This is a genomic window from Arthrobacter sulfonylureivorans, assembly GCF_022637435.1.
In the GTDB taxonomy this organism is placed as follows: domain Bacteria; phylum Actinomycetota; class Actinomycetes; order Actinomycetales; family Micrococcaceae; genus Crystallibacter; species Crystallibacter sulfonylureivorans.
This window is the reverse complement of the sequence record NZ_CP093326.1, coordinates 3644224-3700529: the sequence shown is the minus strand read 5'-3', so window position 1 is coordinate 3700529 and position 56306 is coordinate 3644224. Positions and strand designations below refer to the sequence as shown.

Annotated in this window: 54 protein-coding genes (2 of these 54 only partly in view); 28 read left to right on the top strand and 26 right to left on the bottom strand. The window is 66.4% G+C overall.

Annotated elements, in window-relative coordinates:
• The 3 genes from MNQ99_RS17045 to MNQ99_RS19045 all read right to left on the bottom strand — a co-directional run.
• On the bottom strand, positions 1-397 hold the 5' portion of the coding sequence (locus MNQ99_RS17045) for a nucleoside/nucleotide kinase family protein (RefSeq protein WP_241913792.1). It extends 218 nt beyond the left edge of the window; only the first 397 of its 615 coding nucleotides appear in the window; the start codon lies at positions 395-397; its stop codon lies off the left edge, out of view.
• 171 nt (positions 398-568) lie between these two features.
• The gene (locus tag MNQ99_RS17040) at positions 569-1711 is read right to left on the bottom strand and encodes a N(5)-(carboxyethyl)ornithine synthase (protein WP_241913791.1); all 1143 of its coding nucleotides are present in this window, start codon (positions 1709-1711) and stop codon (positions 569-571) included.
• A gap of 5 nt (positions 1712-1716) precedes the next feature.
• Positions 1717-1851: a hypothetical protein gene (locus MNQ99_RS19045; protein WP_277883565.1), complete on the bottom strand. Its 135-nt coding sequence runs from the start codon at positions 1849-1851 to the stop codon at positions 1717-1719.
• 173 nt (positions 1852-2024) lie between these two features.
• Here MNQ99_RS19045 and MNQ99_RS17035 point away from each other — a divergent pair, with 173 nt between their 5' ends.
• The 3 genes from MNQ99_RS17035 to MNQ99_RS17025 all read left to right on the top strand — a co-directional run bounded on the left by MNQ99_RS17035 (position 2025) and on the right by MNQ99_RS17025 (position 4539).
• Positions 2025-3089 carry an LLM class flavin-dependent oxidoreductase gene (locus MNQ99_RS17035; protein WP_241913790.1) on the top strand — a complete coding sequence of 355 codons (1065 nt, stop codon included), beginning with the start codon at positions 2025-2027 and terminating at the stop codon, positions 3087-3089.
• A 97-nt stretch (positions 3090-3186) separates the two neighbouring features.
• Complete coding sequence (locus tag MNQ99_RS17030; protein WP_241913789.1) at positions 3187-3858, top strand: DNA alkylation repair protein; 672 nt, start codon at positions 3187-3189, stop codon at positions 3856-3858.
• A 108-nt stretch (positions 3859-3966) separates the two neighbouring features.
• Positions 3967-4539, top strand: a complete 573-nt coding sequence (locus MNQ99_RS17025; protein ID WP_127515033.1) for a GNAT family N-acetyltransferase — start codon at positions 3967-3969, stop codon at positions 4537-4539.
• A 71-nt stretch (positions 4540-4610) separates the two neighbouring features.
• On the opposite strand, the gene MNQ99_RS17020 is transcribed toward MNQ99_RS17025, so the two are convergent.
• Positions 4611-6509: an FAD-binding monooxygenase gene (locus MNQ99_RS17020; RefSeq protein WP_241913788.1), complete on the bottom strand. Its 1899-nt coding sequence runs from the start codon at positions 6507-6509 to the stop codon at positions 4611-4613.
• 333 nt (positions 6510-6842) lie between these two features.
• On the opposite strand from MNQ99_RS17020, the gene MNQ99_RS17015 reads away from it, so the two are divergent.
• Positions 6843-7808 (top strand): ornithine cyclodeaminase family protein, encoded by a 966-nt coding sequence (locus tag MNQ99_RS17015; RefSeq protein ID WP_241913787.1) that lies wholly within the window; start codon positions 6843-6845, stop codon positions 7806-7808.
• Between the two features lie 275 nt (positions 7809-8083).
• Here the strand turns inward: MNQ99_RS17015 and MNQ99_RS17010 are convergent, their stop codons facing one another.
• The 3 genes from MNQ99_RS17010 to MNQ99_RS17000 all read right to left on the bottom strand — a co-directional run bounded on the left by MNQ99_RS17010 (position 8084) and on the right by MNQ99_RS17000 (position 11586).
• On the bottom strand, positions 8084-9316 hold the full coding sequence (locus MNQ99_RS17010; RefSeq protein WP_241913786.1) for an MFS transporter: 1233 nt from the start codon (positions 9314-9316) through the stop codon (positions 8084-8086).
• A 124-nt stretch (positions 9317-9440) separates the two neighbouring features.
• Positions 9441-10730 (bottom strand): MFS transporter, encoded by a 1290-nt coding sequence (locus MNQ99_RS17005; RefSeq protein ID WP_241913785.1) that lies wholly within the window; start codon positions 10728-10730, stop codon positions 9441-9443.
• Positions 10731-10827: 97 nt separating this feature from the next.
• Positions 10828-11586: an IclR family transcriptional regulator gene (locus MNQ99_RS17000; protein WP_127515025.1), complete on the bottom strand. Its 759-nt coding sequence runs from the start codon at positions 11584-11586 to the stop codon at positions 10828-10830.
• Between the two features lie 116 nt (positions 11587-11702).
• On the opposite strand from MNQ99_RS17000, the gene MNQ99_RS16995 reads away from it, so the two are divergent.
• From MNQ99_RS16995 to MNQ99_RS16985, 3 genes are read left to right on the top strand one after another with little or no spacing between them, the layout of a single operon-like run.
• Positions 11703-12902: a cytochrome P450 gene (locus MNQ99_RS16995; protein WP_241913784.1), complete on the top strand. Its 1200-nt coding sequence runs from the start codon at positions 11703-11705 to the stop codon at positions 12900-12902.
• A 45-nt stretch (positions 12903-12947) separates the two neighbouring features.
• Positions 12948-14384 carry an MFS transporter gene (locus MNQ99_RS16990; protein WP_241913783.1) on the top strand — a complete coding sequence of 479 codons (1437 nt, stop codon included), beginning with the start codon at positions 12948-12950 and terminating at the stop codon, positions 14382-14384.
• Position 14385: 1 nt separating this feature from the next.
• Positions 14386-14712 carry a 2Fe-2S iron-sulfur cluster-binding protein gene (locus MNQ99_RS16985; protein ID WP_241913782.1) on the top strand — a complete coding sequence of 109 codons (327 nt, stop codon included), beginning with the start codon at positions 14386-14388 and terminating at the stop codon, positions 14710-14712.
• 117 nt (positions 14713-14829) lie between these two features.
• On the opposite strand, the gene MNQ99_RS16980 is transcribed toward MNQ99_RS16985, so the two are convergent.
• The 3 genes from MNQ99_RS16980 to MNQ99_RS16970 all read right to left on the bottom strand — a co-directional run bounded on the left by MNQ99_RS16980 (position 14830) and on the right by MNQ99_RS16970 (position 17236).
• Positions 14830-15285, bottom strand: a complete 456-nt coding sequence (locus MNQ99_RS16980; RefSeq protein ID WP_241913781.1) for a hypothetical protein — start codon at positions 15283-15285, stop codon at positions 14830-14832.
• A gap of 69 nt (positions 15286-15354) precedes the next feature.
• The gene (locus MNQ99_RS16975) at positions 15355-16236 is read right to left on the bottom strand and encodes a polysaccharide deacetylase family protein (RefSeq protein ID WP_127515017.1); all 882 of its coding nucleotides are present in this window, start codon (positions 16234-16236) and stop codon (positions 15355-15357) included.
• Positions 16237-16264: 28 nt separating this feature from the next.
• Complete coding sequence (locus tag MNQ99_RS16970) at positions 16265-17236, bottom strand: asparaginase (RefSeq protein ID WP_241913780.1); 972 nt, start codon at positions 17234-17236, stop codon at positions 16265-16267.
• Between the two features lie 208 nt (positions 17237-17444).
• On the opposite strand from MNQ99_RS16970, the gene MNQ99_RS16965 reads away from it, so the two are divergent.
• The 5 genes from MNQ99_RS16965 to MNQ99_RS16945 all read left to right on the top strand — a co-directional run bounded on the left by MNQ99_RS16965 (position 17445) and on the right by MNQ99_RS16945 (position 23534).
• Positions 17445-18476, top strand: a complete 1032-nt coding sequence (locus MNQ99_RS16965; protein WP_241913779.1) for a LacI family DNA-binding transcriptional regulator — start codon at positions 17445-17447, stop codon at positions 18474-18476.
• Between the two features lie 175 nt (positions 18477-18651).
• The gene (locus MNQ99_RS16960) at positions 18652-20010 is read left to right on the top strand and encodes an MFS transporter (protein ID WP_241913778.1); all 1359 of its coding nucleotides are present in this window, start codon (positions 18652-18654) and stop codon (positions 20008-20010) included.
• Positions 20007-20798 carry an SDR family NAD(P)-dependent oxidoreductase gene (locus tag MNQ99_RS16955; RefSeq protein WP_241913777.1) on the top strand — a complete coding sequence of 264 codons (792 nt, stop codon included), beginning with the start codon at positions 20007-20009 and terminating at the stop codon, positions 20796-20798. Before MNQ99_RS16960 ends, MNQ99_RS16955 begins: the two co-directional genes overlap by 4 nt.
• A gap of 48 nt (positions 20799-20846) precedes the next feature.
• Positions 20847-21599, top strand: a complete 753-nt coding sequence (locus MNQ99_RS16950) for an SDR family NAD(P)-dependent oxidoreductase (RefSeq protein ID WP_241913776.1) — start codon at positions 20847-20849, stop codon at positions 21597-21599.
• A 261-nt stretch (positions 21600-21860) separates the two neighbouring features.
• Positions 21861-23534: a ribonuclease J gene (locus MNQ99_RS16945; RefSeq protein WP_127515007.1), complete on the top strand. Its 1674-nt coding sequence runs from the start codon at positions 21861-21863 to the stop codon at positions 23532-23534.
• Between the two features lie 70 nt (positions 23535-23604).
• Here the strand turns inward: MNQ99_RS16945 and MNQ99_RS16940 are convergent, their stop codons facing one another.
• Entirely contained in the window at positions 23605-24801 is a 1197-nt protein-coding gene (locus MNQ99_RS16940; RefSeq protein WP_241913775.1) for a M14 family zinc carboxypeptidase, read from the bottom strand.
• 186 nt (positions 24802-24987) lie between these two features.
• Positions 24988-25716 carry a TMEM175 family protein gene (locus tag MNQ99_RS16935; protein ID WP_241913774.1) on the bottom strand — a complete coding sequence of 243 codons (729 nt, stop codon included), beginning with the start codon at positions 25714-25716 and terminating at the stop codon, positions 24988-24990.
• Positions 25717-25829: 113 nt separating this feature from the next.
• On the opposite strand from MNQ99_RS16935, the gene MNQ99_RS16930 reads away from it, so the two are divergent.
• The gene (locus MNQ99_RS16930) at positions 25830-26270 is read left to right on the top strand and encodes a helix-turn-helix transcriptional regulator (protein WP_241913773.1); all 441 of its coding nucleotides are present in this window, start codon (positions 25830-25832) and stop codon (positions 26268-26270) included.
• A 9-nt stretch (positions 26271-26279) separates the two neighbouring features.
• Entirely contained in the window at positions 26280-26684 is a 405-nt protein-coding gene (locus MNQ99_RS16925; protein ID WP_241913772.1) for a VOC family protein, read from the top strand.
• Between the two features lie 106 nt (positions 26685-26790).
• Here MNQ99_RS16925 and MNQ99_RS16920 read toward each other — a convergent pair whose 3' ends face one another.
• On the bottom strand, positions 26791-27330 hold the full coding sequence (locus MNQ99_RS16920; RefSeq protein WP_241915412.1) for a 2,4'-dihydroxyacetophenone dioxygenase family protein: 540 nt from the start codon (positions 27328-27330) through the stop codon (positions 26791-26793).
• A gap of 170 nt (positions 27331-27500) precedes the next feature.
• Between MNQ99_RS16920 and MNQ99_RS16915 the strand changes: the two genes are divergently transcribed.
• Positions 27501-28355, top strand: coding sequence for an AraC family transcriptional regulator (locus MNQ99_RS16915; RefSeq protein WP_241913771.1), 855 nt, complete (start codon positions 27501-27503; stop codon positions 28353-28355).
• A gap of 7 nt (positions 28356-28362) precedes the next feature.
• On the opposite strand, the gene MNQ99_RS16910 is transcribed toward MNQ99_RS16915, so the two are convergent.
• On the bottom strand, positions 28363-28890 hold the full coding sequence (locus MNQ99_RS16910) for a VOC family protein (protein ID WP_422387472.1): 528 nt from the start codon (positions 28888-28890) through the stop codon (positions 28363-28365).
• Between the two features lie 141 nt (positions 28891-29031).
• Positions 29032-29808, bottom strand: a complete 777-nt coding sequence (locus tag MNQ99_RS16905) for a VOC family protein (protein ID WP_241913770.1) — start codon at positions 29806-29808, stop codon at positions 29032-29034.
• 179 nt (positions 29809-29987) lie between these two features.
• On the opposite strand from MNQ99_RS16905, the gene MNQ99_RS16900 reads away from it, so the two are divergent.
• Both MNQ99_RS16900 and MNQ99_RS16895 read left to right on the top strand, forming a co-directional pair.
• On the top strand, positions 29988-31136 hold the full coding sequence (locus MNQ99_RS16900) for a serine hydrolase domain-containing protein (RefSeq protein WP_241913769.1): 1149 nt from the start codon (positions 29988-29990) through the stop codon (positions 31134-31136).
• Positions 31137-31182: 46 nt separating this feature from the next.
• A complete protein-coding gene (locus MNQ99_RS16895; RefSeq protein WP_241913768.1) occupies positions 31183-31569 on the top strand; it encodes a VOC family protein in 387 nt (128 codons plus the stop codon).
• Between the two features lie 174 nt (positions 31570-31743).
• Here MNQ99_RS16895 and MNQ99_RS16890 read toward each other — a convergent pair whose 3' ends face one another.
• Positions 31744-32334 carry a TMEM175 family protein gene (locus MNQ99_RS16890; protein WP_241913767.1) on the bottom strand — a complete coding sequence of 197 codons (591 nt, stop codon included), beginning with the start codon at positions 32332-32334 and terminating at the stop codon, positions 31744-31746.
• A gap of 537 nt (positions 32335-32871) precedes the next feature.
• Between MNQ99_RS16890 and MNQ99_RS16885 the strand changes: the two genes are divergently transcribed.
• From MNQ99_RS16885 to ligM, 6 genes are all read left to right on the top strand, one after another.
• Entirely contained in the window at positions 32872-33606 is a 735-nt protein-coding gene (locus MNQ99_RS16885; protein ID WP_241913766.1) for a PIG-L deacetylase family protein, read from the top strand.
• The gene (locus MNQ99_RS16880; RefSeq protein WP_241913765.1) at positions 33603-34298 is read left to right on the top strand and encodes a 4-carboxy-4-hydroxy-2-oxoadipate aldolase/oxaloacetate decarboxylase; all 696 of its coding nucleotides are present in this window, start codon (positions 33603-33605) and stop codon (positions 34296-34298) included. Before MNQ99_RS16885 ends, MNQ99_RS16880 begins: the two co-directional genes overlap by 4 nt.
• Entirely contained in the window at positions 34288-35442 is a 1155-nt protein-coding gene (locus tag MNQ99_RS16875) for a 4-oxalomesaconate tautomerase (RefSeq protein WP_241913764.1), read from the top strand. Before MNQ99_RS16880 ends, MNQ99_RS16875 begins: the two co-directional genes overlap by 11 nt.
• Before the next feature lie 9 nt (positions 35443-35451).
• Complete coding sequence (locus tag MNQ99_RS16870) at positions 35452-36414, top strand: VOC family protein (protein ID WP_241913763.1); 963 nt, start codon at positions 35452-35454, stop codon at positions 36412-36414.
• Between the two features lie 66 nt (positions 36415-36480).
• Positions 36481-37152: a GntR family transcriptional regulator gene (locus tag MNQ99_RS16865; protein ID WP_241913762.1), complete on the top strand. Its 672-nt coding sequence runs from the start codon at positions 36481-36483 to the stop codon at positions 37150-37152.
• A gap of 102 nt (positions 37153-37254) precedes the next feature.
• Complete coding sequence (gene ligM, locus MNQ99_RS16860; protein ID WP_241913761.1) at positions 37255-38661, top strand: vanillate/3-O-methylgallate O-demethylase; 1407 nt, start codon at positions 37255-37257, stop codon at positions 38659-38661.
• Positions 38662-38933: 272 nt separating this feature from the next.
• Here the strand turns inward: ligM and MNQ99_RS16855 are convergent, their stop codons facing one another.
• Positions 38934-40439, bottom strand: a complete 1506-nt coding sequence (locus tag MNQ99_RS16855; protein ID WP_241913760.1) for an aldehyde dehydrogenase family protein — start codon at positions 40437-40439, stop codon at positions 38934-38936.
• Between the two features lie 399 nt (positions 40440-40838).
• On the opposite strand from MNQ99_RS16855, the gene MNQ99_RS16850 reads away from it, so the two are divergent.
• Positions 40839-41540, top strand: a complete 702-nt coding sequence (locus MNQ99_RS16850) for an endonuclease/exonuclease/phosphatase family protein (protein WP_241915410.1) — start codon at positions 40839-40841, stop codon at positions 41538-41540.
• Here MNQ99_RS16850 and MNQ99_RS16845 read toward each other — a convergent pair.
• Together MNQ99_RS16845 and MNQ99_RS16840 are read right to left on the bottom strand one after the other, a co-directional pair.
• Positions 41537-42274 (bottom strand): polysaccharide deacetylase family protein, encoded by a 738-nt coding sequence (locus tag MNQ99_RS16845; RefSeq protein ID WP_241913759.1) that lies wholly within the window; start codon positions 42272-42274, stop codon positions 41537-41539. The genes MNQ99_RS16850 and MNQ99_RS16845 overlap by 4 nt on opposite strands.
• Positions 42275-42446: 172 nt before the next feature.
• Positions 42447-43358 carry an EamA family transporter gene (locus MNQ99_RS16840; RefSeq protein WP_241913758.1) on the bottom strand — a complete coding sequence of 304 codons (912 nt, stop codon included), beginning with the start codon at positions 43356-43358 and terminating at the stop codon, positions 42447-42449.
• A gap of 46 nt (positions 43359-43404) precedes the next feature.
• On the opposite strand from MNQ99_RS16840, the gene MNQ99_RS16835 reads away from it, so the two are divergent.
• Together MNQ99_RS16835 and treS are read left to right on the top strand one after the other, a co-directional pair.
• Positions 43405-43902: a MarR family winged helix-turn-helix transcriptional regulator gene (locus MNQ99_RS16835; protein ID WP_241913757.1), complete on the top strand. Its 498-nt coding sequence runs from the start codon at positions 43405-43407 to the stop codon at positions 43900-43902.
• Between the two features lie 265 nt (positions 43903-44167).
• Complete coding sequence (gene treS / locus MNQ99_RS16830) at positions 44168-46528, top strand: maltose alpha-D-glucosyltransferase (RefSeq protein WP_241913756.1); 2361 nt, start codon at positions 44168-44170, stop codon at positions 46526-46528.
• A gap of 74 nt (positions 46529-46602) precedes the next feature.
• Here treS and MNQ99_RS16825 read toward each other — a convergent pair whose 3' ends face one another.
• From MNQ99_RS16825 to MNQ99_RS16810, 4 genes are all read right to left on the bottom strand, one after another.
• Entirely contained in the window at positions 46603-47199 is a 597-nt protein-coding gene (locus tag MNQ99_RS16825; protein ID WP_241913755.1) for an NADPH-dependent FMN reductase, read from the bottom strand.
• A gap of 156 nt (positions 47200-47355) precedes the next feature.
• Entirely contained in the window at positions 47356-48201 is an 846-nt protein-coding gene (locus tag MNQ99_RS16820) for a hypothetical protein (RefSeq protein ID WP_241915409.1), read from the bottom strand.
• 166 nt (positions 48202-48367) lie between these two features.
• Positions 48368-48715, bottom strand: coding sequence for a GNAT family N-acetyltransferase (locus MNQ99_RS16815; RefSeq protein WP_241913754.1), 348 nt, complete (start codon positions 48713-48715; stop codon positions 48368-48370).
• Between the two features lie 59 nt (positions 48716-48774).
• Complete coding sequence (locus tag MNQ99_RS16810; protein WP_241913753.1) at positions 48775-49788, bottom strand: pirin family protein; 1014 nt, start codon at positions 49786-49788, stop codon at positions 48775-48777.
• Between the two features lie 88 nt (positions 49789-49876).
• Here MNQ99_RS16810 and MNQ99_RS16805 point away from each other — a divergent pair, with 88 nt between their 5' ends.
• On the top strand, positions 49877-50500 hold the full coding sequence (locus MNQ99_RS16805) for a DedA family protein (RefSeq protein ID WP_241913752.1): 624 nt from the start codon (positions 49877-49879) through the stop codon (positions 50498-50500).
• 58 nt (positions 50501-50558) lie between these two features.
• Here the strand turns inward: MNQ99_RS16805 and MNQ99_RS16800 are convergent, their stop codons facing one another.
• The 3 genes from MNQ99_RS16800 to MNQ99_RS16790 form a co-directional block, all read right to left on the bottom strand.
• Positions 50559-51833 carry an ArgE/DapE family deacylase gene (locus tag MNQ99_RS16800; protein ID WP_241913751.1) on the bottom strand — a complete coding sequence of 425 codons (1275 nt, stop codon included), beginning with the start codon at positions 51831-51833 and terminating at the stop codon, positions 50559-50561.
• 132 nt (positions 51834-51965) lie between these two features.
• Positions 51966-53294 (bottom strand): MFS transporter, encoded by a 1329-nt coding sequence (locus MNQ99_RS16795; protein WP_127513422.1) that lies wholly within the window; start codon positions 53292-53294, stop codon positions 51966-51968.
• 187 nt (positions 53295-53481) lie between these two features.
• Positions 53482-54678 (bottom strand): helix-turn-helix domain-containing protein, encoded by a 1197-nt coding sequence (locus MNQ99_RS16790; protein ID WP_241913750.1) that lies wholly within the window; start codon positions 54676-54678, stop codon positions 53482-53484.
• A gap of 163 nt (positions 54679-54841) precedes the next feature.
• Here MNQ99_RS16790 and MNQ99_RS16785 point away from each other — a divergent pair, with 163 nt between their 5' ends.
• Positions 54842-56306, top strand: the 5' portion of a protein-coding gene (locus MNQ99_RS16785; RefSeq protein ID WP_241913749.1) for an amidohydrolase. 230 nt of this gene lie beyond the right edge of the window; only the first 1465 of its 1695 coding nucleotides appear in the window; it begins with the start codon at positions 54842-54844; its stop codon lies beyond the right edge, outside the window.

Here is a 56306-nt window from a genome sequence, read left to right as displayed (position 1 = left end):
GCCGAGGCAGGACGCGGACCAGCCAGGGCAGCACGCGTCCCGGCGGCAGGCCGCGCACATCGCGGAGGACCTGCTGGCAGTGCAGGTGCCGGTCCATCACCGTGGTGCCGCGGAACGCGGCGGCCCGGAGCTGTGACACCAGCACGTTGAGCGTGCGCACGGTCGACTCGAACCGGTCGGCCCAGTGCGGTGCCACGCCGATGCCAAGCCGTGCAGCGGCCCGGGACAGCCGGCGCCGTCCGGCCGGATTGCGCAGCAGCTGCGCCGGTCGGCCGGCTGCCCGCTCGGCAGCGAGCAGCGAGGCAGCCGCCGTCGTCTTCCCGGCCCCGTCAATCCCGAGGATGACGACGGTTCTCCGCGCGTGCCGCCGTGGGCTGCGTCCGGTTTCTTTGGACAAGGGTGTCCCTGCTCTCGGTCGATGATCTCGCTTGGAATAACGAAAGCCCGGCCGGGATCGATGCCCGGTTCTGCTGTGACTTTGCCGAACTGCACCTCAAAAACAGGAGGACGACGACGGCAGGTAAGCGCCGTCGTCGTCCTTCCTCTGCGGTGGTGAGTGCTACGTGCCTCAGGCAGCCACGTGCGGATACTCTGCCGAGCGGTTCTGGAATGCCAGGACTGCCGGGTTGGCGATGATGCCGTCGCGGATTTCGATGGCCCGGCTGATCGTGTCGTCGTCGTTCCAGCTTCCGGGTCCGCTCATGACCGTGCGCAGGAACGGGATCAGCGCCGTGCTGATCTCCCAGGTCGCGGAATTCCACAGGTAGGAAGGCGAGTGGTCCACGGCGTAATAGCTCACGTGGTCGCCGACCTCGAACGTGGGTTCGGCAAAGGTGGTCATCTTGGCCCAGCTGAAGCCCATGCCTTCATCGCAGGACACATCGACAATCAGGCTGCCCGGCCGGAAGCCGTCCAGATCCGCTTCGTCCAGGTAGATCAGCGGGTTGTTGGGGTCTTGCAGCGTGCAGTTGACCACGATGTCGCGCTCCGCGAGGAACGGCGCCAGCGGCACCCGTCCGTCGTCGGTGATGACATGGCTGAGATGCGGCGCAGTAGCGTCGTGGTCGAACTGGGTGATCCGTGCGGAGTGGATCGGTGATCCCACGGCGGCCGCCGCGCGGTTGGTCAGCACCTGGACGTCATGGATGCCGTGCGCGTTCAGGGCCGTGACCGCGCCGCGGGCGGTGGCGCCGAAGCCAATGACGACGGCGCTGAGCGGGCGGCCGTAGTCGCCGGTGGATCCCGCCAGCTGCAGCGCATGCAAGACCGAGCAGTAGCCGGCCATCTCGTTGTTCTTGTGGAAAACGTGGAGTGCGAATCTGCCGTCCGCAGCCCAGTGGTTCATCGCTTCGAAGGCGATCAGGGTCAGCCGCTTGTCGATGGCCAGCTGGGTAATCGCCCGGTCCTGAACACAGTGCGGCCAACCCCAGAGGATTTGGCCGTCCCGTAACTCGGCAAGGTCTTCCGGCTGCGGCTTCGGCAGCAGCACTACATCCGCTGCTGCGAGGAGCTCCTGGCGCGGAGCGATCCGTCCCACCAGCTGCTCCAGCTGCGCGTCGGACGCGCCGAAGCGCTCGCCGTAGCCCTGTTCCAGAATGATCCGACCGCGCAGGTCGGCGTCGAGGCGCTCGATGTGCGCAGGATGGAGGGCCAGCCTGCGCTCATCGACCTTGCGCGTTGTCGCCAGGACTCCGAGCGACAGCAGCGTCAAAAGACTCAGCGCTTCTTGATGGTGGTCAGCGTCTCGGAGGCTGCTGCTCCGGCGGCCTTGGCCTTCTTGTCGCTGCGCTTTTCCTTGATGGACTTGCCCGATTTTTTGGATGCTGATTGTCGGGGAGATTTGTCGGCCATGAGTGCCTCCTCAGCGCCAGCGAAGAATGCTGCGCTTTAACAGGAGCAACGATTTGCTCCGTACCCTTGACCATACGGCATGGTGCGTCCACCGGAGATGGCACCCGGGGAACGCCGCGCGGATGGTTGACTGGAGATGCCCCGTTTCGAGCCAGCATGCAAAGGATCCACCGATGACCGCCACCAACCCGCAGCCTTTCCGCTTGGGATTTCTGGCCTTCGTTGGGCATTCGGGCATCGGCGGCGGCCGGTCCCGCGGGTTGGATGAAGGGTTGGAGCTCTTCGAGCTGGCGGAGGAGCTGGGGTACGACGTGGGCTACGTCCGGCACCGTCATCTGGAGCACTACGTATCGGCGCCGCTGCCGTTCCTAACCGCGGCCGCGCAGCGGACCAGCAGAATCCGGGTGGGCACGTCGGTCACCCCCATCCGCTTCGAAGATCCCGTCCGGCTGGCAGAGGAAGCGGGCACCGTGGATCTGCTGACTGGCGGCCGGCTGGAGCTGGGGCTGAGCTCCGGGTACTCCAACAACGAGGGGACGTTTTCGCAGGCCTACGGCTCCATCGACGGGAGCCTGCGCGCCGTGGTGGACGAGCGCGTCCAACGGTTCCTGCACGCGGTGGAAGGCCGGACCGTGGCCGTCGCCGACGAGCAGGTGCCGTTCGCCAAGGCCGGCACGGGGCTGTCGGTCCAGCCGGTCAGCCCGGGGCTGCGCGGCCGGATCGCCTACGGCGCAGGGTCGCTGGCCAGCGCCGAACGCACCGGGCGGCAGGGGCTGGGCCTGCAGCTCTCCACACTCAACACTGAGGTCACTGCGCTCAGCTTTGAGGAGGCCCAGCAGGCGTGCATCGAGGCCTACCGGGCGGAACATGCCAAGGCTTCCGGCTGGCGCTCGCACGCGTCGGTGAGCCGGCAGATTGCGCCTTACACCAACGCGAAGGAACAAGCGGAACTGCAGTGGCTGCTGGACCGCGATGCGCAGCGCCAGGGCGGCAACTCCGACCTGCCGTTCCAGTTCGGCCGGGTCGCCGCCGGTTCCGGGGAGCAGGTCGCCGCTGCGCTCGCCGCCGACGTGGCGCTCGCAGCAGCGGATGAGCTGGTGATTGCGTTGCCCTTCGACTATCCGGCCAGCGTGGTGCGCCGGATCCTGACCGTCGCAGCCCGGGACATCGCACCGGCGCTCGGCTGGCAGCCCGCGGACCGGGAAGCACTCGGCCGGGAACTGAGCCAGGAAGCATAGGACCACCACGACGACGGGTGAGCGCCGCCGTCGTCCTCCGAAACCATCGGTGGCGACCCATATGCTGGAGGCAGACGTGATTGACCGGGAGGGTGAGATGTCAGAGACGACGGTGGCCGAGGTGATGGCCGAATTGGCCACGCTTGAGGATCCGAGGGTTCGCGAGGCGAATGAGAAGCGCGGCGACGACCACGGCGTGAACCTGAGCAAGCTTCGCGCGGTCGCGAAGCGGCTGAAGACCCAGCAGGATCTGTCGCGCGAACTCTGGGCAACGGGCGATACAGCGGCGCGGCTGCTGGCGCTGTTGATCTGCCGTCCGAAGGCCTTCGAGCGAGACGAACTGGATACCATGCTGCGCGAGTCGCGGGCGCCCAAGGTGCACGACTGGCTGGTGAACTATGTGGTCAAGAAGAGCCCGCACGCCGAAGAACTGCGCGTGGCCTGGACCGCGGACGCGGATCCGGTGGTCGCCAGTGCCGGCTGGGCGCTGACCACCGAACGGGTGGCGAAGAAGCCCGAGGGACTGGACCTGCCCGGGCTGCTGGACACTGTGGAGGCGGAGATGAAGGACGCTCCGGACCGGCTGCAGTGGGCGATGAACCACACCTTGGCCCAGATCGGGATTGAGCACGCCGAGCACCGCAGCCGCGCACTCGACATCGGCGAACGCCTCGAGGTGCTGAAGGACTACCCCACGCCGCCGAACTGCACCTCGCCGTTCGCGCCCATCTGGATCAACGAAATGGTGAGCCGGCAGGCGAAGGCCTGAGCGCCCGGAAGCTATGCCGCCGCGACCGGGAGACGCTGACCGGAAGCCCTGACAGTCCGCTGGCCGGGTCCATTGCGGGGGGCCGGCTGTTGGTGCCAGTGTGGGTGCATGGCGGTGGAAGTCAGGCCAGCTGAGGTCTTCGAGGACGTGAAGGCAGTCCTCGGGCCGAAACGTGCCGACGCGAATGTCTGTTGGTGCCTGAGCTATCGCCTCCCGTCGAAAGACAACGTTGCCTTGCGCGGGACGGAGCGCGGCGACATGGTGCGGCGTTTGTGCCGGCAGGATCCGCCGCCCGGAGTGCTCGCCTACGACGGCGGCGAAGTGGTGGGCTGGGCAGCGGTGCATCCTCGGGCCGACACCAGCTTTGCCACCAGCCGGAAAATTCCGCAGGTGGACGACGCCGACGTGTGGTCGGTGTGGTGCATCCGGGTGCGGCCCGGGCACCGCGGCCAGGGCATCTCGCACCAGTTGCTGGCCGGCGCGGTTGAGTTCGCGCGCGGGTACGGCGCCCCCGCCATCGAGGGTTACCCGGTGGACAACCAGGGCGAAAAGGTCGATCTCACCATGGCTTATGTGGGCACCCGGAGACTCTTTGAGCAGGCCGGCTTCAGCAAAGCGGCTGACACAGACTCGGTGCTGAACGGGTTTCCCCGCATCCTCATGCGGCTGGACCTGCGCTGACCGTTTTGCGCTTTAAAAGGAGGACGACGACGGTGCGTGCGCACCGCCGTCGTCCTCCCTTTTGCTGCTGGTTAGTGCTGCGGCTGGCGGGCCGGCAGCACGGGGGCGAAGAACTCTGCCAGTTCGGCCGTCGCGGTCAGCGGCAGGACGTTCGCCACGTACTGGTCCGGGCGAACCACCACGATGGCGCCGTCGCGGGAGAGGCCGCGGACGTCGAAGATGTCCTCGTCCTTGGCGGTGCCGAAGACCTTTTCCAGGTTGGTCAGCTGGAACGGGCCGACCTGCGGCTTGAACACCGCGGGCACGGCGTTGATATCGACGTCCTCGTGGTTCTGCTGGTAGATGACCTTCACATCGAACCAGGCATCGAGGTCAGCGCCCTCCGGGGTGGCGGCCAGCGGCGAGTCCTGCGCGGTGGCCAGCCACTCGGCCAGGTTCGCCACAGCCGTGGACTCGCCGGCCTTGGCCTGGTCGGCGAAGACGTAGATGCGCCAGCGGCCGTCGGCCTCGGCGAGGTGGCCCAGGTGCAGCGGGTTGGTGTCGCAGACGCGGGAGACCTTGGCGGACTTGAAGCGCTTGCCGACGGTGAAGCCGGTGGCCAGGTCCTGGTGGCTGCGCGCGCCCGTCAGGATCGACTGTGAGTACTCGGTCATGAAGCCGGCCGGGAACTCGGCGGTGCGCACGTAGAAGTCCTCGAGCTCCGACGGATCGGCGAACTCCTCGGGCTTCTTCGCCATCATCGTCGACCACTCCTTGTCGAAGTCGATGAGGTCCTTCGCCACAACCTGGCGCTCGGCGGAGTAGGTGGAGAGCAGGCTCTCCGGGCTGCGGCCCTCCAGCACGTGGCCCAGCTTCCAGGCGATGTTGAAGCCGTCCTGCATGGAGACGTTCATGCCCTGGCCGGCCTTCGCGCTGTGCGTGTGGCAGGCGTCGCCGGTGATGAAGACGCGCGGGGTGCGGGTGCCCACGGCCTCGGGCAGCAGGTCATCGAACCGGTCGGTGAGGCGGTGGCCCACCTCGTACACGCTGTGCCAGGCAACGCTGCGCACGTCCACCGTGTACGGGGTCATGATTTCGTTGGCCTTGGCGATGATCTGCTCGATGGTGGTCTGGCGGATCTTGCCGTTGTCGTCGTCGGGGACCACGCCGAGGTCCACGTACATGCGGAACAGGTAGCCGCCTTCGCGCGGGATCAGCAGGATGGAGCCGCCGTCGTGCGACTGGATGGCGCACTTGGTGCGGATGTCCGGGAAGTCGGTGTTCGCCAGTACGTCCATGACGCCCCAGGCGTGGTTGGCGCTGTCGCCGGCGAGGGTGCTGCCGATCGAGGCGCGGACCTTGCTGCGAGCGCCGTCGCAGCCCACCACGTACTTGGCGTGGACGATGCGCTCGGTGCCTTCATCCGGGCCGGCGCTGCGGATCAGCGTGACCTTGACCGGGTACTCGCCCTCGTCGGCCACCTCAAGGGTCTTGAATTCCCAGCCGTAGTCAGGCGTCAGGCGGCTGGGGGAGTTGGCGGCCACGTCGGCGAAGTAGTCCAGCACGCGGGCCTGGTTGACAATCAGGTGCGGGAACTCGCTGATACCCATCTCGTCGTCGACGGCGCGGCCGCCGCGGACAATGTTCCGGGGGTTCTCGGTGTCCGGGCGCCAGAAGTTCATTTCGGTGAGCCAGAATGCCTCGGCAGTGATCTGCTCGGCGAAGCCGAAGGCCTGGAAGGTTTCCACGCTGCGGGCCTGGATGCCGTCGGCCTGTCCCAGCACCAGTCGGCCGTCGCGGCGCTCCACCAAACGGGTGGTGATGTTCGGGAACTGGGCGAGCTGGGCCGCGGCGAGCATGCCGGCAGGTCCGGAGCCCACGATGAGCACGTCCACCTCGTCGGGAAGCTCCTCGGGGCGGTTGATGCCGACGCCGGCGGCGGGCTTGACACGCGGGTCGCCTGATACGTAGCCGTGGTGGTGGAACTGCACGGGATGTCCTCACTTCGTTGTGCCGTTTGCGGCTGGCCTGTGTTCTATATTTGAACAGCGGGTTCGATAACTGAATAACCGGTCGGTTTAGTCACTCTACGACAAACATGACGCAGCTAACAAGTAATTCAAGTAACAGTGCGTGATCCAGCAGGGCGGCTAAAAAAGTGTTCAGGTGCCGGGTCTTGGGCGGAGCATGTGGCGTGCTCCCGGGCATGAATGCTGAAATTGCGGGAGGTTAAACGTAGACTCCGGCCAACCATGAGGACTCCGGCAACCAGCTACTGTGCAGACTTTCGGAGTCCATCAAACGCCGCTAAAGGAGCCGTTCCTGTGACCATTCCCTATTTCGACGCCGGTGCCGTGCGTTCGGCCGTCCCGTTCAGCCGGGCGGTGCGTGCCATCGAGGAGGGGCTGCTGTCCGGCGTTGACCCGGAACTGGACAGCCCGCGGCTGTTCAGCCCCGCGCCGGACGGGGAATTCCTGATCATGCCCACCGAGGGCGGCGGCCGCTACAGCGGGGTGAAGGTGGCGACGATCGCGCCGAGGAACCCGGGCCGCGGGCTGGAGAAGATCCAGGGCATCTACGTCTTGTTCGACGCCCAGACGCTCGCCCCGCTGGCCACCATGGACGGCGCGGAACTGACGGCCATCCGCACGCCGGCCACCACCCTGGCCGCGGTGAAGAACATCGCTGCGGCGGCGCCGGACGGCGAAGGTTTCGGGGACGCTCCGCGGGTGCTGGTCTTCGGCGCCGGCGTGCAGGCACTGAACCACATCCGCGCCGCCCGGGCCGTGTTCGCCAACGCCAGTTTCACCGTGGTCGGCCAGCGTCCGCACCGAGTGGCGGAACTGGTGGCCGTGCTGGCCGCCGAGGGGATCGAGGTGGCCGACGCAACCGGTGAGCCGGACGCCGCGGTGGCGGGCGCCGACGTCGTACTCTGCGTGACCTCCTCGCCGGAGCCGCTGTTCGACGGGACGCTGCCCCAGGACGGGGCGATCATCGCGTCCGTGGGACAGCACGGCCTGGACGCCCGCGAGGTGGATGCGGCGCTGGTGCTGCGCAGCGACATTGTGGTGGAAGGCCGCGCCTCCTCGTGGCGGGAGAGCGGCGACCTGATCCCCGCGCGCAGCGTGGAGGAGTGGCAGCGGATCCAGCCGCCCAACCTGCGCGATCTGATGGAAGGCAAGCTGGTGCGGCGGCCGCGCACCTGCTGCCTGTACACCGGCGTGGGCATGGCCTGGGAAGACCTGGTCACGGCCGCCGTGGTGTACGAGGAGGGCAGGCCGGGGAAGTAGGTTTGCGCGGGTTGAAGGTGGGCGCCACACTGGGCAGCATCCCGGATAGTGGGCGCCACATCGGGCAGCATCCCGGATAGTGGGCGCCACATCGGTCCGCCGAGGAGCAGGACTTCTGGTGCTGGGTGTGCCGCGTACCTTTTAGCCAGCGGCAGCGCGGGCCCGAAGGGTCAGTTCTTCTTGCGCTGACGCAACCAATGTGGCGCCGGCTGTCGGCTGCGACAACCAGGGTGGTGCCGGTCGTTCGTGCCGGCGGCGGGGCCCCGCCGGTCTTGCTACACAGGCACTTTCCGGGCCGCCCGGCCATGCACCAAGTAGTACAGCGGGATGCAGGCAACCATCAGCCCGCCCAGCCAGGCGTACATGCCGTTGAAGCCGGTCAACGGCACCAGCAGGCCCAACAGCACGGGGCCCAGACCGGTGCCGATGTCCAGCATCAGGTAATACGTGGCCAGCGCCGTGCCGAACCGGTGCTCCGGAATCAGCCCGACGGTGATGGCTTGGGTCCCCGGCAGCAGGGTGCCGAAGCCCAGCCCGCTCAGTACTGCGGAGGCAAGGACAACCCAGATGGCCGGCCCCAGCGCCAGCAGCGCCAGCCCGGCGGCGAACAGCGCCATGGCCGGGTAGATCACCACGTTGTCGCCCCGACGGTCCTGGATCCTTCCGGCGGTCAGGCGCGACACCAGCACGGCGGCGGCAAACACGCCGAAGAACAACGCAGCCGCATCGGTGGCGCCGGCGGCATTCGCATACGAGGCCAAGAAGGAGAGCACACCGGAGTAAGCCAGGCCAGCCACCAGCAGCACCGTAGTGATCGGCAGGACCGCCGGCTCGAACACCTTCGCCAGCAGGCTGCCGGGCCTCCGGTGCATCTTCTCCGTCATGCTTCCCGGGCCGCGCTGATTGACGACGGCGGCGGGCGCCGGCGGCGCCTTGGGCAGCCGCAGGGTGAGGGTCACCAGCATCGCGGCCACGGAACAGGCCGCACAGAAGAGGAAGACGCGGTCGTAATTCCCGTCGACCACCAGCAGCACCGCCATCAGCGGGCCGATCGCGGTGGCCAGCGTGGTCGAGACCGCGAAATAGCCGGTGCCTTCACTGCGCCGGGTCGGCGGGATCAGTGCCTGCGCGCCGGCCGTCACCGCCGTGTTGGCCAGCCCGAATGCCACCCCGTGGACCAGACGCAGAGCCAGCAGCAACGGCAGCGAACCGGCCGGGATGTACAGCAGGGAAGCCGCGACGAAGGCGGCCAGGCTGATCAGCAGGATCCGCCGCCGACCCACGTTGTCAATCAGCGGCCCGGCGAAGAACCGCGAGACCAGCGCCCCGACGATGAACGCGCTGGACGCGAAACCGGCCCCGGCGTCGGACGCCAGGAACCGCTGCGCCGCATAGAGCGCCATGGACGTCATCAGCAGGTAGAACACGATGTAGATGAACAGGTTGGTGCCGATCGCCAGCACAAGGTTCCTGCTCCACAGCTTCTCCTGCACGCGGTCGGCCTCCATGCCTGGTCGGTCCCGGACATCGTTGCCGTGGCCGGACGCCACGGATGAACCGGCCCATCCGATTATGCCGTTGGATGGCACCCGGTGGTGAGGCATGACGCGCAGGTGGGCACCGCCGTCGTCCTTAGGGAAGTCGGTATCGCCGCTCGGATGCCTGCACGGCGGACAGGCCGGCCACGCCGAAAGCCACGACTAAAGCGAGGACCAGGAACAGGGGAGCGGTCCAGCCGCCAGTCAGGGTATTCAGCCACCCGGCCACCGGCGGGGCGCAGGTTGCGGCCAGGTAGCCGCCCGTCTGGATGCGGGCGGAGGCGGTTGCCGCCTCCTGGTCGGTGCGGGCCACGCGGGGTATGACGGAGAAGATCGCGGTAAACCCCCCGCCCTGGGCGATGCCGCCCGTGACCGACCACAGCAGGTAGGCATCGGGAGCCAGGAGGAGGCCGATGGGCAGCGAAATCCACAGCACGGCAATACTTGCCGTCGGCACCCAGAGCCGGGTGCGCGCCGCCAGCAGCGGCACTCCGAGTGCGCCGACAATGGCGGCGACCTGGAACAGGGAAGCGCTGGCTCCGGAGGCAGTGGAGGACAGACCCCGAACGTCGGACAGCAGCAGCGGTAGCCAAGTGGTGGTGGCGTAGTAGGCGGCGGATTGTCCGCAGAACGCCACGGTCAGCATGGCGACGATCCACCTGTTGCTTCGTCCGCGGAGGGACTTCGATGCCGGGGCAATCGGGGTGCCCGGTCCGTCGGTGCCGCGGCCGCCTGCTGCCGCTGGGTGGGCCGATGGCTTGTCGGACGCCGCGCTCCGGTCAGGCTGCAGTGCTTCGCGACGCCGTCGCGCTGTCGGCAGCCAATAGGCCAGGCCAATGATCACCACTACCGCCCAGGCCGCCAGTGCCCACCGCCACCCGACCAGCGCGGCGAGCGGGGCGGTGCCCAACAGGGCGGCCATGGACCCGACGTTCATGATGGCCGAGTACGCGCCGGTAACCGCGGACACCCGGTTCCACGGCACATCGCGGCGGATCAGCACCGGCACCACGATGTTGCCCAAGGTGAGGGCCACGCCGATGATGGCCGTGCCGGCGAACACCACGGCCGCCGGGCCCAGGGAGCGGATCACCGTTCCGGCGAGGACGCCGCCCAGACACAGCAGCACGGTGGCTTCGGGGCCCCAACGCCGGATGGTGCGGGTAGCCAGCGGGGTGGCCAACGCGAAGAGCAGCACCGGGAGACCCGTGAGCAGGCCGGCGCCGGCCGCCGTCAAACCGAGGTCGGCCTGGATCTCGCCCAGGACGGCGGTCGGAGCGATGATCGGGGCGCGCAGGTTCACGGCGAGCATGGCAATGCCCAAGACCACCCACGGCAACGACGGCCGGGAAGCGAATACGCGGTCCGTCGCTGGCTCCTTCACTTGGTCTGAAGGTGGGCCGGAATCCGGTAGCCACCCCAGTCACCCTATCGAATCGGCCGGAGGTCAGGCTCCGGCGGCCGCGAGGTTGGCGCCGGTGCTAGCCCAGGTAGTTCTGCTTCAGGTCAGCGCTCACGGCATGCGCCGCGGGCGCGAGGACCTCAAGGACCGGGGCGGCGCGGAAACCTTCGGTAGGGACGACGACGGCGATGGATGCCACGGCGTGTCCGTAGGGCCCCTTGATGGGGACGGCGACGGCGGTGGCGTCCGGGTGGATGTAGCCGCGGGTCACGGCGTGTCCTTCGCGGCGGACCTTCGCGAGGACCGGGCGCAGATCGGCGCTGCTGGGGTGCGGCTCGACCGAGAACCGCGGGCGCGGCAGTCCCAGGACCTCATCCTGCCGTTCGGGCGGTGCATCGGCAACGAGGACCAGGCCGCTGGATGTGGCGTACCAGGGGATGCGGCCGCCGACTTTGGTCCAGTTCACAACCGACTCGGGGGCGGACAGCCGCTCGAGGTAGAGGATCTCGCCGCCCTGCAGGATGCCGAGCTGGGCGTGCTGTTTCAGTCGGTCGCGGACGCGCTCAAGGTGCGGCAGCGCGATTTCACGCAGGCCAACGACGCCCGGGGCTCGGACCGCCAGCTCCCACAGCCGGACACCGAGGATGACGTCCCGGCCGCGCCGCTCCAGCAGTCCGAGGCCGATCAGTTCGGTGACGATGCCATGGGCGGTGGCCATCGGCAGGCCGGTCCGGGCGGCAATCTGGGTCAGCGTCAGCTCATTGCTGGAGGGGTCGAATGCCTCCAAGACCTCGACGGCACGGGAGATGGCGGACCTGCCGCCGGAAGACCTGGCCACGTCACCAACCGCTACTTATTCGCATGATACGAATTCTAAGCATGTTCTGTTGTGATCCACACCATACTTTCGGAAGACCCGGGCGATGACCGGGCCGACTGACCGAAAGGCGGATCATGACGATCGCACCGACTGCCTCCGCGCAGACCTTGCCAGAGGCCGACTGGCTGGACCCGGCGGAACTGGCCCGCGACCCGTACCCCAGCTTTGCCCGGCTGCGCGAGGAGTCGCCGGTGGCCTGGTCCCCGGCCGTGAAAAAAGTCCTGATCTCCAACTACGAGGGCTGCAGCTTCGGCGAGCGGCATCCGGAGATTTTCTCCTCCAACGTCTCCGGCGGCACCATGGTCCGGGCGATGGGCGGGCAGCCGATGATCCGCAAGGACGACCCGGAACATGCGGCGGAGCGGGCACCGATGAACCGTACGCTGCGGCCCAAACAGATCATGGAGATCTGGGCCGGGAAGTTCGAGTCGAACGCCCGGCTCTATCTCAACCGGATGCTTGAGGTGGGAAAGGGCCAAGCCGACCTGAACCTCGACTTTGCCAAGCCGCTGGCCGCCAAGAACCTGTGCGACATGCTGGGCATGACCAGCGTCGAGCCGCTGGACCTGGCCCGCTGGTCCCGTGACTTCATTGCCGGCACTGGCAACGTGCTGGACAGGCAGGAGATCTGGGACCGGTGCGAGGTCTCCCGGATGGAGTGCGACGCGGCCCTGAACGAGACGATCGCCCGGCTGCGCCATACCCCGGACGCGTCCATTACCTCGATGCTGCTGGAATCCGGGATGGATGAAGACAAGGTCCGCAACAACGTCAAGCTGGCGATCTCCGGTGGGGTGAACGAACCGCAGCACATGATCACCAACCTGGTTTGGCTGCTGGACCGCTCGCCTGGGCAAAAGGCTGAACTGCTGGCAGACCCCGGACTGTGGAAGCAGGCCTTCACCGAAGGCACGCGCTATTTCTCGCCGATCGGCATGATCACCCGGGAAACGGTCGCCGACGTCGTTGTTTCAGGAGTCACCGTCCCCGCCGGGACACAGGTGGGGATGATCCTGGCTTCCGCGAACCGGGACCGGAAGCAGTTCACCGATCCGGACGCGTTTGATATCCACCGCGGCGGCGGACCCAACCTGGCGTTCGGCAGCGGCGTGCACCAGTGCGCCGGCAAATGGGCCGCCCAGAAAGCGGTCGGCGAGATCGCCGTGCCGATGCTGTACCGGGAACTTCCAGGACTGCGCCAGGACCCGGATCGGAGCGAGACCTGGGACGGTTGGGTCTTCCGCGGCATGACCAGTCTTCCGGTCGCCTGGTAGCCCAGCGGCCCGCACCACCTCCACCCACCAATCAGAAGGACGATGATGTCTACGAACACTCAGCCAGCCTTGGCCCCCGGCGCCGTTGTGCGCGAACGGCGCCGCGTGATCTTCTCCAGCTATTTGGGTACCACGATCGAGTTTTACGACTTCCTGCTCTACGCGACCGCTTCCGCCGTGGTCTTCGGACCGGTGTTCTTCGCCGGTCTGGACCCGTGGGCCGGCGTCGTCGCCTCCTATGGGACGTTTGCCGCCGGCTATGTGGCGCGGCCGCTGGGCGGCATCATCTTCGGTCACTTCGGTGACCGCATTGGGCGCAAGAAACTGCTGGTCATCTCGATGCTGCTGATGGGCCTGGCCTCCACGGCGATCGGCTTGGTCCCCACACCGGAGCTGATCGGCCCTTGGGCTGCCGTGGTGCTGGTGTTCCTGCGCGTGCTGCAGGGCATCGCCGTCGGCGGGGAGTGGGGCGGTGCAGCGCTGATGGCGCTGGAGCATGCGGACCCCAAGGCCCGCGGGTTCGCGGCGTCCTTCACCAACGCCGGAGCGCCGACCGGTTCGGTGCTGGGCCTACTGATGATGAGCATGTTCTCGGCGCTGCCGCAGGAGCAATTCCTGAGCTGGGGCTGGCGCGTGCCGTTCCTGCTGTCCTTCGTCCTGCTGTTGCTCGGGCTGTATGTGCGCTCGCGGGTGTCGGAGAGCCCGGTCTTCCAGCGGGCGCTGGAGCTTGACGCTGCCGAACGCGCCACGGCACCCAAGGCCCGCCGCACCATTCCGCTGGTTCAGGTGCTGCGCCGGCCGGGGCTGCTGGTGACGGTGATCCTCGCGGCGACGTCTGCGTTTGCGCTGCAGACGCTGCTGTCCACGTTCTCCATCACCTACACCGTCTCGCTGGGCGTGCCGCGCTCCGATGTGATGCTCGCGTTCGCCGGCGCCGGCGTGATCAGCATCGGCACCACGCTGCTGATGGGCCGGATCTCGGACCGGGTGGGCCGCAAGCCGCTGATGATCGCCGGGAACATCTTGTTTATCGCAGTCACCCCGGCGGTTTTCGCGCTGCTCTCCACCGGAAACATGGGTGCGATTTTCCTGGCCTTCACGCTCGGTATCGTGACGCAGACGGTGCTCTACGGACCGATGGCCGCGTTCATCGCCGAACGCTTCGGCACCTCCTCGCGCTACACCGGCGCTTCCGTCGGCTACCAGGTAGCCACGCTGCTGGGTGCCGGCTTCACCCCGCTGGTGCTCGCCAACCTCTACGGCGGCAGCGGTGCGTCACTGACTCCGGTGATCGTCTACCTGTCGATCGTTGCCGCCGTCAGCCTGGTCACCGTGATCTTCATGCCCGAGTCCAAGGACCGCAGCCTGGGCGACGAACCGGGCCAGGAACCCGGGCACGGAACGACGACGGCGGAAGCCGGGTCGGGTGCCGGCGGGTTTGGCGGGGACTCGGCGGGCAAGGCCGGGGTGGAGGTGCGCTGAGATGGCCAAGGTCAGTTTCCATCATGGCGACGGCGCCGTGGACATCGTTGACGTCGACTCCGGCACCTCGGTGATGCGGGCTGCGGTCACCAACGGCGTGGCCGGGATCGTCGGCGAATGCGGCGGCCAGGCCATGTGCGCCACCTGCCACGTCTACGTCCGCGAGGAGTATCTGGACGGGCTGCCTCAGATCGGCGAGGACGAGGAAGAGATGCTGGACTGCACGGCCTCCCCGCGCGACGATTCCCGCAGCCGGCTCGGCTGCCAACTGAAAGCCGGCGACGACTTCACCGAAATCGAAGTGGACCTGCCGGCAGAGCAGAGCTGACGTGTGTGGGCGTGCGGCCCGGAGTCATGGGCCGCACGCCTAGGTTCGTTCCTGCCCCGGGTTGGGTCTCGGTGGCTGGACCTGCCGGTCAGGCGGCAATCACTGGTGGTCAAACGGTTAGATGTCTGCTGAGCCGAGGACCTGTCCTGAAACGGCCAAGAGCCTGAACGGTGCCTGCCGATGCTCCACGTTCACAGCAACGGGCCCGTGATCAAAGGATCTGATGCCGAGCCCGAAGGCCGTGAGCCGCAGGTGGGCCGCCGCCAGGGGTGAGCCGGTCAAAACGGTCTTTGCGGCTAGCGCCTCTTCTGCCGGGCGGGGCCGGTAGTCGCCGAATTCCTCGGGAGAGCCCGACGGCGAAGTTGCGACCAGCAGATCATCGAAGTCGGCCCATGCGCGTACTGATGCGTGAGGAGCTGCGGCTTCCAAAAGGGCGTCGAAGGCCTTGGCCGTTTTGCTGGCGCCTGTCCGGTTGGCGATGGTCCAGCCCTGGGGGAAGGTCTTGACCGTGATGCCGGGACAGGTGCGGTTGAGAAACCGGGCGATGGATGCGCGCCGGATTGGGCCGGACACGAGTGGCCCGGCCCAATCGTAGGCGCCGCCGGAGCAAGCTCCGCACATAGGTAGGCTGCTTCCTGAAGGCTACTTCTGCCGCGGGTTGCGGGCCTTGAATTCCTCGGCAATGGTGTTGAAGTCGACCCACTTGATGCCGTCGTGGCCGTTGATGTGTTCGATCAGCCGTTCCAGCATCAGCAGCACCTGCGGACGTCCGGAAACGTCGGGGTGGATGGTCATGGTGAACGCGGCCTGATCGTATTCGCGGTAAACCCAGTCGAACTGGTCCCGCCACATCTCTTCCAGATGGCGCGGGTTAACAAAACCGTGGCTGTTCGGGCTCGACTTGATGAACATCATCGGGGGCAGATCGTCCAGGTACCAGTTCGCCGGGATCTCGACCAGATCGGTTTCCTCACCGCGTTCCAGCGGCTTCATCCACGTGCTGGCCGGCTTGTCGTAGTCGATCTTGGTCCAGCTGTCGCCGACGCGCACGTAGTAGGGCTCGAAGTCCCGGTGCATCAGCGAGTGGTCGTAGGTGATCCCGCGCTCCAGCAGCAGTTCGTTCGTCACATTGGAGAACTCCCACCACGGCGCCACGTAGCCGGTGGGGCGTTTGCCGGTGCGCTGTTCGATGAGATTGATGCAGTAATCCAGGATTTCGGTTTCCTGTTCCCGGCTCATGGCAATCGGGTTCTCGTGGCTGTAGCCATGCACGCCGATCTCGTGGCCTGCGGCGACCACCTCGTCGAACTGCTCGGGGAAGGTCTCGATGGAGTGGCCCGGCCAGAACCAGGTGGCAGGCAGATCGTATTTCTTCAGGAGCGCATTGAGGCGGGGGACGCCGACTTCGCCTGCGAACATGCCACGCGAGATGTCATCGGGGGAGTCTTCGCCGCCGTAGGAGCCAAGCCAGCCGCCGACGGCGTCGACGTCGATGCCAAATGCTACAGAAATTTCCTTTGCCATTCTCTTTCCTTCGTGTCGGGGGGACGGATTAGATATAGGGGGTCAACATGTCAGGGGCCGGCGTATCGCCGTGGGAAAGCAGGAGGGCGAGAAGTAAACGGGCGTGGAATAACGGCAAGGATCCGAGCGGGAGTGCGCCGGCTCCGACCAGATCGGCGCCGCCGCCGTTTCCATAGAACGGAACAACCGGTCCTTCCGGAACCCGGGTGGACAGCCCGACGGCGATGCCGGCACCGACTGCTTCCTCCACCCACTCCAGAATGCGGTGGTTGCCGTTGCCGACGCCGGTGCCGGCGATGATTACACCCTTCGCCCCGGCATCCACGGCGGCTCGGGCGAGCGAGGCATCTGCGCCGGGATGAAGGGACACGACGTCGACCCGTGTCGAGTCAAAGGACGCAGGCGGTAGCGGCAAGGCCGGCGGCCGGACGGGGCGGAACATGAACCGGACGTCGTCCGCGCCGACGCGGCCCATCGGTCCGCCGTCCATGGTGCGGAACGGGGCCGGAGCGACGGTGTGCGCCTTGCGTGTTGCGCGGGCGGCGAACACCTGCCCCGCAAACGCTATCGAGACGCCGGTGCCCCGCGCCTCTGCGGCTGCGGCAACGGCGATGGCGTCGCGCAGGTTGGAAGGCCCATCGGTATCCGCTGCATCTGCTGGCCGCTGGGCCCCGGTCAGCACGACGGGCTTGGCGCTGGAGTGCACTAGATCCAACAGGTACGCGGTCTCCTCCATCGTGTCCGTGCCGTGGGTCAGCACCACCCCGTCGACGTCGTCGCGTGCGACCTCGAGGGCAACCTCCTCGGCAATGTGGCGGAGGTGGGTGTGGTCCAGCAGGTAGGAGCCGAGCTGGAAGATGTCGCGGGAAACGACTTCTGTGGCGCCTCCTGCCACGCCGGCCAACAGGTCCTGCACCCCTTGGCTGGCCACCGATGCGCCCCGCGAGTCTTGGCGTGAGGCTATGGTCCCTCCGGTCGCCAACACCGAAATCTGAGGCATGGTGGGTGCACCTTTCTGGCTGGATCGCAGCCGAAGCTGTTGCGTTCACACCTGCACGGCGGAACGGAAGTAGACGCCAGTATGCTTTACACAAACGTTTGCCGCAAGTGCGCTGCGTCACCTACGGTCCAATCCAATATGCTGATTGATTGTTGCGGAGCTCACTGCGGCATGGGCAAGGGGAGACCTGCCCCCAGTGGAGGAGATCATGGAAAGTCGCTCTAGGCCTGTCACGTTGCGCATGATCGCCGACGAGATTGGCGTCAATGTCTCCACCGTTTCCCGGGTCATCAACGCCTCGGATACAGAGGCGCGGCGCTGGGCGTCCGGCGAGGTGATCGAGCGCATCCGAGCGGTGGTTGCGGAACGTGGGTACCAGCGCAACCCGCAGGCTGCGAGCCTTCGAACCCGACGTTCCGGACTTGTCGGTGTCTTGGTTCCACGGCTTCAGGACTACGTCCTGGCCACGATCTACGAGGGCATCGAAGAGGCGGCTACCGAGCAGGGAATCTCCACCTTCGTCACGAACTCGCTGGATGTTCCGGCCAACCAAATTGCCCGCACGGAGATCATGCTGTCCCGCCGTGTGGACGGACTGATCTTCGGCGACGCCCATACCGGCGAGCCGTTCCTTGACGAGTTGGCGGAGCGCGGCGTCAAGTTTGTCCTGGTCTCCCGCCGGGCGGGCAATCATGTCTCTGCAACGTGCGACGACGTCATGGGGGGCCGGTTGGTGGCAGAACACTTGCTCGCCAGCGGGCGCAGGGATGTCGGCGTCCTGGCTGGGCAGCCCTACGCGTCCACCGGCATCGACCGAACTGCCGGGATTGTCCAGGCCTGCCGGGATGCGGGGATCGACATACCGCCCCACCGGATTGTGCAGGGCGGGTTCGACGCGCCGGGCGGACACGAGGCGGCAGCCCAGATGATCGAAGCGGGTGGGTGCCCCGACGCCATTTTCGCCGCCAACGACTTTGCCGCGATCGGGGCTATGGGTGTCCTGCGCGAGCGCGGCATATCCGTGCCGGACGACGTCGCGGTGGTGGGGTACAACGACACTCCGCTGGCCGCCGAGCTTCCGATCCCGCTGACCACCGTCCGTTCCCCCATGCACGAAATGGGGCGCCGGGGACTGGACCTGCTGGTGGCCCTGCTCCGCGGCGACGAGGTCGAGTCTGTGCGGCTGGCTCCGGAGCTGGTCGTGAGGGCGTCATCCGCAGCCGCCCCGTCGAAAATGTGACTCACCTATCGTGACAAAGGCCACGAATTCCGTGTAGGGTCCATGTCCAGTGGTTACACAAAGGTTTGTGTAGCGCGAATTCCGTTCTCTTAGGTTCCTGGTCGTTCCGGACTGCCTCCCCTAGGCGCTCTTACACAAACGATTGTGAACCCCCTCACTCCCGAAAGGAGCAGTCATGGAGTCAACGACATCGGCTGAACGCCGCACCCAGACTGCGGTCGGAAAGACTGAACCATGGAATGTGGTTATCACTGGCAAGAAGATGGCCTACGTCTCGGTGGTGTGCTTCATCGCCTGGGTGGCTTCCGTCTACGACTACACGCTCTTCGGCACGCTGCTTCCTGTCATCGCCGAAGATTTCGGCTGGTCGCCGGCCGAAGCTGCGGCGGTCAACACATGGGCCACTGTCGGTGTCTTCCTGGTCTCGCTGGTGGTCGGCACCATCATGGACAAGATGGGCCGTAAGCGCGCCCTCATCCTCCTGGTGATCGGCGGCGCCGTCAGTTCCGGCCTCACGGGTGCCGCAGCCGGTGCCGTTTCGCTGGCCATCATCCGCGGTTTCTCCGGCTTTGCGATTTCCGAAGAGGTGGTCAACGCCGTCTACCTCAACGAGATCTACAAGAAGGCCAAGGGCCGCGGGTTCATGTTCAGCCTGGTCCAGGCCGGCTGGCCGGTGGGCGCGCTGATGGCTGCCGGCTTGACTGCGGTGTTCCTGCCGATCGTCGGGTGGCGGTGGAGCTTTGTCATCGCGGCCGGTATCTCCCTGATCGTTGTCCTGCTCGCGGCCAAGCTGCCCGAATCCCCGACGTTTGCCGCCATGAAGGAAGTCGAACGACGGCGCAAGGCCGGCGACCTGGCGGGCGCGGCCGAACTGGCGGCCGAGCACGAGCTTGAAGTAGGCAATGGCGCCAAGGTGGGCGTGCGCGGGGTCTTCACTCCGGAGTTGCGCTGGCACACCATCAGCGTGTCCCTGTCCTGGCTCTTCAGCTGGATGGCCATCCAGGTGTTCTCGGTCCTCGGCACCACGGTGCTAGTTGAGGCCAAGGGCCTTTCCTTCGACAATGCGCTGTTCATCCTGATCCTCGCCAATGCGGTGGCGTTTGCCGGCTACCTCTTCCACGGATGGGTCGGTGACCGCTTTGGCCGCCGGAACACCGTGCTGGCCGGATTCGTCCTTGGCGGTATCGCCAGCGTGATCATGCTGACGGGCCCCAGCAGCTCCGGATTCGTCATCGCCATGTACGCCATGACCCTGTTCTTCCTCACCGGTCCGTTTGCCGCGATGCTGTTCTACATGGGCGAGTCCTACCCGGCCCAGGTCCGCGGTACCGGCAGCAATCTGGCCCACGTGATGGCCCCCGTCGGAGCCATCGTTGGATCCGCGCTCATCGCCGTCATGCTGGGGGCAGGAATGTCGATGACGTCCGCGGCCCTGCTGGCGGGCTCGTTGCCGCTGGCCCTCGCCGGCGTCGTCATGATCTTTGCCCGCAAGGTCGATCACCGTCAACCAGCCACTGAAGGAGCCTTGGCATGAGCAACCTGACCCGCGACGACGGACTCGAAGGCAAAGTCGCCGTCATCTCCGGTGCAGGCAGCGGAATCGGCCGTGCCCTGGCGGTGGCGTACGCCAGGGCGGGAGCAAAGACCGTCGCCGGATACTTTCCCGGCGACCCGCATGATGTGCATGAAACCGTTGACGCTGTGGTCGAAGCCGGCGGCGAGTGCCTGCCGGTACCGGTGGACGTCCGTGACTCCGTCCAGGTGGACCGGCTGGCCGCAGCAGCCGTCCGTCAATTCGGCTCCGTGGACATCGCAGTGGCCAGCGCCGGCATCCTGCGCCGGGCGCCGCTGGACGAGATGACTGATGAAGCGTGGAACGACATGCTCTCCGTGGACCTCACCGGAGTGCTGCGGCTGTTCCGCTCCTGTGCGCGGCTGATGGGCGAGGGCGGGGGATCCATGGTTGCCGTCTCGTCCATCGCCGGAGGCGTCTACGGGTGGGACGATCACGCTCATTACGCAGCCTCGAAGAGCGGACTCTTGGGACTGTGCCGCTCGCTGGCCACCGAACTGGCGCCGCGCGGAATCCGGGTCAACACCGTGATTCCCGGCCTGATCGAGAGCCCGCAGTCGCTGGACGCCCAGAACTCGCTGGGGCCGGAGGGCCTGAAAGCCGCCGGCTCGTTCATTCCGCGGGGCCGGGTCGGAACAGTGGACGAACTCGCCCGCACCATCCGGTTCCTCACCAGCGACGACGCGGCCTACGTCACCGGCCAGCAACTCATTGTTGACGGCGGCCTGACAGTGCGTTGGCCGAGCTGACCCCTCGACGGTAGAACGGGTCGAGGAACACTTTTCGAAAGGAGAATCATGGCAGGGCAACTCGAAGGAAAGGTCGCCGTGGTCACCGGCGGTGCCAGCGGCATCGGCCGGGCCATCGCGGAACTCTATGCCCGCGAGGGCGCAACCGTCGTCGTCGCTGATCTGAACGAGCAGGCGGCGAAGGATGTTGCGGCCTCTTTGGCGGCGGCCGCACAAGAACATGCGGCCTACGCCGTGGACGTGACCGACGCGGAATCGACCAAGTCGTTGGCCGAGACCGTCGTGTCCGATCTGGGACGGATCGACATCCTGGTGAACAGTGCGGGCATTTTGACGGAGATCCCCTTCACCGAGCTGACTCCGGCCGATTTCGACAAGATGATCGCCGTCGATTTGCGCAGCGTGTTCCTCTGCAGCCGCTGGGTGGCGCCGTACATGATCCAGCAGGGCTGGGGCCGGATCATCAACATCGCATCCCAGATCGGGCTGAAGGGTGGCACCGGCCTGGCACATTACGCTGCGGCCAAGGCCGGGGTGATCGGCATGACCAAGTCGATGGCACGGGAGCTCGCGGAGCACAACGTCCTGGTCAACGCGATCGCGCCGGGTCCGATTGTCACTCCGCTGCTGGGCGATCTCAGCGATGAATGGCGGGCCGAAAAGCAAGCAGAGCTACCGCTTGGTCGCTTCGGCACCGCAGAAGAAGTAGCACCGACGGCCCTGCTCCTCGCCTCGTCGCCTGGCGGCGATCTCTACATGGGTCAGACGCTTGGCCCCAACAGCGGCGACGTCATGCCCTGAAACCGGCCCACCAAAGGCGGGCACGTGCACAGCGCGCGTGCCCGCCTTTGCCCTTTCGTGAAGGAGACGCCCGACAGATTCCGGCGATGCCATCCCGCTCACGATGGTAAAGTCAGGGCAAGTATGCTTTCCGTCCGCAGTGTTGCGCGGAACGCCGTCGAAGCGCCTTGGGTGTGTCGGCCAACTAAGACTTCAGTGCCGGCAACTCCGGCGTAGGGCGTCGTAGCCCGCAAATAAATAGCACCACAGAGATCGGAACATATGAACGCCAAGACCCTGCAGACTCCTCCCAAACTTGCCAAGGGCGCCTTGCGCATTGTTCCGCTGGGCGGACTGGGCGAGATCGGCCGGAACATGACGGTGTTCGAGTTCGGCGGCAAACTGCTGATTCTGGACTGCGGCGTGTTGTTCCCGGAAGAGCACCACCCGGGTGTGGACCTGATCCTGCCCGACTTCTCCTACATCCGCAGCCGTATCAACGACGTGGTCGGCATTGTTCTGACCCACGGGCACGAGGACCACATTGGCGGAGTGCCCTACCTGCTGAAGGAACGGCCGGACATCCCCGTGATCTCCGCGAAGCTGACGCTGGCGTTCGTGAAGACCAAGCTGCAGGAACACCGCCTCAACGCCAAAATGGTGCAGGTCAAGGAGGGCGACCGGAAGAAGTTCGGCCCGTTCGACCTGGAGTTCCTGGCTGTCAACCACTCCATCCCGGACGGACTGGCCGTTGCCATCCGCACCGGCGCCGGCCTGGTGCTGGCCACCGGCGACTTCAAGATGGATCAGTTCCCGCTGGACCGCCGGATCACCGACCTGGCCGGGTTCGCGCGGCTGGGCGACGAGGGCGTGGACCTGTTCCTGCCGGATTCCACCAACGCCGAGGTTCCCGGTTTCCTCGCTGCCGAGGCCGATCTGGTGCCGGCAATCGATACGGTCATGCGCACCGCCCCGCGCCGCGTGATCGTCTCCAGTTTCGCCAGCCACGTGCACCGCATCCAGCAGGTCATCGACGTGGCACACAAGTATGGTCGCAAGGTCGCTTTCGTGGGCCGGTCCATGGTGCGCAACATGACGACGGCGCGCGAGCTCGGCTACCTGAACATCCCGCGCGGTGTGCTGGTGGACTTCAAGGAGCTGGAGAAGCTGGCGCCCACCAAGGCCGTGCTGATCTGCACCGGCTCGCAAGGTGAGCCGATGGCGGCGCTGGCCCGCATGGCCGGCGGCGACCACATGATTGACCTGACCGAGGGCGACACCGTGCTGCTGGCGTCCTCGCTGGTGCCGGGCAACGAATCCTCCATCTACCGGCTGATCAACGACCTGACCAAGCGCGGCGCCAACGTGGTTCACAAGGGCAACGCGAAGGTCCACGTCTCCGGCCACGCCTCGGCCGGCGAACTGGTCTACTGCTACAACCTGGTCCGCCCGAAGAACGTGCTGCCCGTCCATGGCGAGCACCGGCACCTGAAGGCGAACGCCGAGCTGGCGGTCCGTACCGGCGTCGAGCCCAAGCGCGCGCTGATCGGCGAAGACGGCATGGTGGTGGACCTCAAGGACGGCGTAGCACGGGTGGTTGGCCAGATCGCCGCCGACTACGTCTACGTGGAGAACATGGTGCCTGGCGCGGCCACCGAGGCCTCGCTGCAGGACCGGCTCCGGCTGGCCGAGGACGGCGCCGTCACCGCGCTGCTGATCGTCAACCCGGACACGGGCCGGCTGGAGGAAGAACCGGAATTCTTCCCGGTGGGCTTCGCCCCGGCCGTGGAGGAGTTGGAAAAGGCCACCGGCATCGTGGAGAAGACCCTGATGCAACTCCGCGGGGACAAGACCGGTCCGGACGCCGAAAAGGCGATCGCCCAGGCCCTGATCCGCTGGTCCGACCGGGCCCTCCGCCGCAAGCCGGTGGTCACGGTCATCATCGTCGAGGCGTAGCAGCCCTTCAGCTCACACACAGCAGCGCCCCTGCCCGGCCGGGCGGGGGCGCTGCTGTCCTTGCTGCTGGCTACGGGACCGGGATGGTTCCCGCGTAGTCGGTGTTGTAGCCGGTGACCGGCTGGTGCGGGATCTCTTCCCAGCGGTCGGCGTCTTCCTGCTGGACTTCGCCGGTAGCCAGGCCCAGCAGCAGTTCCTTCATGGCGAGCAGGTTCTGCTTGATGCTCTTGCCGCGGGCCTTCTGGCCAAGGCTGCCGTCCGAGGTGTTGCCGGAGGTTTCGAAGAAGACCACCGGGTTCGAGTGCCCCTCCGGATTCATCCCCTGGTAGTCCAAGCCCAGCATCATCGCCGAGACCACGCCGCCCTTGATGTCGATCTCCTGGCCGTTGCCCACCTGGTAGCGGTCCATGTTGATGGAGCCGTACTTGGACAGCTCGTCGTACACGTAAACATGCATCTGGCGGGTCAACTCGTCGTAGGCGCCGTCCTTGATCCCCGGCAGGGTCGGACCGCCGGGAGCCAGCGAGATGCCCAGCGACAGCGTGACATCGTCACCGGTGCCCCATTCCTTCTTCAGCCCCTGGTGGTGGATGTCGATGCCGTAGGCCGGTTTCACATCGGTCCAGTATTCGTAGAAGGCCAGCGATTCGTTCGCCACGAATCCGTTGGGTGTCCAGTCCCGGTTCAGGTCGATCCGCTGCTCACGTCCGTTGGCGCCGAACTCCGGCAGGCCGTTGGCCTGGTCCCACAGGATGGTGTGGCGGATGTTCGCCTCCGCGCCGTCCGGGTTGTACATCGGGATGAAGTGGAAGGTGAACTTGTCGCGCAGCAGTTGGTAGTCCGACGAACCGTTGGTGCCTAGATCCTTCAGCAGCGTGAGGATTGAATCGGTGCCGTAGGGCTCGTTGCCATGGATGCGTCCCTGGATCCACACGTGTTCGGCGCCGTTGCCGACCGTGGCCACCCAGAGATCGCGGCCCTGTTCCGACTTGTTGACCTGTGTGCCCGCTTCTTCGAGCGTGAAGGCGTCAACGCCAAAGCGGCTGGTCTTCCCCAGTTTCCGCAGCTCCTTCACTACGTCGTCGTAGGTCAGGATGCTGGAGATATTGGTGTTGCCCTCGGTGGAGGGGAAGTTGGCGTCGGCAAGAACCGGAGTGGCGGCGCTGAAGGGAATGACGACGGCGAGGGCCGCCGCCGCTGCCAGGCTACGGTAGCGCTTGGGTTTGGCCGGTAGTTGGTTGGTGCTGCTCTTGGGCTGGTGCTTCACTGCATGTCCTCCAAAGGTTGAGCGATTCATCCCCGAACGCAGCCGTTGGGAACGGCAACGAACGATGGGACCGGCAGCTCGCGCGAGCTGCCGGTAACGGAGAGGCTAGCTGTGGTTCCGGGAATAGCCCAGAGCCGGCGGCCGAATGTGGACCTCTGGCCCGGTAATTCCCCCGACCGCGCCAGATTAGCGGACTGTTGTTGATTGCTGGACTCGGGTGGCGAGGATGCCCGAGAGAGGTCCCAGCACAATGAGCGAGGCCCAAGTGATCTTCCCCGCCGTGCCGCCGGCTGCCAAAGCGATGGGTATTGACACCGCGAAAATCAAGGGCGGAACGAGGAAATCGAGCACGAAGGCTGCGTGGTGCCGAGGCGTCATCGGGTCGATCTCGAGGCCGTGTCGACGGGCAATCTCATACATCAGCAGCTGGGCCAAGGACGCCAAAATGATGTTCGCGGCGTACAGCACAGTCGTCAGTTCAAACGACGACGTCTCCGGGTCACTCACGCCCTGTGTGGTGAACGGAATCAGGATGACGAATGCAGCAGCCAGGAGGTTAGCCGTCGTCGTCGCCGAATCGAGTGCGGAGAGCCTTTTGATCAACCGGAGGTTCATACGCCAGAACACGGCGATCACCGCGAAGCTCAGGGCGAAGCCGGCGAGTTGGTGTACGACGCCGGATTCGAGCAGCAAGCGCGGGTCTTGCCAGGCTTGCGCGGAGGGAGCGTCGATGTTGGTGACCAGAAGCGTGATGGCGAATCCGTAAATGACGTCGTAGAAGCTGAGCCCACGGTCGAACTCGCTCGACTCGCGCGCCAGCACTGCGGCGCTGCGTGCCGCATCCCCTGCCTTCGGATTGGAAGCTTCAGGGCCAGCCGCGCGGGCAGCCTGCTGGCGATCAGGTCGCTGTTCCACGTGATTAGCGTGGCGCAACCGAAGTGGCAGTGCAATGGTTTAAGGAAGCCGGCGGATGCACGGCAGCCTCGGCAGAACTTCCGGCAGGTTCCGTAGAGCGGTAACCTCAAGCTGTGAATCCTGAGGAGCTGGCCAACTTGGCCCATCTGCGGCGGGCGCGGGACCTGATCGACCGCGATTACGCCCAGCCGCTCGATGTGCCGACGATGGCGGCCAAGGCGCTGATGTCTCCGGCCCATTTCTCCCGCCGGTTCAAAGCAACGTACGGCGAAACGCCCTACAACTACCTGATGACCCGGCGGATCGAACGGGCCATGGCGCTGCTGCGCGCCGGGTGGAGCGTGACCGATGCGTGCATGGAAGTGGGCAGCACGTCCCTGGGTTCCTTCAGCACCCGGTTCACCCAACTCGCCGGCGAGAGCCCCAGTTCCTACCGCAGCCGCAAGCATGAGGCGGCCGAGGCGATGCCGCCCTGCATCGCGAAGCTGCTGACGCGGCCCATTGATCCGCGATCGAGCAGGATCCGAGAAGCGGTAGCGCCGGCCCCTGCGTAGGTTGGGCGCATGACTATTTCACTTCAGTACTGCAACATCACCGTCAACGACCCCGCGGAATCCATGCCGTTCTACCGGGACGGCCTTGGGCTGGAAGTCCGCAACGACGTCGCCAATGAGGGCTTCCACTGGATCACCATGGGCAGCCCCGACCAGCCGGAGCTGGAGCTGGTGCTGTCCGCTCCGCACGCCGGCCGCTCGCAGGCCGACGGCGACCAACTCCAGGAGCTGCTGGTCAAGGGCGTGCTTCCCATGCTCGTCTTCAGCACCGACAACCTGGACGCCCTCTTCGAGCGGCTGGTCTCCTTCGGGGCGGAAGTCCTGCAGGAACCGATGGACCAGCCGTGGGGTCCGCGCGACTGCGCCGTCCGGGACCCATCAGGCAACATGATCCGGATCAACCAGAACAAGTAACCCCACCAGAACGACGGCGGCCGCTCACCTCCCGAAGGAGAACGGCCGCCGTCGTGCCCCCTTGCTTACGCGTCTGCCTGCATCAGCGGCGTCGGTCCGATGTCCCTCACTTGATGAACCGGTCGACGTAGCCGGCGCCCAGACCGACACGCTCGTAGTGTTCGCGGGCGTTGGCGATCTTGGTGAAGACGTCCTCGGCGCCGGTGGGGTTGCCGTCCGGGTCCACGTAGATGTAGGCGCCGGTGACGTGGAAAAGCGTGCACATTTCCTCCACGTCGTCGGGGATTTCCAGGGTGTGGATGTCTCCCGGCGGTTCGAAGGCGTAGCCGCCCTGCTCCACCCACCAGTCGTGCTCGAGGTAGTGCCAGCGGCCGCGCAGCACCATGGCGTGCACCGGGCCCGCGTGGCGATGGCGGGAGAGGATGCCGGACTTGCGCACCTTGAGGATATTGACGAAGTAGCCCTGGCTGACGGAGAGCACCAGCGGCTTGAAGCAGACGTCCTTGGACTGCGGCACCCAGAACTTCTCGTCGTCGTCCAGATCCAGCGCGCCGGGGACCACCAGATCGTCCACCATGCCGTACGGCTGTTCGCCGCGATAGGGAATCGCGGCCTCGTCCTTGGTGGCTTCGGCCGGGTTGCTCACGGTTGTCAAAAGGTGGTCCTTTCCTGAGGGTCGATTCAAGAATTACCAGCTAAACCGGGCAAGCGGGCGGGCTGAGGTGATTCGGACCGTTCCAGCAATGCTTGCCGGTTGTGCAGGCGCGCTGAGATTGTTTCCGCAGGACGGAGTGCGGGCCGGACTACGATCGCAGCATGAGTGTGAGGCCGACGACGAAGGGGCACCTGACGCCGGGCACCGGGTCAGTAGTGACGAGGTTTCCGGCCCGGGCGGATGCGGCTTCCTTCGTGCGCCAGGTGTGGATTCCGGAGTGGGATTTGCCGGCGGGGGAGCAGGCAGAGCAGTTGGTGCTTGGCTATCCGGCCAGCAACGTGGTGGTGGAGCCCGACGGCGTCGCGATCTATGGGCCGACCAGCCGGGCGTCCACGAAGGTGCTGACCGGCCGCGGGTGGGCGGTTGGTGCGTTGCTGAAGCCCGCCGGCGTGCGGTTGTTCACCGAACGGCCCGCGGAGCTGTTGGATGCGGAAGCTCCGGTAGAGGCGGCTGCCCTGCACCGGTCGATCTGCGAAGTGATGGGAAGGCCTGGGGTCACGGACGGTTTCGGACCCGCAGATCCCGGGACGGCCGATGGCGTTGCTGCGTATCGTGCCCGCGCCGCCGAGCTGCTTCAGGACTATGTACACGCGCTCGCGGCCCAACGGTCCGATGATGGGATGTCCGGCGACGCCGCCCTCGCCAACCAGATGGCGGACCTGATCGACGAGGGAAACATCCGTTCAATGCCGCAACTGGCCAGAACGCTGCACTTGTCCGAGCGCAGCCTGCAGCGGCTAGCGGCCCGCTACGTGGGGATGTCCCCTGTGCTGATGTTGCGCCGCCGTCGGTTGCAGGACGCCGCCGAGCGCGTCCGAGCCGAGCCTGCCACCGACCTCGCTGGACTGGCTGCCGAGCTTGGTTTTTCCGACCAGGCGCATTTGACGCGGGAGTTCCGTCTGGTGCTGGGCTTTACGCCGCGCCGGTATCCGGGCTCGCCGGGAGATAAGGCGTGACGCAGAGCTAGGCCTCTCCGGCTGCCATCGACTCCGCCCATTCGGCCACACGACGGTTGCTCTCTTCCGGCGACAGGTCCTCCACGCGGGTCATGATGGACCAGCGGACGCCGAAGGGATCGCGGATGCTGCCGTACCGGTCGCCGGACACGAAGGTGTTCACATCCTCGCGCACGCTGGCGCCGGCAGCCACGGCACGCTCCACCGCGGCATCCACGTCCGGCACGTAGAGGCCCAGCGAGTAGCAGTCGTCGTCGCCCTCGGGCGGGCTGACCAGATGGTAGGCCGGATTGACCTCGCCCAACTGCAGGCAGCCGTTGCCGAAATCGAGCGTCGCGTGGACGACGACGGGGCTGCCAGCCGGGCCAGGCATGTCGGTCCGGTCCAGTAGTTTGGCCCCGAGGACACGGGTGTAGAAGTCGATGGCGCCCGCAGCGTCCGTGAGCGCAATGAACGGTGTCAAGGACGTCATGCCGTGCGGGACTCCGCGGTCGGTGTGTTCGCCGTGGGCTGGCTGGGTGGTGTTAGTCATCATGCCTCCAGCTAGGTGCGCGGCCGACGTCCGGTCTTGAAGATTTCCGCCAAGGCGGGCGGCAATCGGTGGCCGGGCACCGCCGTCGTTATTAAACGCAGTGGCCGTAAGGGGCAGCAGTGCCCGGCTGGGTGGATGGCCGGATTACTGCTGCGGCAGTTCCTGCGCGACCAGGAACGTGGTGCCGGTGGGGTCGGTCAGGGTGGCCATGCGGCCGAAGGGTGTGTCCTCGGCGGGTTGGACCACGCTGCCGCCCAGGGCGGTGGCTTTTTCGACGGCGGCGTCGGTGTTCGCCACGGCGAAGTAGACGCGCCAGTGGGCCGGGACGCCTTCCGGCAGCCAGGCGGTGGCGTCCATGATGCCGGCGGTGGCGTTCTCGCCCGAGCCGAGGGTGGTGTAGCGGAATTCGTCCGTGTCGCTCATGACCTCGGTGTCCCAGCCGAAGACGTCCTCGTAGAACTTCACGGTGGCGGGGTAGTCACGGGTGAAGAGTTCGTGCCAAGCGGGGGATCCGGGTTCGGCCGCCAGTTGGTAGCCGGTGTGCCCGGCAAACTCCCACAGACCCACGGAGGCTCCGCCGGCATCGCCGATCATGGCCATCTTGCCCTGCTCCGGAACGTCCATGGGCTGCATGAAGACCTGGCCGCCGTGGGCCTCGGCTGCCCGGGTGGCGGCGTCGATGTCCTCCACCCGCAGGTAGGTGCTCCAGACGTCCGGGAAGCCGGAGTCCTGACTCTGCATGATGCCGGCCACGGCCTGGCCGTCTTTCAAGGCCGTGGTGTAGCCGCCGTATTTCTCCTGGTCCCCGACCTCGTAGGTCCAGCCGAAAAGTTCGGTGTAGAACTGCTTGGCCTTCTCCGGATCGGAGGTCATCAGGTCTACCCAGCAGGGTGCGCCGGGGCTGAAGGTGGGCTTGGGCATGGGAAGCTCCTGTCAGAGGACGCGTGCTAGAGACAAGCGCGAGCCTACTCGGGGCCGACCGCGGCGGCAATGGAAACCCAGGGGCGCTTGTGTCGGCAGGCCGATGCGCGAACAGCCGGAGAGCGGGCAAAGAGGTTCGCGTAGACTGCGTCCCAACTCCGATGGCGGGAAGGCACGCGATGAGCGGATTGAAAGACGTTCTTGAACCGCAGGTGAACGGGGCCGCGTTGCCCGGGGTGGTGGCCTTGGTTGCCAGCGCCGACCGGCTGGAGGTTGAGGCGCTGGGAACGTCCGACGTCGAGGGTGTTTCGCCGATGTCCCGCGACTCGATCTTCCGCATAGCGTCCGTGACCAAGCCCATTACCGCGGCGGCGGTCTTGATGCTGGTCGACGACGGCCGACTGCGGCTCGAGGATCCGGTGGCGCGCTGGCTTCCGGAATTGGAGTCGCCGCAGGTGGTGCGGACGCCGCAGGGCAATGTCGATGACGTGGTTCCGGCCGCACGGGCGATCACCGTCCACGATGTGCTCAGCTCCCGTGCCGGGTACGGGTTTGCGCCCGATTTCTCCCTGCCGGCGGTGGCGCTGTTGTTCAGCGAGCTGCACCAAGGGCCGCCGCAGCCGCAGCAGGTCGCGGCGCCGGATGACTGGATGACTGCTTTGGCGCGCATCCCGCTGCTCCATCAGCCCGGCGAAGCCTGGCTCTACAACACCTGCTCGGACATCCAGGGCGTGCTGGTCTCCCGGGTTTCGGGCAGTTCATTCCCGGAGTTCCTGACCGAAAGGCTGTTTGAACCGCTACGCATGGCGGACACCGGCTTCGAGGTGCCTGCCGCAAAGCTGGGCCGGTTCACTAGCTACTACCAGCCACGTCAGGACGGCGGTCTGGAGCTGGTGGACGCACCCGGCGGCGAGTGGAGTTCGGCGCCGGCGTTTCCCTCCGGCGCGGCCGGGCTGGTCTCCACCGCTGACGATTTGCTGGCGTTCGGCCGGATGCTGCTCGCCGGCGGCTACGCCGGCGGCCGGCGCCTTCTCTCCGCCGAATCCGTGCGGCAGATGACCACCGATCAGTTGACCGCAGCCCAGCGGGCCGCCGGCACCTTGTTCCTCGAAGGCCAGGGCTGGGGATACGGCGGCTCGGTGGACGTGGCAGCTATTGATACTTGGAATTCGCCGGGGCGTTATGGCTGGAGCGGCGGTACCGGGACGGCCGCGCACGTCGTACCAGCCACGCAAACGGTGACGATCCTGTTGAGCCAAGTGGAGATGACTTCGCCGAGTCCGCCGGCCATGATGCGGGACTTCTGGCGGTACGCGGCAGCCGCATGACGCCGCTCTCCTTGCCGTCGCGAGGTGCCGCGGCGAGGATAGGGGCGTGGAAATCCTCTCCAGCCGGGTACTGCTGCGCCCCACCGACCTGGCCGCGACGCTGACGTTCTACCGGGATGTGCTGCAACTGGGCGTCTACCGCCAGTTCGGCGACGGCGAGCATGTGGGCATGGTCTTCTTCCTGGGCAATGGTCTCTTGGAGGTATCCGGCGCACGGAAGGCGGGAACGCCGTCGTCATTGGTTCTGTGGCTGCAGGTCCGCAACGTGGAAGCGGAGCTGGAGCGGTTGGCCGGCCTCGGCACGGTCATTGAACGCGAAGCACGGGCCGAACCATGGGGGCTGATCGAAGGCTGGATCGCAGACCCGGACGGCACCCGGCTTGTGCTGGTGCAGGTTCCCGAAGACCACCCGCTGCGCCTCGACCAGCGGTGACGGCACCCGATCCAAGGCGGAGCTGACCGGACTCAGTAACCCGGGCGCCGGGGCGGGCCCGGATTCGGCTGCTGCGACGCGGAAACTGATCCGAGGGCCGCAGGTTGCCGCAGGTTGCCGCAGGGCCGCAGGGTCGCAGGGACCGGGCCATAGCCCGCGCCATGCGGCGGTGCCTCAGTCCTCTTGCTCCTGCCGGGCTAGGAAGCGCTCCACCCTCCGGTCCGGAATCAGCCACAGGGCCGCCACGACCGTGTAAGCCGCGATGCTGACCAGGGGCTGCAGCAATGCCACCGCGATGCCGAAAACGTAGATGACGGGGGAGATCTTTGCTTTCCAGTCCCGGCCCAACGCCTGCGCCAGCGCGCCGTCGCGCCCCTGTTGGCGGATGAGGCAAGTTTCCAGAATGTAGTAGGCGATTGCGGCCAGCAGCAGATTCGACCCGTAGACCAGGACCGGCACGGTAACGAAGCCGGTTTCGTCCATCCACCGGGTGGTAAACGGGAACAGGGACAGCCAGAAGAGCAGGTGCAGGTTTGCCCAGAGGACAGTGCCGTTGATCTTCCCGGCCAGGTGGAGCATGTGGTGGTGGTTGTTCCAGTAGATGCCCACGTAGACAAAGCTCAGGAGGTAGCTGAAGAATCCGGGGGCCTGTTGGAACAGGGCCTGCCAGGTGGGTTCCTCGGGCACATGAAGTTCCAGCACCATGATGGTGATGATGATGGCCAGCACGCCGTCGCTGAAGGCTTCCAGCCGGCTCTTGTTCATGACGGAACATCCATGCACGAAATCATCGTCGCGTCGGCCGCCGGTGGGAAGGGCCACCGGTGGATGGGAAGTGCTACCAGTCCCGGCAGGTTGCCCCGTTTCAGTGGAATCTACAGTGAGCCGGAACGGCACCTGATCCCCGGTCTCGGGCGGACGCAGCGCCCGGCGGTGTACGCTCGGCGCCACATTGGACCGCGGAGCGTAAGGGGCGGTGATGGTTGAGGGGCTCCAAGCCCTGCAAATGGCGGGGGGTCCAAGACCAAGCAGCAGCAAGGCTTGCCTTTCCGCGTGAATGTGGCGCCGAGTGTACGCCCGCCCACCCAGAGGCTGAGTCCGCTCTGCCTCAGCGCAGTGGCCGTCGGGCCGGACCTCCGACTGCCGCCGTCCCGCAGCATGACCGCTACCTGAACGGGGACGCGTATGGAGCCCCCGAGGCCGGGCTCCCACTACCACCCACAACCTGTAACCAGAATTGTTGACGATTCTGGTTCTCAGTGATTGACTTCACTCAGAACAGTCCGAGCACAAGGAGAATTCGTGAACAACACCGAACCGGCCCTGCTGGTGGTCAGCGCCCATGCCGGCGACTTCGTCTGGCGGGCGGGCGGAGCGATTGCCGCCGCGGCACAGCGGGGGGAGCGCGCCGTCGTCGTGTGCCTGTCCTATGGCGAACGCGGCGAGTCGGCCAAGGCCTGGCGCGAGGGCAAGGGGCTGGAGGAGATCAAGGCGATCCGCCGCGAGGAGGCAGAGAATGCGGCCGCGGCGCTCGGCGCGGAGGTCCGGTTCCTGGATGCCGGCGACTACCCGCTGGTGCCCACCCGCGAACTCGTGGACCAGCTGGTGCAGATTTACCGCGAGGTCAACCCCACGGTGGTGCTGACCCATCCGCTGGTCGACCCCTACAACGGGGACCACCCGGCCGCCGCCCGGATGGCGCTGGACGCGCGCGTGCTGGCGCAGGCCATCGGCTACGACGCGCCGGGCGACCCGCTGGGCGCGCCGCCGGTGTTCTTCTTCGAACCGCACCAGCCCGAACAGTGCGACTTCAAGCCGAACGTGCTGCTGGACATCACCGAGGCGTTCGCCGCCAAGCGCAAGGCGATGGAGTGCCTGGCGGCGCAGCAGCACATGTGGGACTACTACACGGACCTGGCCACCCGCCGCGGCGTGCAGGTCAAGCGCAACGCCGGCCCCAACCTCGGCTTCACCACCGACACCAAGGGCGAGGCCTACATGCGCTACTACCCGCAAGTGACCACCACGCTGGCATGAAAAACGTCATTGTCACCAATCCGCCGCGGGCCGAGCTGGCCGACGTCGACGCGCTCGCCGGCTTCGGCGTGGCCACGGTGCACGAGGCGATGGGCCGCACCGGCCTGGCCGGCCCGCAGTTCCGGCCCATCCAGTCCGGCGCCCGGGTAGCCGGCACCGCCGTGACGGTGCTCTGCTGGCCCGGCGACAACCTGATGATCCACGCGGCCATCGAGCAGTGCCGGCCCGGCGACATGCTGGTGGTCACCACCACCTCCGAATGCACCGACGGGCTGTTCGGCGAGCTGTTCGCCACCGCGCTGCAGGTCCGCGGCGTGCGCGGCGTGGTCACCAGCACCGGCATCCGCGATGTCGCCGAGCTGCAGGCGATGGGCTTCCCGGCCTGGTCTGCGGCCGTGCATGCGCAGGGGACCGTGAAGGCCACCGCGGGCGCGGTCAACGTGCCCATCACCCTGGGCCGGATCACGGTGCGGCCCGGCGACGTGGTGCTGGCCGACGACGACGGCGTGGTCTGCGTGCCGCGGCTGGACGTCCCGGCCGCGATCGAGGCATCGAAGGCGCGCGAGGCCAAGGAAGCGAAGACCCGCTCCCTGTTCCAGGAGGGCACGCTGGGCCTGGACTACTACGGCCTGCGGCCGCTGCTGGAAAAGCTCGGGGTGCAGTATGTGGCGGCTGAGGACTATGACGGCTGAGCACGACGGCGGCGCCCGGCTTCCGGACGCGGGGCAGGACCCCGGCGGGGCCCGGAACTACGACGACGGCGTGCGCTGCCTGCTGATGCGCGGCGGCACCTCCAAGGGCGCCTACTTCCTGGCCGACGACCTGCCGCCCGACCCGGCCGAGCGGGACGACTTCCTGCTGCGCATCATGGGCAGCCCGGATCCCCGCCAGATCGACGGCATCGGCGGGGCACACCCGCTGACCAGCAAGGTGGCGGTGGTCTCGCCGTCGGCCGATGGCACGACCGACGTGGACTACCTGTTCCTGCAGGTGGCCGTCGACGAACCCACGGTCTCGGACAGCCAGAACTGCGGCAACATACTCGCCGGCATCGGCCCCTTCGCCGTCGAGCGCGGCCTGGTCCCGGCGCAGGAAAGCACGACGGCGGTGCGCATCCGGATGGTGAATTCGGACAGCATTGCCACGGCTACTTTCGCGACCCCCGGCGGCCGCGTGGACTACCGCGGTGCCGCGGCCATCGACGGCGTGCCCGGCACCGCAGCCCCCGTCACCTTGGACTTCGCGGACACCGCCGGTTCCTCGACCGGAGCCCTGCTGCCCACCGGCAACACCAAGGATGTGGTGGACGGCATCGAAGTCACCTGCGTGGACAACGGCATGCCGTCGGTGCTGATGCGGGCCTCCGATGTGGGCGTCAGCGGCACCGAGAGTCCGCCCGATCTGGAGGCCAACACCGAGCTGGCCGGCCGGCTGGCGCGGATCCGGCTAGCAGCCGCGGAGCTGATGGGCATGGGCGATGTCTCCGGCAAGACGGTGCCCAAGCTGGTGCTGCTCGCTCCGCCGCGCCGCGGCGGGACGGTGACCACCCGCAGCTTCCTGCCGGTGCGCTGCCACACCTCCATCGGCGTGCTCGGCGGCACCACCGTGGCGGCCGGCATCCAGCTGCCGGACGCCGTCGGACATGAACTGGCGCAGTTGCCCGCGGACGGCGGGCCGCTGCGGCTGGAGCATCCCACCGGCTACCTGGACGTGGGCGCGGAACTTGAACAGGGTCCAGCCGGCCTCACCACCAGGTCCTCCACGGTGCTGCGGACGGCGCGGAAGCTGTTTGACGGCACCGTCTTTCCCCGTGAACACCCACCCGCAACCATTTGAAGGATGAGCATGAAACCCCACCACGGCGATATCGCCCATCTCGGCAACATCGAGCTCTTTACGGATAAATTTGACGAGAGCTACTGGTTCTTCAACGACCTGCTGGCCATGCGGGAGGTCGGCCGCGCCGGCGAATCGGTCTTCCTCCGCACCTGGGACGACTACGAGAACTGGAGCATCAGGCTCACCCCGCGCGCGGCCTCCGGCGTCGGACTCGTCGCCCACCGGGCGGCGTCGCCGGAGGCGCTGGAACGGCTGGCCGGCTCGATTCAGGAGGCCGGACTCGGCGGGGAGTGGCGGGACGGGGAATTCGGCGTCGGGCCGTCGTTCCACTTCACCGACCCGGACGGGCACCCGATGTCCGTCTACTACGAGACCGCGTGGTACCAGGCCTCGGACGACAAGCCGGCACTGAAGAACCAGGCCTCCCGCTTCCCCGGCCACGGCGTTAACGCGCGCCGGCTGGACCACATCAACTACCTGGCGGCCAACGTGGAGGAGAACGCCACGTTCTCCGCCGAGGTGCTGGGGCTGAAGGACAGCGAACTGATCCGGCTGGATAACGGACGCACCGCGGCGCACTGGTTCCGGTTCGGCCAGAAGTCCTACGACCTGGTCTACTCCGCGGACAATTTGGGCGCCTCAGGCCGGCTGCACCACATCGCCTTCGCGCCGGATACCCGGGAAGACATCCTCAAGGCCGCGGACATCTTCCTGGAAAACGGGATCCACATCGAGTCCGGGCCGCACAAGCACACCATCAACCAGACGTTTTTCCTCTACGTCTACGAGCCGGGCGGCAACCGCATCGAGTTCGCCAACGCCGGGGCGCGGCTACTGCTGGCACCGGACTGGGAGCCGGTGGTGTGGAGCGAGGCGGAACGCAAGAAGGGCCAGGCCTGGGGGATGCAGACCATCTCCACCTTCCATACCCACGGCACGCCGCCGATCGATGTACCGGACGAGCGCTGAGTCCGGGTGGGCTAGGTTATTGGCAACAACTTTGTCAGCACACTATCCAGCATGGAGCAGCCTCCCGTGAGCACCACCCCAACCGCCGTCCCGAAGTCCACCGACTCCTCCGCCGTCGTCGCCGGGCTGAAGAAGGCTATTGACCGGGGCGAACTGGTCCCCAACCAACGGTTGGTGGAGGCGGACATCTGCGCCGAGTTCAACGCCAGCCGCGCCACCGTACGGGCCGCGCTGGCGGAACTGACGCTGGAGGGGCTGGTGGAACGGATCCAAAACCGGGGCGCCCGGGTCCGGGCAGTTTCGGTAGAGGAAGCCGTGGAGATCACCGAAGTCCGCGCGGCGCTGGAGGCCATCTGCGCCGCGAAGGCAGCAGAACACGTCACCGACGAGGACGTGCAGGAACTTCAGGCGCTCGGCCGGACCATGAGCGAGGCCGTGGAAACCGGGGACCTGCTGAAGTACTCGGACTGCAATAAAACGCTGCACCGCCGGGTCATTGAACTGGGCGGGCACAACACGGCGGCAGCCCTGATCGCGCGGCTGCGCGGCCAGAGCGTCCGTTTCCAGTTCCGGCTGGCCATGCAGCCGGGGCGGCCCACCGTCTCCCTGCCCGAACACTTGGACATTGTGGACGCCGTCTGCGCCAAGGACCCGGAGCGGGCCGCAGCAGCCATGGAGAAGCACCTGAAGAGCGTTGCCACTGCCATCATGCGGGCAGCCGAGGAGTCCGGCAGCTGACACACGCCGGTTCCCCTGCCACCCGCCATCGAACAGCATGCCTGAAGGGAATGGAGCATGGGAGAAGATACGCCGGCCGCGGCCGGCGGGGATAGGGGAATCATGAGTGCACAGAACCTGCAGCAGGTCCTGGACCAGGCCGGCAACACCGTAGAGATGCTGCGGAACTCGCAGCTGGGCGCCTACATCTATCCGGTCGTTGCACCGGAGTTCACCAACTGGCGCAGCGAGGTCCGGGCCTGGCGGGATACCGCGGTGCTGTACGACCAGACACACCACATGGACAACCTGTTCATCAAGGGTCCGGACGCGCTGAAACTGATCTCCGACACCGCGATCAACTCGGTGGCCAACTTCCCCGTCAACAAGGCCAAGCAATACGTGCCGACGACGCCGTCCGGGCACGTGATCGGCGACGGCATCCTGTTCCACGAGGCCGAGGACCAGTTCGTCTACGTGGGCCGCTCGCCGGCCGCCAACTGGCTGCTCTACCACGGGGAAACCGGCGGGTACGACGTGGAGCTGGAGGTGGACCGCCGGTCGCCGTCGCGGCCGATGGGCAAGCCGGTGCAGCGCAAGTACTGGCGCTTCCAGATCCAGGGCCCGAACGCCTGGCAGATCATCGAGAAGATCAACGGCGGGACGCTAGAGCAGCTGAAATTCTTCAGCATGGACCACATGCAGGTGGCCGGGGCGCGGGTGCGAACGCTGCGCCATGGCATGGCAGGGGCCCCGGGGCTGGAACTGTGGGGACCGTACGAATCCTACGACCGGGTCCGGGAGGTCATCCTGGACGCCGGGCAGGAGTTCGGCATGCTGGCCGTCGGCGCCCGGGCGTATTCGTCCAACACACTGGAATCCGGCTGGATCCCGTCGCCGCTGCCTGCCATCTACTCGGGGGAGGAGTTGCGGCCCTACCGGGAATGGCTCGGCGCGGACAGCTATGAGGCCGCCAACGCCGTGGCCGGGAGCTTCGTCTCGGACAAGATTGAGGACTACTACCTGAACCCGTGGGAGCTCGGCTACGGCTCCTTCGTCAAGTTCGACCACGACTTCATCGGCCGCGAGGCCCTCGAGAAGATCGACCCGGCAACGCAGCGCAAGAAGGTCACACTGGCCTGGAACGCGGAGGACATGACCAAGATCTTCGCCTCGCTGTTCGACACCGAGGGCACACCGTACAAGTACTTCGACCTGCCCAACGCCAACTACGGGTCCTCGAACTACGACTCGATCGTGGACGCCGGCGGCACGAACGTGGGCCTGTCCCTGTTCACCGGCTACAGCGCCAACGAGAAGCGGGCGCTGTCCCTGGCCACCGTCAACCCGGACGTGGAAATCGGCACCGAGGTGAAGGTGGTGTGGGGCGAGCCCGACGGCGGCACGCGCAAGACAACCGTGGAGCCACACCAGCAACTTGAGGTCCGCGCGGTGGTGAGCCCGGCACCGTACTCGGTCACCGCCCGGAACGAATACCGCGGCGGATGGCGGACGGCGCAGGCGGTCTGAGCCGGACTTTAGCGGGGTGTGGCTGGCCGGCGGTATAGCCCGCGCCACATTCCCCCGGTGAGGCGAAGGACGCCTTGCGCTCGTCCGGCGATGGCTTCAGGCCGCGTGCACAACCGGGTGCCGGATCCGTCAGCTGTCCTCGGGCAGCATGCCTCAATGTGGCGCCCGCTTCTCCGGCGGAGACCGACACGCTGAGGTCGACTGGCCGGCCGCACGGTCGAAACGGCACGTGGCCAGCCCGAGGAAAGGCTGGCCACGCGTGGTTGTTGTTGTTAGTGGCCCGCGGCCGCCGCTGCTTCATCCAGGTGCGCGATGGACCGGGTGTCCTGGAACGCCCGGACGCCTTCGATGCCCTGCTCGCGGCCGAAGCCGGAGTGCTTCATGCCGCCGAACGGTGCCCGCAGGTCAAGCCGGGTGGCGCCGTGGTCGTTGACCCAGACGTAGCCGCAGACCAGCTGTGCCGCAATTGCGTTGGCCTTGTCCTTGTCCGCGGTCCACACGGAACCGCAGAGGCCTGCCCAGGTGTCGTTCGCAGCGGCCACCGCTTCCTCTTCGGTATCAAAGGGGATGATCGGGATGACCGGGCCGAACTGTTCCTGGGTGACCACGCGGAGGTCCGGCGCCGGGTCCACCACCAGCGCCGGCTTCAGGAAGTTGCCGCCCTGCAGTGTGGGGTCGGAGGGCAGCTCGCCGAACTCGCGGACGTCCGCTCCGGCTGCCTTGGCCTCGGCGATGAGCTCTTCGACGAACGTCTTCTGGGCGGGCTGGTGCAGCGGGCCCATGGTGGTGCCTTCGTCCAGGCCGTAGCCGATGACGGCTTTCTCCAACCGGGAGGACAGCCCTGCCACCAGTTCGTCCATCCGCGAGCGGTGCACGTAGACGCGCTTGGCGTTCATGCAGATCTGCCCGGTGGTATCGAAGATTGCCGCATACAGCCGGTCCAAGTGTGTGTCGTCCAGAATGGCGTCGTCGAGGAAGACCGCCGGGTCGTTGCCGCCGAGTTCAAGCGTCACGCGGGTCAGGGACTTGGAGGCCATCTCCATCATTTTCTTGCCACCGCCAACGCTGCCGGTGAAACAGACCTTCGCCACGTCGTCGTTCTGGATCAGGCCGCCCATCTCGCTGTCGTGCCCGGTGACGATGTTCAGCACACCCGGCGGCAGCTTCTCCGCCACGCGCTGCACCACCCGGGTGATCGCCAGCGGCGTGGTGGGCGGCGGCTTCACGATCGCTGTATTGCCGGCCAGCAGTGCGTGCGGCAGCGAGGCACCGAGGATGGCGATGGGCCAGTTGAAGGGAACGATGACGGTCACCACGCCCAGCGGCTGGTAGGCCACGGAGGTGGTCACCGGAATGCCGGGTGCCGGTTCCAGGACCTTGCCCTGGTCCAACTGGTCGGCGAGGGAAAGGGCCAGCTGGAAGCGGATGTCGAAGACCAGGGCGTCGATCCAGGCCTCCATCCGGATCTTTCCGTTTTCCTGGGACAGGATGGCCGCGTCCTCGTCCCGCAGATCCGCGAGGCCTTCGATCGCTGCAGCAAGCTGGGCCGCCCGCTCTTTCGCGCCGAGGGCAGCCCAAGCCGGGAAGGCGGACTTAGCGGCGGCAACGGCGTCGGACACATCCTGCTTGGACGCGGCAGCGGCGTAACCCACCACGACGCCGGGCTTGCCCGGGTCCGCGACGGCGTAGGTCTCGCCGGTGTCCCGGACTTCACCCCCGATGTAGAGCCCCGTAGTGACTTCGGTGGTTTGGCCCGGTGTGCTTGCCAAATCAGTCATCTCACAACACCTCTCTGTGTTTGTCATCCGGTCCCATACCGGAAGCAGGAGCGGATCGGGTCCTGGCCGTCCCGGCCGCCCGCTTGAGAAGAACAGCGTGGGTCCGGGTGGGCAGGGCCCTGATTCCCCTCGCTTCAGCTTTACCTATATCCGGAGGGAGTGCTAGGGGTTGATGGAATCATTTTCCGGCGGCCGGACGGGGATCCGGTGCCGGAAATCGCCGCCAACCGGCTGCAGCAACGGCCGAGAAATCACGGCCTTGGTTCCGCCTCTCGGGGCCAGCAGGAATCCACCTCTTTCATGACGCCGGCGGACGGAGGCTGTGTGGATCACCCAGATTGGCTCGGTAGGATGGGCCGCAGGCAACAACTACCGCCGCCTTGGAAGGGTGATCCCTTGCTGAAAGCCATTAGCTACAACCTCCGGAAGCACAGTGCGAGCGCGGAACTCGAAGACTTGACCGATCGCTACGATGTAGACGTCATGTGCCTGCAGGAAGCAGACACTGAGAAGCTCCCGGACAAACTTGGCCATCTGCAGTTGGCCGATTCGACCAAGGGAAACAGGCTCGGCCTGGCCATCTATTACGACGAAAAAAGATTCTCCGCGGTCGATACCAACACTTTCGAACTGAAGAAGTCGCTGCACGATTATGTGCTTGCGCCGGCCCATGAGCGGCTGCTCGGAGTCAGAATGGTGGACAACGAAACCAAGCACGAAGTCGTCATCGGCGACTTCCATGCCGCGCCTTTGACGGCCACCAACTCCCTGCGCCGGCACCAGATCAAGGCCGGTCACGAGGCGCTGCTGGGCATGGGCGGCGACGGCTTGCAAATGACCTTGATGGTGGGAGATTTCAACTACCCGTTCTTTACGAAGAACCTCGTGGAGCACCTGAAGGAAACCGGCTACGCGTTGACATTGAGCAACCGCAGGACCTACACGCGCTACAAGCTCTTCCGCGGCCACTTCGATTTCGCAACGTCGCTGGGGCTGGATATCCAGAGCGTGGAAACATTGCCGCGCGGCCAGTCGGACCATCTGCCGATCCTGGTGACGGCGGAATACGTCGACGAGAACTACCACGCCCGCGACAGCTAGCAGGGCAGCTTTGACGGCAGCTTCACAGGACTGGTGATGACTGAGCCTTTGTTGTCCTTGCCGCGGTAAGCCCGGCATACCTTGAGGCCGCGGTCGGCCAGTTTGGATTTGATCTTGCTGATGGCATCCGGATTGAAGCCGTTCCACTGCATATGCATCAAAATGGTGCCGCCCTTGGTGGCTACCTTCGCCACGGTGGAGACCACCTGAGCTTTTGACTTGCCCGTGGTGTCATAGCTGCCTCTGGTCCACAGCCACGGCTTCATGCCGGCCTTTCGGTAGCCGCAGCGGACCGAATCATCGATCCGGCCAAACGGCGGGCGGCCGTAATTGGTCACCACACCCGGAGCACGCAGTTCGCGGGCCACGGCAGCGCAGCTGAGCTTTTTCATGTCCCCGCGGTGGTTAATGCTGTGGTTAATGACGTACTGGCCGTACGAGCGGGCCAGCTTCGCCAGGTCGACGTCGTACTTCTTCTTGTACTTCTGCAAACACCCGCCGGTGGGTGCGATGACGAGTCCAATGTTCTTCTTTTTGGCGTGTTTGATGACCTTCTTGAAGGAGGTCAGGGTCTTGGGACAGTCGTCGTAGCTCAGCACCACGCGGCTGGTGTGGTTGGGCCCCCGCGCCTCGCTCTGGGTCCAATGAATGGCGGCCTGGGCGCTGGGCACGAACCCGGCAATGGAGAGACCCAAGACAGTAGCCAGGATGATCAAAAAACGGCAGGTACGCATGGCGCACCGTCCTTCCCCCAAACACCGTGCGGCCGGAACTGAGGTGTCCAGTTCGTGGGACGCGCGCGGCTAGGTGCCATTTTGGGGCAGATAGGCCTAGATAGGCAAGAGGGCTGCCGAAGGTCTGCTCCATTACCCGCTGATCATCGTGTGGAAACCAGCGCCGCGGCCGTCATCGAGTGGGTCGCGAAATCTCGCGGTCGGCAGCGGCAGGCGAGTGCTCCGCCGTCCTCCTTCGCCGAAGGTTGGCGGCGACCAGCGTGCCAAGGATCAGCAGTGCGCCGGTGGTCTGGCCGGGCGAGAGCTGCTGGTGGAGGACCAGCCAGCCCGTGACGGTGGCTACGACAGGACTCAACAACCCCAGCAGCGATGCGCTGAAGGCGGGCAGCAACTGCAGGCCGCGGAACCACAGCACGTACGCCAGCGCAGTCCCCACCAGGGACAAATACACGTAGCCGGCCGTATTCAGTCCGGTCAGCTGAGTGGGCAGCGGCCCCTCCGCGAATAGAGCCAACGGGACCAACAGCAGGCCGCCGGCCGTCAGCTGCCAAGAAGTGACGGCCAGTGACGTGGCCGGCTGCCCCCACTTCTTGGTCAGCACGAGGCCGGCGGCCATGGAGGCAGTTCCGCCCAAAGCCGCCGCCACGCCAAGGGCATCGAGCCTGGCCTGGGCTTGGAGTACCAGCAGTGCCACTCCGGCCAGCCCCATGGTCGCGGCGGCAACCTTGGCGGTCGTCAGGCGCTCGCCGATCCAGCGCGAGGCCAAGACCGCCACCAGCAATGGCTGGACAGCGCCGATGGTCGCGGCCACGCCACCGGGGAGCCGGTGGGCGGCGACGAAGAGCAGTGCAAAAAACATGCCGATGTTCAGTGCCCCGAGGAGGGCTGTTTTCCACCACCAGGCGCCCTGCGGCAGCCGGCGGGTGGCCAAGAGCAGCAGGAGCCCGGCGGGCAGCGCCCGGACGGCAGCAGCCAGGAACGGCTTGTCCGGCGGCAGGAGCTCGGTGGTCACCGCATACGTGGTTCCCCAGGTCAGCGGGGCGAAGGCGGTCGTTATCAGAATGACCCATCTGTTGCTAAGCACTTAGTCAATATAGCTAAGCGCTTAGCAACAGTCTATGCTGGGCGGTATGGAAGATCAGGTAACAAGGATTCTCAAGCAGTGGGCTGCGGAGCGGCCCGACCTGGATGTCTCGCCGATGGCTGTGGTCGGCCGGCTTTCCCGAACGGCCCGGAAAATCGACGCGGTCCTTGCCGCTACGTTCGCCCGCCACGATGTGGACTCGGCAAGTTTCGACGTGCTGGCCACGCTGCGGCGGTCCGGAAAGCCCTTTACCCTCAGTCCCCGCGAGTTGACGGAGAGCGCCATGGTGACCTCTGCGGCCATCGCCCAGCGCCTGAACCGGCTGGAAGAGAGGCACTTGGTCACGCGGGCCCCAGACGCGAAGGACGGCAGGGGCAAGCAAGTCACGCTCACCCCGGCCGGACTGGACCTGGTCAACAGGGCGCTGCCGGACCACGTGGAAACCGAACATGCCCTGCTGGCGGGCCTGAGCGAAAAAGAGCGAGGCCAGCTCGCGGAGCTTCTGGCCAAGGTTGAGCAAGCCGCGACCGAGGCCCGCCCTTAGCGCGCTACAGGCAATCGGGCCGGCAGCACTTCCCGCGGCGCCCATGTTCCGGGCGCGTGGGTAGCCGGGCTGGTGCTGTCCCGCCTGTTGCGGCGTCGGCCGTCACTTGCCATATCTGGTGGTGGTCCACTTCCTGCTGGATCTTCAGGCCGCTTTGGCGGTCCTTGCGGTGGCGCGGGGGTAGTGATGGCACCGCCCGTCTGGCAGTGTTGGGAGCAAGCCGGTCTGGATTAGTCCAGCAGTCGAGCACGAAGGAGATGACGCCATGAACGATTCGGTTCCTGGGCCCGAGCCCGTCCTTGACAGCACTCACCCTGACGGCGGCGGTGCTAACGCCAGCGACGGCGGGAGCACCGCCGTCGAGCCCGAGGCCGAACCGCAGGTTCCGGAAATCACGTTCGACGAGCAGTTCTACCCGGCCCGCCCGCGCTCACTGCGGCCGACGGCCCGGCGCCGCCACTTCATGCCCGGCCGGCCGCCGTTCGACCCGGATGCGCGCAACAGCGTCTACGTGGAGTGGCTGCGCAATCAGTCCATGTTGGGCGATGCCAAGGTGCTGGCGCGGCAACTGTCAGGGCAGGCCAGCATGTGGCAAAACCCCTACGCCTACCCGGACCCGCGGGCCGCGGTGGAGAAGGCGTCGGTCTGGTTTACGGCCTACCCGCTGTCCCTGATCACCCGTCCGGGGCAGACGTTCCTGGCGGCGCTGGGCGACTCGGACTTGTGGGAGGCGTTCCAGCAGATTGGGATCAAGGCCATCCATATTGGCCCGGTGAAGCTGGCCGGCGGTGTGACCGGTTGGGACCACACTCCCAGTGTGGACGGACATTTCGACCGGATCAGCATGGCGATCGACCCGCTGTTCGGCACGGAGGACGAGTTCCGGGCCATGTGCGAAGTCGCCACCGAGCACGGCGGCACCATCGTGGACGACATCGTGCCGGGCCACACCGGCAAGGGTGCGGACTTCCGGCTGGCGGAGATGAACTTCCGCGACTACCCGGGCATTTACCACATGATCGACATTCCGGAATCGGACTGGGACCTGCTGCCCGAGGTGCCGGAGGGGGAGGATTCGGTCAACATCGACGTCGCCACCGAGCGCGCCCTCCAGCGGGCCGGCTACATTATCGGCGAGCTCCAGCGGGTCATCTTCTACGAGCCCGGCGTGAAGGAAACCAACTGGAGCGCCACGCCGCCGGTCCTGGACACGCACGGCAAGCCCCACCGCTGGGTGTACCTGCATTACTTCAAGGCCGGTCAGCCGTCCATCAACTGGCTGGACCCCACCTTTTCCGGCATGCGGCTGGTGATGGGCGACGCGCTGCATTCGCTGGTGGACCTGGGCACCGGGGCGCTGCGACTGGACGCCAACGGGTTCCTGGGCGTGGAGAAAAGCGCGGAGGAAACGCCGGGCTGGTCGGAAGGGCATCCGCTTTCCGCGGCAGCCAACCAGATCATCGGCAGCATGGTCCGCAAGGTCGGTGCCTTCACGTTCCAGGAACTGAACCTCAGCATCGACGACATCAAGGCCACCTCCGAAACCGGCCCGGATTTGTCCTACGACTTTGTCACCCGCCCGGCGTACCACCACGCGCTGGTCACCGCGGATACCGAGTTCCTCCGGTTGACGCTGCGGCTGGCCATGGAGATCGGCATCGATCAGGCCTCCCTGGTGCACGCGCTGCAGAACCACGACGAGCTGACCTACGAACTGGTGCACTTCACCACCAAGCACAAGGACGATCTCTACGAGCTCGACGGCGAGGAGCTCACCGGCGCCGAGCTCGCCCACAAAGTGCAGCAGACGCTGCGGGACGGGCTCACCGGCGAGGCCGCGCCGTACAACCTGGTCTTCACCGCCAACGGCATCGCCTGCACCACCGCCAGTGTGATCACCGCGGTGCTGGGCATCACCGAGCTGGACTCGATCACCGAGGAACAGGCGGCGGAGGTCCGGCGGGTCCACCTGCTGCTGGCCATGTACAACGCGCTGCAGCCCGGTGTTTTTGCGCTCTCCGGCTGGGATCTGTGCGGGATCCTTCCGCTGGACCGCAGCAAGGTGGCCCGGCTGATGTCCCGCGGGGACACCCGCTGGATCAACCGCGGCGCGCACGACCTGATGGGCTTCGATCCGTCGGCGCAGACCTCAACGTCCGGCATGCCCATGGCGCGGGCGCTGTACGGCACGCTGCCCGAGCAGCTCGACGATGAGTCTTCCTTCGCGCGGCAGCTGACGCGGATCCTGGAGGTCCGGGATCAGTACGGCATTGCCAAGAGCGCGCTGATCGATGTCCCCGACGTCTCCCAGCGCGGCATGCTGGTGATGGTGCACCAGTTGGTAGATGGCGGACAGGAGGTCACCGTGCTGAACTTCTCCGGCCAGGAGATGGCGGGCACCGTCCGCTCCGAAGCGCTGCAGCTGGGCTCGGAAGTGACCGACGCGTTCAGCGGAGAGGCCATCGGCACGGTGGATGACCTGCACAGTTTCTACCTGCAGCTGGGGCCCTATGAAGGGACGGCGCTGCTCGTCACTCCTCCGCCTGCTGCGGAGGAGAACGACGACGGCGGTGCCTCCGAGGTGTTCGACGCGTCCGATGAGCCGGGCCCGGAAACCTACGACTGAGCAGCTCTGACGATGGATGATGCCCCTAGACCCGGCAGGGCTAGGGGCATCATTCGGTCCAGAGCAAGCCGGGGCTATTTTTCGGAGTCGGGGTCGCCGATGTGGCCGGGGGCGTTGACGTCCAGGACACGCTCGACGAACGCACCGTACTCCGCCATGTAGTGACTCAGGAAGCCCTTTGTCGATTCGTCCTTGACCTCGCCGTCCTCCCCGTATGCCTCCGGTTTGAAGGAGATATAGACCTCCGGGGCGTTCAGTTGCGGAGCGTCAAGGAAGCTGAGGACACCGCGCATGGAGGACTGCATCACGGCGGTGCCGATGCCGCCGGGGGAGGCGCCGACAATGCCGGTGGGCTTGCGCGCGAAGGAGTTGGTGCCCCACGGCCGGGAGCCCCAGTCGATGGCGTTCTTCAGTGCGCCCGGAATAGAGCGGTTGTACTCGGGGCTGACGAACAAGATGCCGTGGGACGCCTCGATGGCTTCCTTCAGCGCCCTGCCCTCGGGCGGATAGTTGTCGTCAAAGTCCTGGCTGTACAGGGGCAGGTCCCTGATGGGGATTTCGTTGAACTCCAAAGTGTCCGGAGCAAGCTTGATCAAAGCCTTGGCGAGCGTTCGGTTGAAGGAGGTGCTGGACAAGCTGCCGACGAAATAGCCGATCTTGTACGTGGGCATGGGATTCTTCCTTCCCGGCGGCCGGCGCGGGCCGGCCCGTTGCGGTTGATCCATTGGGCGCGGGCGCCGGAGGAGGCAGCCCGACACCCGCAAGGCTACTGCGAACCGAAACGCGTGGTAACCCGGCCCGCCCTCAGCGGCCGGTCGACGGCCTAGTTAGATTTCCCAGTCGCCAAGGCCCTCGGCGCCGTCGCCAAAGAAACCGCCCGCGCCGTCGCCGAAGAGGCCGCCGAAGCCTGCGTTGTCCGCAAAGCCCTCCCCGGCGGAGGCAACGCTATCGCCGATCCCTTCCGCCGCGCCGGCAATCCCGTCGCCGATTCCGGAGAACCCGTCCAGCAGGGGACCAGCGATGGCAGAACCGACGAAGCCGGCGGCCACCCCGGCCAGCAGCCCGGCGCCCAAGCCGCCGGCGGCACCAGCCGCTCCCGCTGCCAGGCGGCCGCCGCCGCGTCCCGATCCGCTCCGGCCGAGGATCCGTTCCATGAAGCCCGGCCGGGCTACTTCGGCGCGGGTTGCGGTCCGGGCCAGGGTTTCCGGCTGGTCGGAGGCGGCTTGCTCCGAGGCAGGGAGTTGGCTGTTGAGGTCCTCCCGGAGCATGGCGCGCTGCTGCGGCGTCAGACGGGCGAAGGCTTCGGCGTGGGCCCGCTCCATATCCTGCGGCGGCGCCGTGTGGAGCATGTATTTGTACTTGGCGATGGCCGCCTGGTCGGCGTCACGCCCGGCGCCCTGGCCCGACCTGCCGCCGCGGGGCTGCGGCGCGGACGGGTACCGCTGGCCGTCGTAACCGTCGCGGCTATAGCCGCGGTCGGCGTATCCGCGGTCCTGGCCGTAGCCAGGATCCTGCTCGTACCCGCTGCCCTGACCGTAGCCGGGCTGCTGGCCGTAGCCGGACCGGGAGTCCTGCGGCCGGTTCTGGCGCTGCTGCCCGGTGCGCTGGGACAACTGCTCTTTGGCATACTGGACCGCCATGGTTTTGCCCTTTTGGACCAGCTTGTCGAACATTCCCACGTCTTGCTCCTTGCCTGCCCGGGGTCAAAGCCGGGACTCGGTGACCATCTCTCGTCTTAACAACTGGCCGCACCCGGCGAGAGTTCCGACGGGTCCGGATGCTGGAACGAACGACACAGGATCAACGGTGGACATCCGTGTGGGCCCGGTGACGCTCCGCCTAGCTGGTGAGCTCGGCGACCGCCTGGAGATGCTGAGGGCGGACGGGAACGGTGTTCGGCTGGTATTCCGGATGCTTTTCCACGTAGGCCTTGAAATAGGGGCACACGGTGACCACTGCCAAGTCCGCGGCAATGGTGTCGTCGAGCGAGTACCGGGCCAAGCGTCCGGCGAGCCCTTGACCGGAGTATTCCTCCTTGACGGTGGTGTGGAAGAAGATCCGTTCCGGACCGGCACTGCCCTCGAACGGCAGCCAATGGGCCTTGCCGATGACTTTGTCTCCGTCGACCAGTTCGTAACGGTGGCGGTCGGCATTGGGACGGACGGTGATCGGCGATGCGGATTCCATGCTGTCTCTCCTGTAGGTGTCGGCCGTGGTCGGGGATTGTCAGTTGAAGGTGGCTCGTGTCAGCCGCGGGGGCGCAACTGGACCGTCGGCAGCGTTGGCGCCGGAAGCGGGGCCGGCATCCCCTCCGGGTAGGGGCCGAACCGGGGATAAGGGGCGCCGTCCGGGTACATGCCACCGGCTGGTTCCGGGGCGGGTTCGACGTCGATCTCGGCTTGCCATGCAGCGCGGTAGGCGACGATCTCGTCGTGGCTGCGTCCCACGAAGTTCCACCACATGATGATCTGCTCGCCCAGCGGCTCGCCGCCGATCAGGAGCACCCGTGCCGGGACGTCCCCAGCCTCCAGCACCACGCGGCCGCGGCCGGGGGAGAGGTAGACGAGGTGGTCAACGGGTACCTCGTTCCCGTCCAGCCGAAGGTCACCGGTGTCCAGCAGGATGCCGTGCTCGAACTCAGGGTCCAGGTCGAGTTCCAGCCGCGATCCGGCCCGAAGAACCGCTTCGGCGCCAAGAAGCGGTGGGGTGCGCGTATTGACCGGCGAGGTGGAACCGGCCAAGGAGCCGATGAAAACCCGCACTTCGGTTCCGTTGCCGACAACGGGTTCCGGGGCGTAGTGCTCAAACGTCGGCGGCATGTTCCGGGTCGAGTCCGGAAGGGCGAACCACAGCTGCGCGCCGTGCAGAAATGTGGTGTCCGGCGTCGAGAATTCCTGGTGGGAGATGCCGCGGCCAGCAATCATCAGGTTCACTTCGCCCGGTCGCACGATCGCCTCAAACCCGGCGGAATCACGGTGCGCGATCTTTCCAGAGAAGAGCCAGCTGACCGTGGCCAGGCCGGTGTGAGGGTGGCGCGGAACGTGCATGCCACCACTCTGCGAGACCAGATCCGGTCCGTAATGATCGAGGAAGCACCAGGCCCCGATCAGGCTGCGCCGTTTCTGCGGCAGGGTTCGGCGAACGTTCATGGCGCGGATCCCGCCCAGCGGCACATCCCGCGGAGTCAGGACCTCCACGGCGGCGGCGTCGGCTTCCAAGGTGCAGACGACTTCCTCGGGCGCAGTCTCCATGTTGCTCATGGGCTAAGTCTAGGCACGCGGGCCGCCGAATCGCCCGTGAAGCCTCCTCTCCGAACTTCACTGCGTGTACTTCGGGGAGGATAGAGGGATGGAGGAAATCGGCGAACTGCTGCGCAGTCTGGACTACTGGTGGATCTACCTCGCCGGGGCGGTATTCGTGACCGTTTCCGCCATGCTTCCTCCGGTGCCGAGCACCACGCTGTTTGTGGCGCTGGGATCGCTCTCGGTGCACACGGACCAACTCAACCCCTACCTGCTGGTGGCAGCCATGCTGGCCGGGGCGGTGGCCGGTGACGCTGCCACTTTTGTGTTGGTGCGCCACTTCAACCTCCCGGAGCGCAGGTTCTTCTCCGGGGACCACTGGCAATCCGGTTTCCACGCCGCCCGGACCAGGCTGGGGCGCAAGGGCCTGCCGCTGGTGATGACGTCCCGGTTTGTTCCCCTGGGGCGGCTGACGCTCAATGTGGCTGCAGGGATGATTCCCCAGCCTGGCCGACGGTTCCTGGCCCACTCCGTCATTGCCGGTGTGCTGTGGTCCGCCTACTCGGTGGGCGTCGGCGCACTCTCCGGAGCCTGGCCCCAGCTGACCACAGAGTTCGCCGTACTGCTGGCCATCGCCGTGTCGCTGGTGCTCGGGTGGCTGATCAATCAAGCGATCAGCTGGTGGGAAGGCCGGCAACTGCCGGAGTTTGTCCGGAAACGGGCCAGCTAGACGGCTGCCGCCAAGGCCGGCCGGGACACAGGCCGAAACGACAGTGACGGCTTCCGTCCTATCCCCGCTCTTCCACCCCGCACCAGTTGGCGATGAACAGGGCGATGCTTTTGGTGATTCGACGGACTGACTCGACGGACACGCGCTCGTCGAAGCCGTGGATCGCTTCGGAGACCGGTCCGTAAACCAGCGTAGGAGTGTCGGCGTAGAGCGTGAAGACGCGACCGTCGAGGTAGCCGGGCGTGGTGAAACTGCCAAGCTCCGTGCCGAAGACCTGCTGGTGGGTGCTCTCCAGCAGAGACTCAGCTTCGCTCCCGGGTTCCAGCACGTATCCTTCGGAAAAGAATCCGGTCCGGGTGGCGACGGCGTGGATGGGTGCCGGCCCGGCCCCCAACTGCGCGAGGCATTCCTGCAGTTCCGCCCAGGCCTGTTCAGCGGGGATACCGGGGTAAATGGCCGCCCGGACATCGAATTCGCACCAAGCGGGCACGCTGGAGGGCCAGTCGCCGCCGGCAATCTGCCCGAAATTGAAGTTGATGGGGTGCTTCAGGTCCTCGAAAAAGCGGTGCTGGCCGCGGTCAGCGTTCCACTTTTCCTCCACCTCCCGCAGCGCGGTCATGGCGGTATAGGCGGCGTCAATGGCGTTGAATCCGGTGCCCATTTCGCGCGGATGGGTCGGGCTGCCGGTGACGCGCACTTTAAGCCAGATCACCCCGACGTTGGCCCGGACCAGCATGTCCTCTTCGGGCTCCGGGATGATCACGGCGTCCGCCCGGTAGCCGCGCATGAGCGCGGACAGGGAACCATTGCCGGTGCATTCTTCTTCGACGACGGACTGGAAGTGGATACGGCCGGCGGGTTCAAGACCGGCGGCCCGGACGGCGTCGAACGCGAAGAGGTTGGCGGCCAGTCCGGCCTTCATGTCGCCGGCGCCGCGGCCGTACATCCAACCGTCGACGATGGGTGCGTCCCAGGGGGAGCGGGACCAGTGCTCTTCCGGCCCCTCCGGAACCACGTCGACGTGCCCGTTCAGGATCAGCGAGCGGCCGGCCTCGGCGGCGGGGAGATAGGTCCCGACGACGTTCGTCACGTCGTCGTAGGAGACGGTGACCGGCCCGAAGCCTTGATGCGTGGCGAGCTCCTCGGGATCGAGCTGCCAGCGGTCCATGTCCAGCCCGCGCGCGGCCATCGCCGAGTGCAGCAGGTCCTGGGCGCTGCCTTCCTGGGTGCGGAGTGACGGGTGCTTCACGAGTTCTTGGGTAAAGGCGAGTTGTGCGTCGAAAGCGGCGTCGACGGCCGCGGTGATGCGACGGGACTGTTCTTCGGTGATCATCCAATGCTCCTTGGTACGGCCCGGGGGAGCCGCCCGGCTGGGCGGCTCCCCCGGGGTGGTTGGAGAGTGCTGCTTTCGACGGCGGTGCGAGCCTGCCGTCGGGACCCGCACCTGTTGGGGCGGGCAGCGGGGCTAGGCGTCGGCCACGATCCGCTTGTCCTGGACGCGCATCCGCTCGCCAAGGAAGCCGCCGACGGCGGTGAGCAGCGCGATGATGGCCAGGATCATTGCCGCACCCCAGGACTGGTTGCCGGAGACGCCGAGCATCGCGGTAGCGATCATCGGCATGAACCCGCTGGTCGCGCCGGCGATGTTGTAGCCCAGTGCCACGCCGGAGTAGCGCAGTTTAGCCGGGAACAGTTCGGTCAGCAGCGCACCGTTGACCGCGTACGCTACAGCGATCAGCATGATGCCGATGGTGATCGCCAGCGTGATCATCAGCGGCGATTTCGTGTCGATCATGGCGAACAACGGGAAGGCCAGGACGGCGGTCAGGATGCCGCCCCACATCGTGACCTTGCCCGGACCAACCTTTTCCGCGAGCCGGCCCATCAGAATGGTGACGACGATCTGCGCGAAGGCGGCGATCAGCGTGGCATTGACCATCACATTGCGGTCCACGCCCAGGGTGTTGACGCCGTAGCTGACCACGAAGGTGGTGATCATGTAGAAGCCGCCCACGCCCAGCAGGGCAGCGAGCACGGCAACCACCAGGCGGCCGCCGGCATGCCGGAAGACGTCGAAGGCCGGGACCTTGGAGGTCTCCTCTTGGGCGAGCAGATCCTTGAAGATCGGGGACTCTTCGACCTTGAGTCGGATCCAGAGCGCGATCAGCAGCATCGGGAAGGACAGCAGGAACGGGATGCGCCAGCCCCAGGCGTCGAAGAAGTCGGAGGGGAACAGCAGCACCAGGGTGAAGGCAGTGGAGGCCATCAGGGTCGCCACCGGCGAGCCAATCTGGACCATGGCGGCGTAGCGGCCGCGCTTCTCCGCCGGGGCGTGCTCGACGGCCATGGTCACAGCACCGCCCCATTCGCCGCCCACGGCCAGGCCTTGAACGAGCCGCAGCACGGCGAGCAGGATCGGGGCGGCCAAGCCAATGCTGCCGAAGTCGGGCAGCAGGCCGATCAGGCCGGTGGCGACGCCGATCATCACGATGGTGGTCAGCAGCGCGGGCCGGCGGCCGAACTTGTCTCCGATGTAACCGAAGAGCATGGCACCGATCGGGCGGGCGGCGAAGCCCACGCCGAAGGTGGCGAAGGACGCCAGCAGCGCGGCCGTCGGATCCAGGTCCGTGAAGAACAGGCGGTTGAACACCAGCGCTGCGGCCGTACCGAAGAGGTAGTAGTCATACCATTCGAGAGCGGTCCCGACGAAGGCTGCGCGGGCGATCTTGCCCGCGTCCTTGCCGGAGACTTTCGGCGGAGCGCCGGGGGTATTAACGGATAGCGGCGTCGTCACGTGGTTGCCTTTCAAGCTGTGCGGGCCGGCGTCGTTGGTGGAGCCAACGGCGGCCCATTAAATCTTATGGCCCTGAACGGAGGACATCCCGCGGTAGAGCTGTGAAGTACCTCTCGACTGTAAGGGAGTGCCAATCACCTAACCAATGACATTACCCACCGACTTGACAACACTGGATTGTGCATTTTCACAAGGAAGTGCCGGTTTGGTAGTCCGCGAGGGTGACCAGCGCCAGTGCGGCCTGGGCGGGCACCGTCATGTCGAGCCCGATGACTTCTTCCAGTGAATGTAGCCGGTTGACCACCGTATTCCGGTGGCAGTACAGTTCCTCCGCCGTTTCCTTGATCGACCCGGTCCGGCCGTAGCTGTGTGCCACCTGCAGCAACCGCTGGCGTTCGTGCGGTGTGCAGTGGTCCAGGGCAGTGGTGACCGGAAGCGAGAACCCGGGGAGAGTCTTCTCCAAGAGGTCCCGGGCGATAGTCATCCAGGTGCCGGGGATGGTCGCCAGCCCTGCATCCGCCCCATGTTTGGCGGCCAACACCAGGGCCGACGCCGCAGCCTGGGGGATCGCCGCCAGGCCCTCAACGCCAGGGACGTAACCTGCCGGGAACTCGGGTGGGTCATCCTGCCACGTCCGTCCGGCGCGGACTACGCGGAAAAGGTACAGGGCTCCGGCGCGTTCATAGGAGAAGGTCTGGCGGTCCGCAGCAGGCTGCCGCTGCAACTTGGCCACGGTTTCCCTGGTGACTGCCAGCAGCTCGAACACGTCCGAGCTCTGTACTTCCAGGCCGGCGGCGATGTCTGACATCTCGCCGGCGTTGTCTGTGTCGGTATTGAAGAGCCGCGAGAGCAGCCGTTGCCGGTGCAGCTGTTTGTTCTGGGCGAGCAGGGCTTCTTCTTCCGAAAAGGCCTGCTGGATGCTGCTGACGTAACTTTCCACCGTGTCCAGAACGCGGTCCATATTGGCAACGAGGATCTCGGTGCCGTGCCCGCGCGCCACCCGTTCAAGCCCTTTCCACAAGACCCTGAAGTCGTTGCGGACGGCACTGAGGAAGGCTTCCATCGGGACCCCCTGGCGAGCGCGGCGCGCCGCGACGTCCCTCGGGAGGGATTGAAGATCAGCGGGCAGTTCCAGCCCCGCCAATAGGAACAGGAACATCTCCATGGTGTCTGCCGCGGTTCGGCGGACATCCTCGTCCGGCACCAGCGCGCCCTCGTAGGAGATGGTGGCGAAGCGTTCCAGGAAGTCGCTGACCAGCGAATCGCGTTCCTGCCACAACCGCTGGATGAGTTCCGTCCAGTGGGGCTCGGCCGACGGGTCGGGATTGAAGTCGCGGGGCAGGCCGGTGCTGGGTGGAAGGTCTTCTCCGCGCGACTCGCTCATTGACCCATGTTATGCAATCGCCTAATTCTTTTGTGAATTGTGGCGGCTTTTGTCGATTGAGTGCGACAATACTCCAGTGTTGAATGGGGAGGTGGCGGCCGGGCTTGGCCCTGTTCGCCGTGATCGCTCCGGGCACGCCGCAGCGAAAGCACGAAGAGGACTCATGCTCGTCGATCTCCTGATCCGCAACGCCCGCATTCTGACCCAGGATCCCGCACAGCCGGTGGCTGAAAGCCTGCTGATCCACGACGGCAAGGTGTTGGCACTCGACGTCGACCGGCAGAGCGTCCCCCGTGCCCGGCGGGTTGTCGACGCCGAAGGCGCCGTGGTTGTCCCCGGCTTCAATGACGTGCACGCCCACAGCGTGTGGTTCGGGCTGGGCCTGATGGAAGTAAACCTGGGGTCCGTCGCGAGCCTCGAAGAGGCCTATGCGGTGATCGCCGAAGCCGCTGCGTCGCTGGCGCAGGATGAGTGGGTTGTGGCCTCGGGTTACAGCCCGCTGCTGCACAACGGGGCCCAGCCTGACCGCGACCGGCTCGATGCAGCCTCCGGCGGCCGCCCCGTCTGGATCAAGCACTCTTCCGGCCATGCCTGCAATGTCAACGGCATCGCACTAGACCTGATCGTGGCCCGCGGGGCGGACCTCGCTGCGCCGATCGACGGCGGCGTCGTGGCCAGAGATGCTGCGGGCCGGCCCACCGGGTTGCTGGAGGAGAACGCCATGCGGCTGGTGCAGGACATCATGCTGCCCTACCCTCTGGCCACCATCGAGCGCGCGCTGGATTTGGCGACCTCCCACTACCTGACCGAGGGCATCACCAGTGTTACCGACGCCGGCATCGCGGGCGGATGGATTGGCTACTCACCGCGCGAGTTCGGCGCCTACCAGAGCGCGCGCGACAAGGGGCTGTTGAGCGTGCGCATGCAACCGATGATGGTTTTGGACGCTTTGCACACGGTTCCGGGGCATGACGCAGATCCGGACTCCCGGGGGCTCGACGCCGGCATCCGCACCGGTCTGGGCGACGACTGGCTCCGGCTGGGCCCGGTGAAGATCTTCAGCGACGGATCGCTGCTGGGCAGCACCGCGTACGTCACCGAAGAGTATGTTGGCTGCCCGCATAACCACGGCTACCTGCAGATGGACGCCCATGAGCTGCGTTCCTCCGCGCTGGAGGCGTACCGGGCCGGCTGGACCATCGCGATGCACGCGATCGGCGATCATGCCGTGGACCACGCGATCGACATCATCACCGAAGCCCAGGAAACATATGGCCGCAAGCCGCTGCCCAACCGGATCGAGCACGGCGGCGTCATCCGGCCCGAACAGCTGGACCGGATTGCTGCGGCCGGGATCGTCCTGGTCCCGCAGCCACATTTCATCACCGAGTTCGGCGACGGCATGGCCAAGCTGCTCGGCCCGGAACGGACGGCGACGTCCTACCCCGCCAACAGCCTGCTGAAGCGCGGCGCCACGCTGCCGGGGAGCTCGGACCGCCCGGTCTCCAACGGCCGGCCGCTTGATGTGATGCAGTCGTTTGTCCAGCGGCTAACCCCCTCCGGCGAGGTCTATGGCCCCGACGAGAGGATCACCGGGGCCGAGGCGCTGTACGCCTACACTGCTGGTT

Coding starts and splice junctions, on each gene's coding strand:
- MNQ99_RS19045 (WP_277883565.1), bottom strand. CDS start 1,851: ATGGCCGACAAATCTCCCCGACAATCAGCATCCAAAAAATCGGGCAAG.
- MNQ99_RS17035 (WP_241913790.1), top strand. CDS start 2,025: ATGACCGCCACCAACCCGCAGCCTTTCCGCTTGGGATTTCTGGCCTTC.
- MNQ99_RS17030 (WP_241913789.1), top strand. CDS start 3,187: ATGTCAGAGACGACGGTGGCCGAGGTGATGGCCGAATTGGCCACGCTT.
- MNQ99_RS17025 (WP_127515033.1), top strand. CDS start 3,967: ATGGCGGTGGAAGTCAGGCCAGCTGAGGTCTTCGAGGACGTGAAGGCA.
- MNQ99_RS17010 (WP_241913786.1), bottom strand. CDS start 9,316: ATGGAGGCCGACCGCGTGCAGGAGAAGCTGTGGAGCAGGAACCTTGTG.
- MNQ99_RS16995 (WP_241913784.1), top strand. CDS start 11,703: ATGACGATCGCACCGACTGCCTCCGCGCAGACCTTGCCAGAGGCCGAC.
- MNQ99_RS16990 (WP_241913783.1), top strand. CDS start 12,948: ATGTCTACGAACACTCAGCCAGCCTTGGCCCCCGGCGCCGTTGTGCGC.
- MNQ99_RS16985 (WP_241913782.1), top strand. CDS start 14,386: ATGGCCAAGGTCAGTTTCCATCATGGCGACGGCGCCGTGGACATCGTT.
- MNQ99_RS16975 (WP_127515017.1), bottom strand. CDS start 16,236: ATGGCAAAGGAAATTTCTGTAGCATTTGGCATCGACGTCGACGCCGTC.
- MNQ99_RS16970 (WP_241913780.1), bottom strand. CDS start 17,236: ATGCCTCAGATTTCGGTGTTGGCGACCGGAGGGACCATAGCCTCACGC.
- MNQ99_RS16965 (WP_241913779.1), top strand. CDS start 17,445: ATGGAAAGTCGCTCTAGGCCTGTCACGTTGCGCATGATCGCCGACGAG.
- MNQ99_RS16960 (WP_241913778.1), top strand. CDS start 18,652: ATGGAGTCAACGACATCGGCTGAACGCCGCACCCAGACTGCGGTCGGA.
- MNQ99_RS16955 (WP_241913777.1), top strand. CDS start 20,007: ATGAGCAACCTGACCCGCGACGACGGACTCGAAGGCAAAGTCGCCGTC.
- MNQ99_RS16950 (WP_241913776.1), top strand. CDS start 20,847: ATGGCAGGGCAACTCGAAGGAAAGGTCGCCGTGGTCACCGGCGGTGCC.
- MNQ99_RS16945 (WP_127515007.1), top strand. CDS start 21,861: ATGAACGCCAAGACCCTGCAGACTCCTCCCAAACTTGCCAAGGGCGCC.
- MNQ99_RS16925 (WP_241913772.1), top strand. CDS start 26,280: ATGACTATTTCACTTCAGTACTGCAACATCACCGTCAACGACCCCGCG.
- MNQ99_RS16915 (WP_241913771.1), top strand. CDS start 27,501: ATGAGTGTGAGGCCGACGACGAAGGGGCACCTGACGCCGGGCACCGGG.
- MNQ99_RS16910 (WP_422387472.1), bottom strand. CDS start 28,890: ATGATGACTAACACCACCCAGCCAGCCCACGGCGAACACACCGACCGC.
- MNQ99_RS16905 (WP_241913770.1), bottom strand. CDS start 29,808: ATGCCCAAGCCCACCTTCAGCCCCGGCGCACCCTGCTGGGTAGACCTG.
- MNQ99_RS16900 (WP_241913769.1), top strand. CDS start 29,988: ATGAGCGGATTGAAAGACGTTCTTGAACCGCAGGTGAACGGGGCCGCG.
- MNQ99_RS16890 (WP_241913767.1), bottom strand. CDS start 32,334: ATGAACAAGAGCCGGCTGGAAGCCTTCAGCGACGGCGTGCTGGCCATC.
- MNQ99_RS16880 (WP_241913765.1), top strand. CDS start 33,603: ATGAAAAACGTCATTGTCACCAATCCGCCGCGGGCCGAGCTGGCCGAC.
- MNQ99_RS16875 (WP_241913764.1), top strand. CDS start 34,288: ATGACGGCTGAGCACGACGGCGGCGCCCGGCTTCCGGACGCGGGGCAG.
- MNQ99_RS16870 (WP_241913763.1), top strand. CDS start 35,452: ATGAAACCCCACCACGGCGATATCGCCCATCTCGGCAACATCGAGCTC.
- ligM (WP_241913761.1), top strand. CDS start 37,255: ATGAGTGCACAGAACCTGCAGCAGGTCCTGGACCAGGCCGGCAACACC.
- MNQ99_RS16855 (WP_241913760.1), bottom strand. CDS start 40,439: ATGACTGATTTGGCAAGCACACCGGGCCAAACCACCGAAGTCACTACG.
- MNQ99_RS16845 (WP_241913759.1), bottom strand. CDS start 42,274: ATGCGTACCTGCCGTTTTTTGATCATCCTGGCTACTGTCTTGGGTCTC.
- MNQ99_RS16835 (WP_241913757.1), top strand. CDS start 43,405: ATGGAAGATCAGGTAACAAGGATTCTCAAGCAGTGGGCTGCGGAGCGG.
- treS (WP_241913756.1), top strand. CDS start 44,168: ATGAACGATTCGGTTCCTGGGCCCGAGCCCGTCCTTGACAGCACTCAC.
- MNQ99_RS16825 (WP_241913755.1), bottom strand. CDS start 47,199: ATGCCCACGTACAAGATCGGCTATTTCGTCGGCAGCTTGTCCAGCACC.
- MNQ99_RS16820 (WP_241915409.1), bottom strand. CDS start 48,201: ATGTTCGACAAGCTGGTCCAAAAGGGCAAAACCATGGCGGTCCAGTAT.
- MNQ99_RS16815 (WP_241913754.1), bottom strand. CDS start 48,715: ATGGAATCCGCATCGCCGATCACCGTCCGTCCCAATGCCGACCGCCAC.
- MNQ99_RS16810 (WP_241913753.1), bottom strand. CDS start 49,788: ATGAGCAACATGGAGACTGCGCCCGAGGAAGTCGTCTGCACCTTGGAA.
- MNQ99_RS16805 (WP_241913752.1), top strand. CDS start 49,877: ATGGAGGAAATCGGCGAACTGCTGCGCAGTCTGGACTACTGGTGGATC.
- MNQ99_RS16800 (WP_241913751.1), bottom strand. CDS start 51,833: ATGATCACCGAAGAACAGTCCCGTCGCATCACCGCGGCCGTCGACGCC.
- MNQ99_RS16790 (WP_241913750.1), bottom strand. CDS start 54,678: ATGAGCGAGTCGCGCGGAGAAGACCTTCCACCCAGCACCGGCCTGCCC.